Raw genomic sequence first — 57,671 nt, 5'->3', positions numbered from 1 at the left:
GCATTGGATGTTCACAAGCTATCATCTCGACCCGGTAGGCTAAATCGAACTTTGACTACATTTGAAATTACATGTTGTCTGCTGCCTCTCGGCACCGGAGCAAACTTCCGGCGTCAGCTCATCAGCGACGCTATCTTCCCTCGTCGTATTGCCGCCTCGGTCTGGTGGCACTCATCAGTTCCGCGCGCGACATTTCGCCGGCTTCCGTGGTTGCATTGGCAATCGACTCTATTTTCTCCATACGCTGCTTGCTCGATAGAGCGACGTTGCCCAAGCAGGACACGGTTTCTCGCTGAATGATTTCAATATTTTCATCCACTGAACGATCGGACCTGAATACGGTGGGAGCCGGCTGGGTTTCTAGAAAGCGCGCGACCTCCTCTGCGGTCGCATAGGCAGCCGCCAACTCGGGATTGCTGTTTCTCGCGTTTAAGACGCGTGTTCGCAACTCTGAACTCAGCGTGCCATGGTTAGTAGCGAGTATTCGGGCGGCATAGTTTCGGACGCTCCCCTGGGCACCTTCGCGCTCGAAATGGAAAATAGCTCTGTCGATGAGCCGATCCCTATCTTCCGGAGCGAGGACTTGTAAATGCTTCGTGATAGCACTGATTGCTGCGAGCTGCTTGCCGGCATTTGGCAGATCGAGGATTCGATCCACCAAGGCAGTTTTCCTGGTCCTGGTTTGAAACGGAAGAGTTGGCGCAATGGCAAAAGCTCGCAAAGTGGCTGTCGCAGCCCCTTGTCTAAGGTCGGGATTAGCTGAGAACCCTTCGGAGGGTATTGCCGCCTCGAACAGGGCTTTACTTGTGTTGCCTAGCCGATTTATCCGCGTGTGAAACGTTCCAGCCTCAGACTTTTCGACTGCATCTTTTGCCGAATGCCCGGCCAATTTAAGCCGAGTCATATTATTGGCAGATTCCACGAAGTCTTCGGTAATTAGACGTTTTGCCACTTCGCCGAAGATCGCCTCCGGCAATCGAACCGGCCTGCCGGTCCCGATTCCAGCAATGCGGCGCGTCGATTCTTCGCTATGCATATCTCTGGTATCCTGTGCCTGTTTAATGGACAAAGTACCGTATCACGAGCCGGAATCGAGGTCTGAAATATCTCGTTTAATCTGCAAGAATACGACGCCTTCCGGCACTTCCTTGCTGTAAAAGGCTAAATCCCCGCGCCGCCGCTCGGCTAAAGCGACATAGAAGGAGCTACGACAGTCGCCTCCCATCTCAAACCATTTGAAAGATCGGGCAGGCCTTTTACGCGCCGGCCGCCGACATCATCCAGATGCCGCCGTTTGAGAGCTTCAAGAATGCGGCAAGTTACTATGCGATCTTGAGTCACGAGGTCACACATTTCACGGCGCCGGCGCATCGCCTCGGCCGCGACCTCAGCCGCTATGCCAAGGACAAATCCGAGCGGGCGCGAGAGGAACTGATCGCCGAACTCGGCAGCTGCTTTCTGTGCGCCGACCTCGGCATTGTTCCCGAGCTCGAACCCCGGCCCGATCACGCCTCGTACCTCGACTCCTGGCTCAAGGTCCTGAGCGACGACAGACGGGCTATTTTCCAGGCGGCGGCACATGCGCAGCGGGCCGTAAGTTTCCTGCACTCCCTGCAGCCCGAAACCGCTGGCGAGCGGCTCGCTGCCTGAGGGCCATCAGTGTCGGTCGTTGGTCTCGCCAGCGGCCGGCACCTGTTCAGGCTTGGACGCGGAGAGCGTGTCAGGATCAGCCGTGAGGTCCAGTTTGCCCCAGATCCAGGTTTTCCGGTCGATCGGTTTGAGCTTCCGGGACGGCCTGATTTCGACGGTAAACGGCTTTGGCTGCGGACGCATAGATCCTCCAGGCGAGGATTCGCGAGCACGACAATAGCGCGAAGAACGGGCAACGCAGCGCCCTTGTTCGGCTGTTTCCGGACGTTTGATTTTGACATGTGGCAAGGCGGCAGGCCCGCGGTCGCAAGGGTCCGGCAGGCAGTCGGGGCGCGGCTGCCATCGTCATATTCCTTCCGCCACTGAGCCAGGCCACGTCCTTCGCGGGCTCGATGAGGCATGTCTGATCGAAAAACCGGCTTCGCCTCGATCGTCTTCCCGCAACGGCCTTCCAAAACCTTCTTCCCCTGAGCGCGGTGCGCCCATTCCTCGCGGAACAACAAAGTTTCTCCTGGCCGCCCTCCATTTCATTGCGGCCCTACGAGCCACCCCATTGCGCGGGCGCAACGGGGACCCCGGGGGTGCGGTCCGATCGTCCCCGATCTTTGCGACAGCCATCGAGGCCGCGATGGGCGCGGCCCGAAACAACAAAGGAATACGACAATGGCAACCATCGGCACCTTCACCACCTCCGAAACCGGCTTCAATGGCTCGATCCGCACGCTCGCCCTCAACGTCAAGGCCCGCATCGCCCGCGTCGAAAACCCCTCCGACAAGGGCCCGCACTTCCGCATCTACGCCGGCAACGTCGAGCTGGGTGCGGCCTGGCAGAAGCGCTCCGAGCAGGACCGCGACTACCTCTCGGTCAAGCTCGACGATCCGAGCTTCCCCGCTCCGATCTACGCGACGCTCACCGAGGTCGAGGGCGAGGACGGCTACCAGCTGATCTGGTCCCGCCCCAACCGGGACTGAGATCCGGACAAGTCCCGCCGCCGAGGCGGGGCCAACCGGCGTCAAAGATAAGCCGGTTGCAGGCATCGAGCCTTCCGCCGGCTTTTTCGGTGCGATACGGAACCGGAATTTGTCTGCTCAGATGACGCTATCGTGCCGGGAAGAAATGCCGGCCTCGAGGACGAGCGGTTGCCCCCAATTTTGCCTCCGCTCCGGTTCCCTCCACTCCAACAAAATCGGCTCTCCCACTCGCCGGCTCCGCCGGTCGCTTCCGCGCTCCTTGACCCTGCCATCTCTTCCCGCCCCGCCGTCTCGTCTTTCACGAACTCAAGGAGATGAGACGATGACCATCGAACAGCACATCGAGGAGCTGCGCGCCGAGTTGAGGAACGCCTGCGACGCCGTCGAGCGGCGCCAGGTCGAAGCGGAGCTTCAACTCGCCCAGGCCGATCTGGCCGCGGCGCTTGCCGAACAGGACGGCATCATCGACGCCGAGCCGCCTTTCTGAGGCGGCTCTCATTCTGCTGGAATATGAGCCTGTCGGCCGGATCGACCGGCCTCCCGGTTGTCAGGGATTTCACCCCTCAACGCTCCCCTCCGGCTCACACCGGATACGGTCGCGTCCCCTCCGGATCCGCGGGTCTCTTCTCTCTCTGACGTCCCAGTTTACTCCAGCAAATCCGGCGTCAAGGACGGCGCGGTCTCCCCCAATTTTTCCGCCGCCTTCGCTTCCCGAAAAAATCGGTTCCCCCGCTTGCGCGCCACGTCCCGCGGTCCTTGACCCCTCTTTGCCACGAGTGGCCGATCTCTGTCATCAAGATGAAGGAGATCACACAATGACATCTGACCAGAACCTTGCGCTCTACACCAAGCTTTCCGGTTTCCGGCTCGTCGTCCTGGCGAACCGCTTCGGCTGCGATACCGACGTTTCGCGAAAGCTCCATAAGCGACTGCTGGAAGGACTGGAGGCGGCTGCTGGTCGTATCCGGACCATCATGGCATTGGAGCGGAGCATTCTTGCCGGCGACGACGACCATGCCGCGTACCGGCTGGAAGGTGAGATCGAGATCCTCGGGCGCTTCACCATCATCCTGCTGGAGGAGCTCGACATCGATTTCGACACGCATGAATACCGCATCAACGGCGGCGATTGGTCCAGCGCTTTGACGGCGGACTATACCGGCGTCGACATCGACTATCCGGAGCTGATTGCGCTCACCGATGACGAACTCGGCTCACTTGCGCCGATCGTCAAGGATATCACATGCGAAACCGGTATCGCGGTAAGCGCCTCCCGTGTCAGCAACATCAGGTGCTCAGGATCGTAATCAATCCTGCGGCGGGCTCGACCATCCGGAGGGCGGCGACAGCGGCCCTTCGTTGAAATGCCTGCGAGACCATCGCAATGATGGCGAGAACGGCCCGCTGAGCCTCTTCCTTTCGACCTGCCGTCATCTGTCATCGGGGATGCCCTGACGCGTCACGATGCCGAACTCGGCCAAGTGGCCGCGCAAGGCGTTCACAAACATCGTCCGCTGCCGCTCAAAAGCTCGCGGACCCGATGCAGCATCAGCACACTCTGTTGCTCGTCGCTCTTCACCGGAACGAAGCGCATAGTTGGCCGCGTTACCGCCTCGCAGATCGCTTCGGCGTCGGTCGCATCATTCTTATGACGCTTCACGTAGGGCTTAACGTAAGACGCCGGCATCAACCTAGCCTCGTGACCCAGTGCCATGAGAACCCGAGCCCAGTGGTGTCCGGTCGCGCAAGCCTCGATTCCGATCAGGCACGGCGGCAATACCTTGAAGAATGTAACGACATCGTCACGGCGAAGCCTGCGACGGCACACGATCGCGCCTGCCTCATTGATCCCGTGAACCTGAAATACTGCTTAGCGATATCCAGGCCAATTATGGTAACCTTCTCCATGGATGCATCTCCTGATGTGAGTTCGACACCCACATCTTGGCACATTGCGATGCCGAGAGCGGAGGCCGTCCATCACATCAGGTCAGGTCACAGGTCATCATAAAACTTGCTCGTGCACGTCGGCCGACCGGGGAAGGTGTGTTTCCCTTCGAAAACCTGTTCATGTCCACGCACCCCTTCATCGTGACGCCGAACCTGATCACACCTCCGCATCCGGCCGTTTCGTCCACTGGCGAAAAGCCGTTGACTGGGATCGACATCCCGAAGCTGTTTCAGGGGCTTATAATGGCGACGTCGGAATGACCGGCTCAACCTGTGGCCGCGTTCATCAGCACGCGGCCACAAGGTGCCCGTCATAGATTACGATGCCTCGCTGACAGCAGAACAATCGGGCACGGCGTTTGTTTTCACAAGCCAAATCCATGACTTCGGTCACGCGAACGCGCTGCAGACAGCCGCATTTCGGAGTTACGCGGTTCTCTCAGATCCGGTTCTTTCCTAAGAAGACTTCCTTCCGCAGGCTTTGAATGAGGCGAATTGCCTTGCAAACGGCCCGATATATTCCTGCCGCCATAGTACTCTTCCGCTGCTTTTCGGCAGACTTCACGATAGAAAGCGTCTGCATCCTCAACCGTATATCCAGCGCCCACAAAACAGCCACGCGCCACCTCGTGGAGTGTATGCCGAATCGAACTCGTGTCGTCGTATACGGCGTTAAGGCAGGCTACGATCACAATGACCTCTTTCTTTGACAACCGTGCCTGACCACTCATCAGACGCGCGTGGTTCATGCAGGCGACGGCGTTTGCGCATGTAAATGAGTCACCAAGTCCAGAACAATCTTCGAATCCGTCTCCTTGCTCATTCAGCTTTACATGAGCGATCGGCAGGTTCTTCATGCCTGCTATTTCCGGGTGGTTCAGATCCTCAACAAGCTCGGGATCATAGCCGGATCGCAGTTCCTGGAGCCAGATGTCTAGCTTGTGCAGCCACGGCCCCACCAAACTGGAATTGCGCTTGAGCTTATTCTTCTTGGGATCCTCAAACATTAAGGTCGCATCGAGCTTTTCCGTTTCCTCTTTGGAGAGCAAACCATGCTCGATTAGCGTCTTCATCAGAACGTTTTCGGCATGTCCCCAGTGCGCCTCAGCAGCATATACCTTTCTGAAGTTTAGGATCGTCTGACCGGCCGCAAACTGCGCCTCTTCGCTAAGACCGCAGGTCTTACCGGCCAGGAGCGGCTCGAGCATCTCGACGCAGTTCTTGAACGACAAGCCCTTCTCGCTTCGGAAAGTGTTCCTGAAGTGCCGGACGCCGTTGTTGATGAATGGATGAGTAATCGATCTTGACGTGTATCCATACGCGCCGGTCTGCTCGTTGAAAACTCCCGTCAGCGCATACTTATTCTTCTCGTCATAGATTGGGCTTTTTGTTAGGTCGAAGTTTTTCGGAACCTGAGGCGGCATATACCTTGCCACGCAGTCGTCCTTCACGAGAAGGCCCCTCATGCAATTCAGATTCAGGGCGAGCGACCGGCGGGCATCAGCAGAGTCCACCCGCCGCGCAATGTGAACACGCGTCGCTGCCCGGTAGTCAATCATGGTGACAAATTGTCTATCGCCGCAGGTACGAATTCGATTTATCGGCGGCTTGTTTAGACGCTGAGTTTCAGCGGTGGCCGCATGATACCGCGTGTGAGCTTCTCGTGCCCTGCCTTGAGCCCTCCTGAGCCGCTCACTGGAGGTGAATCCTTTTTTACCGTCATGCAGCGATGTGGTGGAGAGGGGAAAGTCATTGACGATCTTATCGTAGGCGTAGCCCCCAGCAGCTATTAACAAGGCGTACTTCAACCCACGCAGGTTTTGCCCTTGGGATCTGCTATACCTTGTACTTGCTCCTTGTTCTGCAAGCTCCTTCTTTGGTTTCGCAGGATCCGCGCCACCTGAGATTGCGGCGCGCGGGGAAGGACGCACAGTGGGTGAGTTAACCGCTACATCGCGCGCAGTCGGTGTCTTGGTGGCCGGCCCCGGCCTTTCAACGATCCGTAGTGGCGAAAAGCGTGGAAGTTGCTTAATCCCAATTCGCATCTCACTGCTCCTTAAAAGTTAAAATTGGAACTGTAACATTAACGACGCATCGATCAAAAGTTGGGATGTGACGGCTTGACCAGAGTTGGCCGGATGCTGGCTTGGCGACTAAGACGCATGTGAAACTCCCCGCGCCACTATTTCTCAAAGCAGAGGCATTTCTGTGGAGGATGTGGTTATATACCACAATGCTTGGGATGAGCGTCAACGCATGCGCGTTACAGTTGTAATGTAGCTGCTGCGGTCCGTTCACGCGTCGAGCTAGCACCTCTTCAACCACAGGAGATTGACTTCCTCTCGGTTTCAACAATATCCGCACCTTGCCAAGCGTCGTGTCAGGAGCCGAATGTGGGCGATAGTGATCCAGGCCTCGGCTGATGCGACGGACTTTTCCCAATCCTTCGCCAATCGTCGGCATCTGCCAAGCCATGCGAAGGTGCGCTCCACGACCCAGCGACGCGGCAGAACCTCGAGGCCCCTTGGCCTTATCGGTCCGCTTGACGATCTTGAGCGTGAACGCAGCGATCTTTTGCAGTGCGCCCTTCAGCTTCGGTCCGGCATAAACACCATCGGCGAAGATATGCCTCAGCCACGGCCAGCGCCTGATGGTTTTGAGGACGGCAGGCGCGCCGTCGCGATCCTGAATATCGGCGCTGTGAACCATGAGGCCGACCATCAGTCCGAGCGTGTCGACGACGATATGACGCTTGCGTCCCTTGATCTTCTTGCCCGCGTCATAGCCCGAAATTCCCCCACGTTCCGTGATTTTCACGCTTTGACTGTCGATCACGCCCGCAGACGGCGAGGCCTCCCGACATTCCAAGTCACGCGCCTCCATCACAAGATGATGGTTGATCCGGCCCCATAACCCTGTCGCTCGCCATTGTAGAAATAGGACTGCAGGCGGAACATCCCTGGGCATCATGGATCGCTAGACCTTGCCCATTCCTTTTCCCAAAGATCGAAGAGGCTGGCGACGATGGCCATAGACTTCTTCTGACGCAGCGTGGAGCGGCTGTCGGCATCCCGACCGCGGGCCTCAGCCCCCGGATTCATTTCATGAGGAACGTGCTCGCGCATGCTGGAAAGAGCGGTAGGCGGGTGGTCTCCGCTTTCATTGCAACGGCCTTTGCCCAGGAGACGCCGGAGGCAGCAAGCGCTCAATGGCGCAGCGTCGCCGATCAGATCAGACCAAAAGTGCCGGAGCTCGCCACCATCATGGACGATGCGGAAGAGGACGTGCTTGCCTACATGACTTTTCCGAAAGAGCATCGGGCAAAGTTGCATTCGACGAATCCAATCGAGCGTCTCAACGGCGAAATCAAGCGACGTACCGAGGTCGTCGGTATCTTTCCGAACGATGATGCTATCGTCCGTCTCGTCGGCGCATTGCTGCTCGAACAGAATGATGAATGGGCCGTCCAACGCGCCAGATACATGACCCTTGAGACCATGGCGCAAATGAGCGATGATCCGCAAATCAGTCTGCCCGCTGTGGCTCGCTGATATCCCTCCGACCCAATGTCGGAAAGCACGGCCATCAGCCGCGACCTACACCACTTCCATGGACACGATCCCACGGGCGTTTTAGACTGGATCGAGCTGGGAGGTTTGCTATTAGAAGATATGAAAAGTCGTCATCAAACCGCCCGAGCTTGGGTTCGGCGCGGCTTTTACCTTTTCTGGTCCTTGAAGTTCTCCATCGCAAATGCTGGAACTGTTGCACGGATTCGAATTGCCCCGGCTTAATTTGCTCAACGATAACCAAATGAGCGTTTTAGCGCAACGATGTGCTGGGTGACTGCGAAGTAGTTTGCACATTTCTGCATTTGAAGATCGTGACGACTTTTGCGGACGGTATCCCCACAAGTCGCCAATGAAGCGGTCCGCTCTTGAGCGTATAACAAAACCTGCTTCACGTAAGGTCGGTGAAGGCCGCAGGTTAGGCTGCTTTAATCAATCCGTGCGACAGCCACTCCGCGGGCGCGGCTTGCCGACCTTCTCAACCGCATCGCCGCGCGTCATCTTCGCAAGAAGGATTGGCTTGCATAGCTAACGAGCGACAAATGCAACACGATTTTGGTTCAGCTAGTCGGTTCTGGGTGTTAGACGTACGACTTGGAAACACCGGAGTTACACGACGATGGATTGCGAGACCAAGCGTCCTCTAGCACAGAGCGCGCGCGGCCGACCGAGATTGCGAAACGCTTGAAAGCGAAAACTCCGGTCGAAAACGCAAACCCACACGGTCTTTCCAACTCACCGCCAAACATGAGGTTTGGCCGAAGACGCTTCCTTCAAACATTTTAGGGGCGGCTCAAACGGGGGCCGATTCAACCAGCGCTTTGCGTAGCATAGCAGCAGACCGCGACGCCTTTAAGATTGCAGGCCGTTTAACACTACTCCCCGTCGACTCAGCAAACAAAGAGACGAGTTGAAAATGAACAACGAGTTTTCCATGAAAGACAGCTTGGATACCTTCGTTGCACTGGCGAACCTATCAAGGTTAAAGAAACGCTGGGCCAACCGCACTAATGAGTTGTGGGATATGGCTGAAGCTACAATAGCACGCGAACGGGCGGTAGGCTATATCGGGGAGTGCATCGCTGAAGGAATCCATAGGCGTGAGCCGGCGGTCTTTTGTCCGGAGATTCAGACTCGCTTCCACGCTGTGGGCCTTATGATTGATGAGCATATTGACCCAGGCCGCCCAACACTCAATCGGCGGCGCTTGCTGATTGAACGAGTTGGGAAGTTTACCGACTTCGCTCCCTACCAGCAAGGGCTCGGCTGGACTGCTACCGGTGAAACAATCGCTGAGAGCTTAAATGCTATTGACAAATCCGAGGAGCTTTTTCGGTTCCTTCGAGCGCGGGAGAGGGGCCTGCCCAGACAGGTGCGACCCACCATCCCGTTCACGTCTGAGCAGGCAATAGAGCTGGTTGATGAGGTGAGCCATTTGTATGAGGATATTAGAGAGCGCCTGTACACGATAGACCATTTATTCCAAGATCGGTCGAGGGACGACGTCGCGTTGATCCATGATATCGAGCCCAGTATCGGCTTGCTTTCCCATCAGTTGGAAAGGGAAAAGCGAGATCCAACGCTGGTACGCCTTGATGGTGAGGCCGAGGCGAGGCGAGCGGATGTCGATCATGACCCGTTCTTCGAGGCGCAATCTGCACCCTCGCCCGCATCAGGGACAGAGGGCTTAAGCAGCCGAACGGCCTCGCCTGGTAGCAACGAATTGTTTCGGGACGAAAATGTCTCTCCTGAAAGGTCACAGCGATCGAACGAGGACAGCCACTCTTCGGGGGCGTTCGATGACGACCGGTCGGCGTGGAGAGCGTATGTGACTGGAGAAGGGAGCCATACCAAAGCTGCAACTGGTCGTATGGAAGATGGTGTAGATGACGCGGAGAGGCTAGCTTTTGACCCCGCTACCATTAGCTTTCGCAAGTCAAAAGGCACTTCGTTGCAAGAACCGGCCGCCGCGCTGGGATCGAAGGCGGCGCATGATGAGATCAATGGATCGGAAGGCAATCGACGCGAATTAAACGAGCGTAAGCGGACTCGCAGCCCCGGGTTAGATTATTAAACTCACGATTCGCGCGTTCGAGCGGCCGTTTGTTGCAAGAGAGAAAATCTCTGATGCCGCTCTGGTGCGTGCAAGCCATGCGCCCGCCTTCGCGCAGCGGCGCATAAGGCCGCGGCCCGTGATGAAGTCCCCGGATCCCCGGATCGGGTTTCAATCAAATTAACGCGCTCGGAGCGTCTTGAGAATCTCGGATTAATCCAATCCCCGGTTCGTCCGGTTCCCATCATCTCATCACCCTCACTACCTGCCGTCCAGCTTGCTACTCCGTGTTGCCGAACGGCAGATCCTGTTATGCCGCGCAAGCACTAAGCGGCAAGCAGACCCCATCTGGCGTCGACACCCTTGGTCCCGGCAATGCAGGTAGTCATCCTCCAGGGGCATGCCGGAAGGGGATCGCGCCGCGATTACCTCTCCATGTATTGATCCGGTATCGACAATCAAAATTGTCCGCGAGCGCTCCCGCAACGAGCGAGAGGATCATTTAAAAAACAACGTGGTCGACCCTTGACAGGTGGCCAGTTGCCACGAAAAGTTACCTATCTCTCAGAGGCTGATCGAGTTGGCCCTCTCACGTTCCTCCAGTTCGCGTGGCCGCTTACTCCCATTAGGCGATTTGCCTATTTCAATATCTCCATTGACGTTATGGCTGGAAGAGCCGGAAGTCCCTTGTAAGGGGTGCGGCGCTTTTATTTTTGGTGATATAGATCGTGCCAGATTTTCAGCCGGCGCCACCACCTTTGACTCATTGCGATGCGGCAGTTTTAGTTTCTGTTGACCAGGCATATTGGCTGCCTTGGCAAGTTCAAGCATGACTTGGGAATGTTCTAAATCGATTTTGCTCGACCGTACGGGTACTGTTGATCTCTTTAGATGATCATTCTCTGGCAGTTCGCGCAGACGACCTTGCCAGGCTCGGTGGTAACCCTCTATGGTTCGCACAAGCCTTTCCATCTCCAAAGTCCTTGATTTCAAGACGCGCGAATAGCTGCGGAGCAACGAGAAAAGGGTCGGGGAATCTGCTGCCGTACTGTTCCGCTCCAGCCAGTATTCCCGGTGTTCCGACGCCGCTTTGAGGAACCACGCGCGGCTCGCGAAGTTTCCGCGACGAGGGCCAACGACCGCGTCCATGGCATCAAGAACACGCGTTGCCATTTCCTTGGCGACTCTGTTACGCCCTCGTTGAGGAGGCGCTCGACGTATTGAGTCCCTAATCCCTTTTGGCAGTTGCTTGGGCAGGAAAAAACGATTACCACCACGCTGCCAGGTTAGGTCGCAATGCCGTTGTATCAACCTTGCGATGTCTACAGCAGTTTCTGGAGTTAACCTTTGTTGCGGTAGTAACTCCGATCTCCGAGGAACGATTTTCTCTTCAATGGCTCTGATCACCGTCACTTTGCCATAGTGAAAGGAGTTCGGGATGAAGCCTATTTCGCCAGTGGTGGCCCTCGTTTCCACAATTTCCGCCTCCCGCTTAGCCCAGCGTGACAAGATTTCGCCACTTTCCCAAACCTCATCTACTACCGCCTGGCGCAGACCATTGAAAAAAGCGCCGTCCGGCACGATCTTGTCCAACAAAGTATTGAGCTCCTTCAGAGTGGCCTTCTGTAAAGCTGGATTACGGGGCGTACCGCTTGAAAAGTTTTCATCGAATTGATGAAGCTGCAGTTCATCGCGTCTGTGACCCAGAATTTCAATGTGTGGGAATTCTCGCGGGTCGCCTTCTTTGGTTTTGGCGTATTGCTGCAGTTTCTCATAAAGTGCAGCAGCTACATTAGGAGAAAGAGCTATCGGGAACTGCGGGCGCCTTGCATAGATTTTATCAATGACGCGATGGAGTTCGTTAGGATCCGGGTTCGCGGTAAGCTCACCAATATTAGCTCGATGTATTGCATTCAATGCATAGAGCCGTTGTTTATTATATGCAGGCGTATCGGGAATAGTTCGACTTAGAAGCCGGTCTATTCGAATTTCAAGTGCGTCCTTCAAGGAGCGGCCGGGGACTGGTCGCGGCCACTCTAATTCATTTCTAATGCTGCCGTCTGGAACATAGGCTGGAGTTCGGCTTCGCATGACATCCGTTAGATACTTGACCGCCATAATTTCTCTCGTGCGATTGGCCATAGTGCGTGGTCCTTCTCACTTTCCGAAGCGCAAGCTTCATCGCCAGCGTTCACACTAAATCGCGTCTTTGATGACGCATTGTCGCGTTGAAGCAAAACTTGTTCTAACAGCGATACTTTAACCCTGGGACGCCAGCAGCTCTAAGAAAACCAGGCCTCCTGAGCGGCGTCCGATTCTGCTTTTGAATTCGCCGATGTCGTTCACTGTCCTGATATGAACTATACCATGGAGGGCGAGTTGCTGGGGTGTGATTGCGTTACATCCGAAGCTAAAGTGAACCGTAAGAGCAAGACCCCATCTGGCGTCGATAACCTTGGCCCCGGTAATGCAATATTCGATGGCGACCTGTCGTTGATGCGCCGGATCGACCGGCTATCATCTCGAATACGCCCATAGTACGTATCCGTCCGGCGAAGGCCGTCTATCCTGAATTGCCGATTGGCTTTAAGTCCATGGCCATGCGCTACAATCATTTCCCCCATTGAGGTCTTGTCCGTCGACAATCTGACCTTGACCAGGGAATGAAGCGCAACGTTTCACAGACGAACAGATCATCACCGTTCTGAGGGAGCACGAGGCTGGCACGCCGGTCTCGGAGCTTTGCCGCAAGCACGGCGTCAGTAATGCCAGCATCTATAAATGGAAGACCAAATTCGGCGGCATGGACGTATCGGAAGCCAACCGGCTGAAGACTATGGGACGCGCTTCACCTACCATGACACGGTCGATCATCTTCGAGGAGGCGACCGCCAATCGAGGTTCTCGCCGATCATGCTGGCGACTTCTTTCAGCGTTTAGATGAACCTTGAACGTGCCATCACGCAGCCTCGCATCGCCGGCGTCCAAAGCCACGGCAGTAATTCCTGGAGGTGGTCCTTGGGGTGATCCTGTATCCTGGTCAGGACGTCTGTCAAATAGATCTCCGGTGGATTGTGGCCATGGAGTTTGGCAGTCTCAATGATGGTCAGGATATTTGCGATGCGCTCGCCGCCCTTGTCTGGCCCGATGGCACGAAGGGTCTGACCGAAAATGGAATCGACGACCTTCAAAGTCTCCTCGCCGACATCCGGACGTGGGATGGTGGAATCCGCCAGTTCCTCGTCGATGAACAATGCGATCCTGTTCTTAGGCGCGGTGTGAGCAACCGGCGGAAACGCGAAGCTTTCATCTTGCGCAGCGTTGGAGCCGGTTGCGGCGATGGTCCCGGCATAGTCTGCCGGGGTCTGATATCCGAGCGATGAGTGCGGCCGGAAATTATTGTACAACACGACGACAGAACACCCACGGGACCGAGGTTCGCGAGCTTCTGTATCCGTGGCATCCCTGGTCCGGACGGCTTGTTCACGTGCATGAGGCGGTGTCTAAAGGGACGCATATTTTCCGCTGCAGCCTTTCTGGTTCTTCTTCTGGTCGACTTCTTGAGGTCCCGTCGTGGATGTTCGACCGATCAGTGAGTGGTTGTTGGCGCAGCCTGGCGGTCCCGCACGTCGATCTCGCAAGCCTGCATTCTTTGGCAAGATTGCTGAAGGACGCTGATGCCTCATCGCAATCTTCGGTAATGGGCGCAGCATTGGTCTTTCACGAAACGAGTCGGAGAGATGTTCATGCCTCGCCAGCCCATGACATGCCAGTTCGATCTGTTCTCGGCCCCGCAGCGGGGGAAGACGGCAGGGACGCCGCAATGGCCGGAGTTGCCGGAGGAGACCCGCCAAGCGTTGACGGTGCTCATCGTGCGGCTGTTCGTCGATCACGCAAAGTGCGGACATGCCTGCCAACAGAAGGAGGCCGGTCATGATGCATGAGAAGATCGCGCCGCATCATCTGGAGCGGAAGGCCATCCTCTATGTTCGGCAGTCCTCGGCTCACCAGGTTCTGCACAATCGAGAGAGCAGCGCCCTCCAGTACGCCATGCGCGACCGTCTGGCAGCGCTTGGATGGTCACATATAGAGACGGTGGATGACGACCTTGGTCGTTCGGCCGCCGGCGGCGTGACCCGCGCTGGATTTGATCGGATGGTGGCGGAAGTCTGCCTTGGCAAGGTAGGCGCCGTGGCCGCGCGTGAGGTATCGCGCTTCGCCCGAAACAGCCGCGATTGGCAGCAACTCATCGAGATGTGCCGCGTTGTCGATACCGTCCTGGTCGACCAGGAAGCAGTTTATGCGCCCCGCCAGGGCAACGACCGCCTGCTCTTGGGTTTGAAGGGCAGCCTCAACGAGTATGAACTCGATCTCTTGCGTCAGCGTTCCCTTTCCGCCCGCTATGAGAAGGCTCGCCGCGGTGAACTCGTCGTCACTGTTCCGGCCGGCTTCGTAAAGGCCGGTGACAGGATCGAGAAGGATCCCAATCGGCGCATCCAGGAAGCCATCGCACTCGTCTTCGACAAGGTCACCGAACTCGGGAGTGCCCGGCAGGCCTTGCTATGGTTCCTTGAGCAGGGATTGGACCTGCCCGTCAGGTGCGCCAACGGTGACGTCATCTGGCGCAGGCCAAATTATGCCACCATCCACCGGATGATTGCGAACCCGATCTACGGCGGCGCTTATGCTTATGGTAAGAGTCGTTCCGTACCAGGATACGATGGCCGATCTGGAATTCGCCGCAAGGCGCGTGATGAATGGCTGGCGCTGATCCCGGATGCGCACGAAGGTTACATCAGTTGGGAACGGGCGGAGGAGATCCGCAAGATGGTCAGCGACAATGTACCGGCCAGTCGCCATCATGGAGCGCCGAAGCATGGCGACGCTCTGCTTGCCGGCCTGTTCCGCTGCAAAAGGTGCGGCCGGAAGCTGACGGTTCGTTACACAGGAGCCAACCATAACATCCCGCGCTATTCCTGTTGGCGAGGGTTGCTCGACAACGGCGAACCACGTTGCATCGCCTTCGGCGGTCTGCGGGTCGATGACGCGATCGAAGAGGCACTTCTCGGCGTGGTCGAGCCAGGAGCCATTGCCGCCGCCGTCGAGGCGGAACGCAATATGGCCAACCAACGCGATCAGGTTCAGGATGCCCTGATGCGCGACCTCGAGGCAGCACGCTATGTAGCCGACCGGGCATTCCGGCAATATGACGCGGCCGATCCAGAGAATAGGCTGGTGACGTCGGAGCTGGAAGCACGCTGGAACAAGGCGCTGACTGGCGTCGGTGAGATCGAGGCCAAGATTGCCAAACATCGGACAGTTACGCCGCATCCGTTCCCCATGTCCGCATCACAGGTAACCGCACTTGCGGGAAACCTTCGCGCCGTCTGGACGGCGCCGACAACCGATGCAAGGCTGAAGAAGCGCATCGTGCGCACGCTCATCAATGAAGTGGTCGCCGATCTCGATGATGGAACCTCTGAGATCGTCCTCGTCATTCATTGGGTTGGAGGCGTCCACACCGAACTGCGCCTGCCGAAGCGACACCGTAGCCAAAGAAATGCGACCCCTGACGACATTGTCGACGCTGTGAAACAGCTCGTCTTGATCGCCAATGATGATGTGATTGCCGGTGTCCTCAATCGCAACGGACTGACGACCGGCAATGGCAATCGCTGGACACGGGAGCGGGTCACCGCGCTGAGGTCATATCGCAAGATTCCGGTCTTCCGTCCGCAGATCGACGGGGTTGAGCCATGGCTTAATCTGGGCGGTGCGGCAAAGTTACTCGGGATATCGCCAAAGACGCTGCGTCTGGCGGCCGAGGCTGGCGATATTAAGGGGGCTCATCCGCTACCCGATGGCCCATGGATCTTCAGCCGTTCCAAACTCGCGACCCCGCAAGCACGTCAGATTCTCGATCGTGTACGGAAGAACCCTCGCCACCCCGCGGGATCGCCTCCAGATCAGGAAAATCTATTTCTTTCAATGACATAGAAAGATGGGTGTTATGAAACAGGATTGTAGTCGTCCGCCCATTCGGCAATGGCGCTTCGGGCATGATCGAGACCGAAGAACAGGCTTTCGTTGAGCAGTTCGTCGCGCATCCGGCCGTTGAAGCTCTCGACATAGCCGTTCTGCATCGGCTTCCCCGGCGCGATGTAGTGCCAGTCAACCTTGTGATCCTTCGACCAAGCAAGGATAGCATTCGAGGTGAGTTCGGTGCCGTAACACCTTCGGAAGTCTGCGTTGAATGAGGCTTTGACCAGCTGCGTAGCCCCCATCAGGCGAAGCAGGTGGTCATAGCCAGGCCTCAGGTCTCACAGTGGTTTTGCGAAGCCACACTGTAAAGGAGACAGGCTATGACCGATTGTGACATTACCGCATTTACCCCCGTTCTGGCAGCTATCGATGTTTCCAAAGAACGCCACGAGGTGCTGATCGAAGCACCGGACAAAAAGCGTCGACGTCGAGTGATCGTGCTCAACAATCTCGATGAGTTCGATCGCCTCATCGGCCTGCTGCGTAGCTATCAGCGTCCTGTCCGTGTCGCCTTTGAGGCAACGGGAAACTATCATCGCGCATTGGCATATCGGCTCGGCTTAGCGGGCTTCGAGATCAAATTGATCTCGTCCATCGCACTGGCTCGGACCAGGGAGGCACTGCATAATTCCTGGGATAAAAATGATCCAAAGGATGCCCAGGTTATCCTCCATATGATGACCATTGGTGCCGAGCAGTTCTACCATGACCCGTTGATGCGCGGCACCAACGACATTCAGGAGTTGTCGAAGACCCACGATATGATCTCAAGGTCGAAGACCGAACTGTGGCATCGGATTCTGACGCATTACCTGCCGTTGTATTTCCCTGAAGCGGATCGCTTCCACCGCAGTTCGCGCAGCGACTGGTTCTTTGCTTTCCTTGAACTGTTTCCGTCTCCGCACTTCATCGCAGCCATGAACAAGGACGCTTTCATCAAAGCTGCCTGGGAGGTGGTTGGTCGCAAAGTTGGCAAAGAGCGTTTGTTGGCAGATATTTACGCAACGTCCGCCCGTTCGATAGGCCTTCCAGTTGCACCGGACTCTGACGCTATCTGCATGTTTCGTATGATCCTGGCCGAGGGCAGAAGCCTAATCGCCCAACGTAATGAGATCGAGGCGCGTGCGGTTGCGATGCTGAAGGACAACGCAGATTACCAGCTCTTATGCACAATCCCCGGCATTGGCCCAATCAATGCTCTGACAATCATGGCAGAAGCTGGGGACCTGCGCCGGTTTCAACACCATCGCCAGTTCCTGAAGTTCTGCGGCATGGATCTTGCGACAATCCAGTCAGGAATGTTTCGAGGCCAGACCAAACTCTCCAAATATGGAAATGCACGGCTGAGGCGGACCTTATGGATGGCAGCTCAAGTCGCGATATTGCAGCGCGCCAACAGCTTCCGCGACAAGTTCGAGCGATACATCACCAAGGACCGTCACAACACCCATTTACGTCGCAAGGCGTCAACAGCAATCGCCGCCAAGATGGCCCGCACCGTACATGCGGTTATCAAAAGCGGTGAACCTTATCGCCCCTTCTTTGAAGGGACGATCCACAGCGGAAGGACCCTTCTCTGACAGTGCCGTGGAGGCGTTGAGCTGCTCAGCGACCTCGTAGATAATGTTCAGGCCTTCCGCTCGACGGCAAAAAGGATCTCGTCTTAAGGACGGTGAGAGCCGCGATCATGCGTACTCTGTGTTTGTTATGGGAGAGACCGTTCGTTGACGATTGGCCGGGCCTACATCATAATTCAAACGCATCGGGAGACCGACGCGATAACGACCTGCTGCCAAAACGGCGTTTCATTCCGATTATAGGACGTTGTCGGAGACGATCATTCCGGGCTTGCCACGTCGTTCGATCAGCGTCGTCAGCTCCCGTGCGACGCGGCGGCCGGAGATCGAGGTGTCCGGGATTGCTGCCAGGCATTCGCGCGTCACGTCATCGACAATGTTGAGCACGCGGAATCGTCTGCCGCAGGCAAACTGGTCGTGCACGAAGTCCAGCGACCAGCGGGCATTGGCCTTCGCTTCGACCAGGATCGGTGCACGCGTGCCGACAGCACGGCGTCTGGCTTTACGCTTGCGAACGGAAAGACCCTCCTCGCGATAGAGCCGGTAGATGCGGTTTACCCCGGACAGCTCTCCCTCCCGCCGAAGCAGCACGAACAGCCGCCGGTAGCCGAAACGCCGACGCTCGTTGGCAAGGTCACGCAGCTTTGCTCGCAACTCCGTCTCCGGCGGTCGGTTCGCCTGGTAGCGGATCGTCTTGCGGTCGGCGGATATGATCTGGCAGGCCCGCCGCTCCGAAAGACCCATCACGGCCTTCAGATGCGTGACGGCTTCGCGCTTGGCGGCAGGCCCTACCATTTTTTTGCAAGAAGCTCGCGGAGCGCGGCCGCATCCAGCAACTGCTCGGCCAGCAGCTTCTTCAGTCTCGCGTTCTCGTCTTCAAGCGCCTTTAGCCGTTTCGCCTCGGAGACTTCCATACCGCCGTATTTGGCCTTCCAGTTGTAAAACGTCGCTTCTGAAATCCCGTGCTTGCGGCAGAGGTCGGCTGCCTTCGCACCAGCCTCCTGCTCCTTCAGCACCGCAATAATCTGCTCTTCGGTAAATCTCTGCTTCTTCATTCGTCCGTCCTTTGATGGGCCGGACTCTAATCAATTCTGGAGGAAATTCGCAGTGGCAGGTCAGAGATGATCAAATTCTTCACGACTGCAAGACCATGCCTTGTTGGTGTGGAAGCTTGCGCCACGGCGCATTATTGGGCCCGTGAACTGATTGTCAATGCCGCGTGGGCGGCGTGTTCCTGGCGCATCGTCGGCGAAAGCCGTTGCTCGAAGCTTCTAAAGAGCTCACAAAAGCGGCTGTAGCCGTAACCGTCGGGATGCGACCCACGATACTCCTCCCACAGGATGAGCAGAGTCACGCCGGGCTTCTTGAGTTCGACGGCAAGATCGGCCCAATTGGGTTCGACACGGCGTCTCGTGCCCTGTTTGATGCCGTTGCGAGCGAAGAGCTTGTTCTCGAGCGCATCGTCAGTGAGTTCGCCCGGCAACGGCCAGCTCAATCCAATTGCTGCCGCGCGCTGCTGTTATGCGGGTTCGTGACGAAAGTTCACGATCCGTTCGAGCTTAGCGTGTCGCCAGGAACAAATCTTGTTCCGACCCCAAATACCCCGCTCATTCGAACCGTGCAGCGCCGAATGAAAATCTGGCGCAGTACACAGGCCAATGCGCTGGTGTTCGGGCCATTCGCCGATGCGGCGCGGCAGACGGAAAGTATAGAGGTCGGGCAGTGAGATCATTACCGAACAATACAGGATCGTCATCCGCGCTCTTACCGCCAGGTTGGCCTTCGACAACCGACCCCACCGGAAAACATGATGACCGCCCGCGAAGCCGCCCGCTCGCTACAGCGCTATTGAGAGGCGCGCTCGCGAGCGGCTTCGCTACCTCCGTCACCTGCACCAGGTGCGGGGATACGATCGGAACAACCCGTGAGGCATTCGAGAACATCCGAGTGAGGCAACGGCATTATTTTCTGGGAACACTCTTGGGTGAGGCAATACGAGTCTCAACTAGATTGCGCTACGCACCGGTGCTGTTCAATTTTCGCTTCAAATGAGATTGAAATGTAGAAATCGAAAACTCTAGTGTAACCGAGCCTCCCGATAATCGTGAACATCAGATGACGGCATCTCTTCCGACCGAAGGGGCTGTGTTAGCTATGAGCACGCGGAGATAGGAATGTTGAAGGCAACGGGGCCGCTGTCGATCGTCTTGTTGGCCTCCACGCGCCCGTTCAACGACGCGCCGCCGTGTGCTGGCGGCGAGACGGCTGACGAGGAGCAATTGGCGCTTCGTCGGCCAATCTCCGCCTACAACACAGATTCTTCCACGCACGGCTTTGCGAACGCTACGTGCGAAAAGTTGAAATGGCCGCTCAACAGCTAGTTCCCCCGTCAACCGAGCAGCCGAAGCATGACCGGGAAAAGTCGGCATCCGAAGAATGGGATGTTTGGAGTTCATATACGCGTCGTTCTCCGAAGGGCGGCGCGATCCATCCGGTCCGCCACCGTCGCCGGACCAGGACGAGCGTAAATCCGGAGACCAACTCTTGTTCGATCTAAACAAAGGAGATTCGCAATGATGCGATGCTTTGAGAGATACCGCGTACATCTGAATCGCCTCTCCCTGTCGAACGCGGTGATGCGCCTGGTATCTGGCTATGCTCCTAGCGTGGGCGGCGCGATGGGTTGGAGCATGTTCTCCTTTGGGCCAGCTGCGGCCCAATCCGCAGGTGGCGGCACCGACCCGGCCACAATGGTTAGCAACATTTGCACGTTTATCCTTGGTCCGTTCGGCCAGTCACTCGCCGTTCTTGGAATCGTGGCGATCGGACTCTCCTGGATGTTCGGTCGCGCTTCACTGGGTCTTATCGCCGGCGTTGTCGGCGGCGTTGTCATCATGTTTGGAGCGAGTTTCCTCGGCAAGACGCTGACTGGAGGTGGTTGATTAGTAACCGTCTGGGAGAAGCCCTTTACCTGGCGGCGACACGGCCCGCATTGTTTCTTGGGGTGCCGCTAACGTTGGCCGGGCTATTTATGATGTCTGCCGGCTTTATCATCGTTATCGTTCAGAACCCGCTGTACGAAGTCGTACTCGTTCTCTTATGGTTCGGAGCGCGTCTTGTTGTGTACGAGACTTAATGCTGCCAGTGTGGTCCTGCTGGCGGCTCGTGGTGGATTGGACGACGCAGAATATGCCTGGGGTAACGAGTTGGAGCCCGAGGCCATGCCGATGGCAAGCATCTGGCAGGGGATTTCCGTGAGATCGTCGAAGCTTAAGGGTGCCGAACGCACCAGCGCCGTCGGGTCGTTCCCGGCAAACGGCCACGGCCTCTATGACATGATCGGCGACGTATGGGAGTGGACGACAGACTACTGGTCGACGAGTTACCCCGAGCTCGCACGACATTCCTGCTGCATCCCGAGCAACCCGCGCGGCGGCGATCCGGAGGCGAGCTACGATCCTCGGCAACCGGAAATTCGCATCCGCCGCCGGGTCCTGAAGGGCGGTTCGCATCTTTGCGCGCCGAACTATTGCCGGCGTTACCGCCCGGCCGCCCGACATGCCGAGCCGGAAGGCACCTCGACCAGCCATGTCGGCTTTCGCTGCATCAAAACATTGACGGGCTGAGGAGTGACGCGGGCGGGGGCATGAGTTCGCTTGGACTGTCGACAGTATGGATAGGGAGGAGCAGACTGCGGCTGAGCGCGACGCGATCCAGCTACGGACTGGCGTTCGCCAACTCGGGAGTGATCCGGCGCCCGCTTTCCGCAAGCCCGCTTCAAGGGCGTCGGCGACGTCGGTCTTGAAGCGTCTCTCCCGGATCTTCCGGCTGAACGTCTGCTCGAATCCGGGGTGGAAGCGCCTGAGATCGGCGAGGCCCGCGGGGGCCTGCGGAGATCCAAGCTGAGCGAGGGACGCGGCCCGCAACGCCCTGACGAGAAGGTCTCCGAATTCACCTGTTCTGCAAGGAGGGAGGCCGTCGACCATTCTTGCGATATGCGTTGAGCGCAAGAACCATCGTTGCTTCCCGCGGCGGCGGTTCGACGGCGCCCGAGCTTCTCCCGCCAGAGCGACACCTTCCTCGACCAGGCCGGCGGCGAACATGACGGTGGCAAGCTTGGCCGCTACCTTCGGACTGCCGGGATTGAGCGCCTGAGCGCGCCTGCCAGCTTCGATCGCAGCCTCGGGGCGCCCGCTCAGAAACTGCGCCACCATGAGGGCGGTGTTCGCCCGTGCAGAGAGGGGGGCCATCGCGACCGCCTGGTTAGCGAGGCCGAGCGGCCCATCCGTATCCGATGGATCGAGGGCGAGCTGCGTCCGTGCGAGCGTCGCCAGCACTTCTGCACCAGGTCGATCCCAGTCGACGGTGCGCCGCAGGCAGCGCTGCGCGGCACGGATGCTCGTCTCGCCCTGGGAGATCGAGGGGATGCCGGCCTTCAGGACGCAGACGTTGCCTGCGGCTCGGCCCGGCGCTCGTTCGATCTCGAATTGCCCGATCCCACCGAGCTCTCCGGCAAGCTTCAGTGAAAGCGACTGGACAAGCACCTCCCTCGCGGATACCGCCGATCGATCGTCGGCGTCGATTCCACGCCGTTCTTGACGACATGTCCGTCGGCGTCGTCGGTGACTTGCCACCAGATCGTCCGCACCGCTGATCGGCATAATATTTGAGTTCCGCCGAATAGAGATTTCTCCGGCCGTCGGTGGTCATGGGCTGCCCGGTCGACGTGGCAACCGTCAGCGTATCGAACCCCGTCAGCGCCGAAAGCAGAAAGTCCCTGGTAACGCTCGCCTCGCCCTCGAGCCGCTTCTCGGACGCCGACATGGTCACCGCAAGCAGAGGCTTTTCGATCACGACCGGCCGCGTACTCAACCGCGCCGCCCGCCCCGTAACGGATGTCAAACAGAGGATTGCGACAGCCGCGAAGCGCGGATACGGGAGAATGATTTTCCTTGCCCCTTGCTCTGAAGACTGCAACTCCTGCTCTCAGCCCGTCGCCTCGTCTTCCAGCTCTTCGGTCGGACCAATGTCCTCCTCCCCGAACGCCAGCCGATAGCGCCCTTTCGGCACGCTCAGCATGATCCGATGATCGCCGGACATAGTATTGCTTCAGGAAAGTCCGCACCCGACCGACTTCGATGCGAACAATGGGGTCGGCGGGATCGAAGCTATGGGGTCTCGCCAGCACGTCAATCGCAATGTCGTAGGCCTTGACGGGATCGTGGTGCCCTTCAAACCGTCTTTGCACCAGATACGACGGGATCGTGCGGCTGCGCTCCGTCGCCTGGAACTTCGGATCTTCCAGAAGGCGGCGAAACTCCACGCGCGCCGCATCCATGCTGGCTTCGCAAGCCCTGCCGTGCGTTCCCCAGCGTTCATAGCCGCCCCCCGCTAAGCCGTGGTTCAAGTCGAAACAGACCAGACGGTCTTATCGCTCAAATGACGAGAGGTTTGCAATCGGAGTTGCTGATATACCGTTGCATGATCGCGCCCAGGTAGCTCGGTGGCCCTCACTCCTGCCGTGTTTTAACATTCGCGACGCGGTCTTGCTGACCGCCGCGGGAGATGATCCAGGGGCCGGCGGCAAGGCGCGGCTATTGGCGGTAGCGCCGAAGGTCCGGACCAAGGGCGCCGATCCGGTCATTCGCCGATTGCTGACCGAAGACGCGGTACCGGCGTCCGCTCCGGGCAGCGCTCTGTCACGCTGGGCGGCAAACCGCCTGTTCGAGCGGCTCGAAAGTTTTGAGGCGGTGCGCGCACTGTCCGGCCGGTCCTCCTTCCGGATTTTTGGGCTGTGACGATGGCGGGATCGAGCACAGCCAAGACCAGTCGGCGACAGGCGAAAGGGCGACAGCAAGAAGTCCTGTACGATCGCGAGCTCGAGGACCTGCCGCCGGAGCTGCGCTGGCGGGAATAGATGCTGCGGGTCGAGGCGGTGTGATTTTTGCCTCGGCCGAGCCGATCAGGCGAGAGACCCTGGCGCGGGTGGTCGGCAAAGACTGTAGCATTGACCTGTTGATCGACGATCTCATCGAGGAGCTGTGGGATCGACCGTACGAATTGGTGTCGGTCGCGGGCGGCTGGCCGCACCAAACACGATCGCGGTTCGCCGAGACCATCCGAACTTCGGCAGCGCCAACAAGGGGAGGGGGCGGCGGCACTGTTCGAGTTCAAGGCGATGGTTGTTTTCCTCCCCGTTGCGGCCGTGCATCCTGGCGGCGACGGCGGCCGATTTGAGGGCGAGGCGATCGCGCCAACAGCCCAGCCATGGCGGGTCTGCACGGATTAGATCATCGAGCGATTTCAAAGCGATAGCTGCGGCAAAGGCAGCATCGGATTCGCTGACGTCGCGGCCGCGTGCCAATCCCCAACCTGGTAGACGGTGAGGCCATGGCGACGTCGTTGGAGCGGCGGCAATGAGCGAATCCGTGCGGAAGAGCATAAACATGAGCGCGGTTTTTGCCACCAATAAAGGATCAAACCGCACACCTTGCCGGCACGGTGATATGAACGATAAACTTCCATTGTCGTTCATTAGAGAAATGACGCAAATCACCGAGCAAAACAGCGAAATTCACGTCGAGGCGGGCTCTTCTCCGCCCCTCAGCACGGCGGCCGCCGGTGACATTTCCGCGCCGCAGTGGTCGGCCGCCATCTCGTTCCGTGTGGTGCCGCCGGCAAGGGTTGGGTGCTTCCGCCCGACCCACAGACGGTCGGCCTCTACATCACCGCTTGTGCCGCCGGGAGTGACGGGATCACCGCCTCGCGCGACAATCGCCGGTCGCAAGTCGAATTCGGTCAAACGATCGAGCGGCGACTTTCGGCGCTGACCTGGAATTATGCCCGGCGTGGCACAACGCTCGACCGAAAGGACCGCCATGTCGCTACTGTGCTCGCCGCGATCCGCAACACCCACGCCACGCAACCCCGCCAGAAGGAAGCGGCGCTGCCCGAACACCTGATCGCCATGCTGGAGACGTTGCCCTGCGGCACCTTCTGGGGACTGCGCGACCGGGCGATGCTGCTGATCGGTTTTGCCGGCGGGCTGCGGCGTTCCGAGATCGTCGGGCTCGACGTCGGCCGCGACCAAACGAAGGAAAGCCGCGGCTGGGTCGAGATTCTTGACAAGGGCATGGTCGTCACGGTGCGGGGAAAGCGCGGCTGGCGAAGTGGAAATCGGCCGCGGCTCGTCGGACGCCACCTGCCCGATCGTGACGCTGCAGACCTGGCTCAACCTTGCGAGGATCGCGCACGGCCCCCTGTTCCGGCGGGTGACCGGTCAAGGCAAGGATGTTGGCCCCGAACGGCTGCTGGATCAGGAAGTGGCGCGCCTCGTCAAGAAGGCGGCACTGGCTGCCGGCGTGCGACCCGACCTTACCGAAACCGAGCGTGCGGAAAAGTTCTCCGGCCACTCGCTGCGCGCAGGCCTGGCCTCCTCGGCCGAGGTCGAGGAGCGCTAAGTGCAGAAGCAACTCGGTCACGCATCCGCCGAGATGGCCGCAAGTACCAGCGCCGGCGCGACCGCTTCCGGGTCAACCTTACCAAGGCATCCGGGCTTTGACACGCCCCCTCCTCTGCCACCGTGCGGCGGCAAAGAAAACTCGAGGGTTTTCAGATTGGCATTCAGCCGACCGCGGAGGGCTGAAGCGGCGGCTGCCAACGCCGCGTTACAGCATCGCATGCCGACGGCCCGGGCCAGGCGTCGTAGGAGCAGATCCCATCAGCCGCAGCAGCCTTTGGTCTGCGATTATCCGCCTTCATCGCGACGGCCTTTGCCCAGGAGACCCCGGAGGCAGCAAGCGCTCAATGGCGCAGTGTCGCCGATCAAATCAGACCGAAAGTGCCGAAGCTTGCCACCATCATGGACGACGCTGAAGAGGACGTGCTCGCCTACATGGCCTTCCCGAAAGAGCACCGGGCAAAGCTGCACTCGATGAATCCAATTGAGCGTCTCAACGGCGAAATCAAGCGACGCACCGAGGTCGTCGGCATCTTTCCGAACGACGAAGCCATCGTCCGTCTCGTCGGTGCATTGCTGCTCGAACAGAATGATGAATGGGCCGTTCAACGCGCCAGGTATATGACGCTTGAGACCATGGCCCAAATGAGCGATGATCCCCAAATCAGCCTGCCCGCTGTGGCACGCTGATATCCCCTTCCGACCCATGTCGGGAAAGCACGGCCATCAGCCGCGACCTACACCACCTCCCGGGACACGATCATAGTACGATTTGGCACATACCTTGCTCAGACCACGGTGAAGGCTCACACACCCGATTGTGTCACACCGTCGGGCGGAGACCTGCCTTCACGAAGCCAACAAATCAACAGGAGGCAAGAAATGGGACAGTACGTAATCGAGTTTAAACAGAATCCAGACTTCGTGCTCGGGGTTGACGACCAGAAGGAGGGCGCTAAGGTTGTACTCCGCAAAAAAGACTCGACGGTTTATCGCCACGCTCTCTGGGATCTGAACTCAGATAGTGGCGCCATCACGTTGAACTCGAGCGCTGGCAATCTGGCGATTGGATCCGATCGCCTTGATCCACAAGCTCAGCTCTCGCTCAAGGTTTACAACCCCACCGACGAGAAGCAGCGATGGGAGTTGCTCAAGAAACCAGGCTTCATCCTTAGCAACGGCGACAACCGGCTGTGCATTGACAACGACGCTCGTGGAACGAGTACCGGCAATCGGATCTGGCTATTCCAGTTTAACGGTTCGCCTGCTCAACAATGGAATTTCGTCTCTCTTTCGAATAGGCTCATGTCGACCTTTCAAGAGGCTGCCGAGTAATCCTCGAGCATCGGATTGGCCGAATCTTCGATAGCTCCCCTGCGGCCGCCAAAAATTCCAATCGCGCAAGACCTGCAACGAGATGCAGGGGCTCCTTCGGGGGCCTCTGTTTCAACGGCTCTGCGGCGGCTCGGCCATCCCCCTGATCAAGGAAGCTATGGCGGCTGGCGAAATCATCTGGGCACATGCCCCATGCGGCGCGGTTCAAGGAAGCTCGGAAAGTAGCTGCCTTTGCGCAGCTTCGGGATGCGAAGCTCGACCTCTGCACCCGTGGCCGAGCCTACTTCCAGCTCCATCCGCCGCTCGGCGGCAAAGCCAATCATCTCACGCAATAATCTGCATCCGCGCTCTTCTCAACGAGGGAGCGCACGTCATCATGTCATTGGTCATTGGTCATTGGTGGTCTTTCCGTCAGGTTGGTCTTAAACACCCGACCCTAGCGGAAAACACCGATGGCCGCCCGCAAAGCCGATCACCCGCTACAGCGCAACGAGAAGCGCGCGGGCACTCGGCTTTGCTACCTCCCGCCACCTACACCACGTACTGGGACACGATCCGTACTCTATTTCCTTCGAAAGGAATCCATGCGCGCCGCAAGGCAAGTGTTGCGGTGTTCGCGAAAGCTTTCTGTGTTCCTGCGTGCCATGTGTACATCAGGCGAAGCGGTCAGATGGCCGGCGCTAAGGCAAAGGGGACACACGTGACCGATATACCCCTCAGGGCCTGCTTACACCAAGAAATCGCCCGAACAGGTCGGTGGCGCAGTTAAAACTAATCCTCACAGCGCGAGTGCCTGATCATCAAGGTAGCCGGAAATCCCACTTTGGTCGAGACATCCTATTCAACGCCATGAAGAGGCAGCCACAAAGCTGGCTTCCAAGAGAACTTTTAGCCTAACCATCAATTCTAAAAAGCTAAAAAGCCAGGTTGCCAGCAACGCGATCACAACTCTCGCAACGTTGTCACCCGAATTCCCAGGGGCCATCTTCGGCGTCAACGCCGGAGGCCCTATCTGACTTTCAAAGCATAGAACTACGTCAGGTATTGGACATATGTGTGAAGAATCCGACACGGCACTAGGCTGTGCGATCATGATATGGAGGCCGCAGCCCAACGACAATTATCAATCGGCTTCGCTGATCGATTAAGCTGGCGAAGCCTGCCGTCATAGCCGCATTTGGCACGCTCGTGCAGATGCGCGCCAGCAATGACGAAATTGCCAAGCGGCGGGAAATCGCCACAGGACCTGAGTCTGTCGTCAAAAAATCCATACATGGTAGAAGTTACCCCTCACTTCCGGCGAACACGGTATCGGCATCTCGCGGATACCAACTCTCGAACCTTTGGGGTGGGAGGGGAGCGCGAGGGGAAGCGGCCACGGGGCTCACCTCGCCCTGCTGTGGTCGGGTCCCACCCGCCGGGACAGATAAGTCCAGCAAAAGGCCCGATGATGTGAACTGACCCCCGAAGGTCGATGTCCAGCTTTCGGGGGTCAATCCAGATGGTCCGGGGCCTAGGGTCGGGGCGTCACGCCGATGCTTCGTGCAAGGCTCCCTGCCCTTCACTCCGGTTTGCAGGTACTTGCCGTCAGATTTTTTCGGTTCCATAAATTAGATTATGCGATATGTTATTGTAGCCGCAAAGTTAAAGTGTCCTGTTTCTGCAAAGTTAGAATGTCACTCTCTTCCCGTTTTTGATGACGGTGGAGATTGCGGATGGGATTGATAGCGATGAGCGAGCGCCATCTGCAGCGGATCGAGATTTTGTCGAAGGTGGTCGACGGCCGCATGACGTTGGTGTCGGCGGCACATGTGCTTGATCTGAGCGAGCGCCAGGTGCGTCGGCTGCTGGATCGGATCCGCACTGACGGCGCGGCATCGATAAGGCACAAGGCGATCGGTCGGCCATCGAACAACCGGATCAGCGACGGCGTTCGCGATTATGCGATGACGTTGGTTGGCGAACGCTATGCGGATTTCGGTCCGACGCTGGCGGCCGAGAAGCTGGCCGAACGCGATGGATTGCGTGTGTCGCGCGAGACGTTGCGCAGCTGGATGGTGGAGGCTGGCCTGTGGCTATCTGCCAAGCAGCGGCGGACGTTTCATCAGCCGCGGCTGCGGCGCGAGGCCTATGGCGAGCTGGTGCAGATCGACGGGTCGGAACACCGCTGGTTCGAGGATCGCGGGCCGCCGTGCTCGCTGCTGGTGTTTGTCGACGATGCGACTGGCAGATTGATGCAGTTGCGGTTTGTGCGCTCGGAAAGCGCCTTCAGCTATTTCGAGGCACTGGCGCTATACCTCAGGCGTCACGGCGCGCCTGTGGCCTTCTACTCCGACAAGCATTCGGTATTCCGGGTGGCGAAGAAGGACGCCAAGGGTGGCCAGGGGATGACCCAGTTCGGGCGGGCGCTTTGCGAGCTAAACATCGAGATTCTTTGCGCAAATTCGAGCCAGGCCAAAGGTCGCGTCGAGCGCATGAACCGGACGCTGCAGGATCGGCTGGTCAAGGAATTACGGCTGGCGGGAATCTGCGACATGGAGACTGGCAATGCGTTTTTGCCTGGCTTCATGGAGCACTACAATGCGCGGTTTGCGATCATCCCTGCCCGGTCCGAGGATTTGCACCGGCCGCTGAATCTGGCCCCGGGTCGGTTAACTGAGGTCCTTTGCAAGCGCGAGCAGCGTTACGTCGGGGCGCAGTTGACGTTTTCGTTTGAACGCAAGCGGATCATGCTGGAGGAGACCGAGGTGACGCGCGGTCTGGTGGGCCGCTATGTCGAGACCTATGCCTATGCTGACGGCCGCCTGGATGTGCGCTGGAAGGGACATTCCCTGCCCTACACGGTGTTCGACAAGGACCAGCGGGTGACGCATGCGGCAATTACCGAGAACAAGCGGCTCGGTGATGTTCTGGCCTATATCAAGGAGCGTCAGGACCAGCAGGAAAAGCCGGTCGTGAAGAGCAACAGCGACAAAAATGGCTATAAGCCGAGAGGTCGCAAGCCCGGAAGGCGCACGGACTACATGAATGATCCGGCGGTGATTGCGCGGCGAGAGAAAGCGCTGTTGAGGCAGCAGGCTGCCGAGTGAACCGTCGATCGGATAGTCTCAAAGCTAAAGCCGAAGGGGTGTCTCTCACCCGCCCCGATCTGCTCTTGCAACCGGTATCAGCCGCTCAGATCGGGGCTGATCGGTGTGCCGCGTAGCAACCTCGCGGACATTTCTACTTTGCACAACGGCGGACATTCCAACTTCCCCGCCACAGTTATGACGTAATAACATATGAAGACACGGATGCTGCCACCGTTGGAAATGACGTGCCTGCGCTGGGTTGCTCGAGGCAAAACCGTCGCCTAAATCGCCCTACTGCAGGGTAAGAGCGTCACCGAAATCGAGCTTTGCCTGGAACATGCGCTTGTCTTACTCGAAGCAAAGTCGGTTGAGGAAGCCATTGCAAAGACCAATGGGTCTCACTCCGATCGACATTGAGCAGTCACCTGTAGCCAACAACGTGCCCCGCTAAATCGAAGACACGAGTAATCGGCCGCGGGGAACGCGACGACCTGACACCAAGCTCGAGGATCGTGCGGCAAATGGTGCTCAAACGGAAGCAAGCCAATCCCGCTTGTCTGTGATGGCGTCCTGGCCCGGTTCCGGATCTTCCACGATCAACCCGCGAGGGGTCCGCTAGCGAGCTGCGGCCGCTTCCGCTTCGCGTCGCGGTGATCGCGCCCGGACCCCGTGCCTTTTGAGGAGCCATCGAGCGGGAATTGGCCCGCTCCCGAAGGAGCCTCTTAAATGTCGCACGATCTCTCTCTCGCTCAGTCCCACGCCTTCCAGCTCTCCCGTGACCTGATGGTCCCGGTCACCCTGTTCGAGGTCGACGGCGAATACGGCGTCCTTCCTTCCGACGAGATCGATGCCGACGATGATCTGGCGATCGTGCATGAGTACATGCCCTGGCCGGCTCATTGAGCCGGCGCCTCAGGGGTGTGCCCCTTGCGAGCGGCAGGCCGCAAGGGAAGCTTCGCCGCGGCCAATTCACCCTGCATGATCCGACAATTGCGCGCCGCGCCCTTGCGGTCTTTGCTCTTCGGGGCCTGCCGAAAGGCGTCGGTGAACCGACGGGCAAGGACTATGGAGGCCGATCGCCGGGCGATCGGAAGGAAAAATGAAGAGAAGAGAGATAGAAGCGTTGCGCGAGCTGGTCAGCTGTGCGGCGGTGCTTGAGCATGCCGGGTTTGCAATAGACGCGAAGGAAAGCACACGGCGGGCAGTCAAATTCCGCCGCGGCGGCGAGATCGTCATCGTCACCTATGAAGGACGCGGATGGTTCGATCCTTTGTCCGACGCGAAAGGCGATGTGTTCCGGCTCGTCGAGCATCTCGATCGGGTCGGCTTTCTCGAAGGCGCCGAGCGGGTCGCGGCTCTCGTCGGGTTTCGGATCACGGAGCCGGAGTGGCAGCCCGCGAAAGATGGCGAGAGATGCGACCTATCCCTTTCCGATCGTTGGCAGACCCGCCGTCGTCTGTGGCCAGGTTCCGCGTCATGGCGATACCTCAATGGCGAGCGCCACGTGCCAACTTACGTGCTGCAAGCGGCGATTAAAGCTGACCTTCTGCGAGAGGGTCCGCAAGGCAGCATGTGGGCGGCGCACCGAGACCAGGCGGGGGTCTTGACCGGCTGGGAAGCGCGGGGTCCGCAATACCGGGGTTTTGCATCCGGAGGAACCAAGGTTCTTTTCCGTTTCGGTTCGGACAGCGCTTCGCGCCTGGCCGTCACGGAAGCCGCGATCGATGCCATGAGCCTCGCGGCGATCGAGGGTTTGCGGGAGGGCACGCTTTATTTCAGCACCGGCGGGGGATGGTCGCCGGCCACGGAGGCAGCGTTGCGGGAGCTGGCCGCGAAAACTGGCGTCCAGATGGTAGCGGCGACGGACGCCAATCCGCAGGGCGACATGTTTGCCGAACGGCTGCGGACGCTTGCCGACGATGCCGGCTGCGACTGGACACGGCTTCGGCCGCCGGAAGATGACTGGAACGAAACCCTGAAGATCAGGGATAAGGAAAAGAGGGAAAGGATGGAAGGAGGAGGCGTGCCGCATGCGCGCCGCCTGCGTCAAGGGAGGCTTCGCCCGGCGGAACCGGCCCTTGACGCTGACGGTCGCGATGCCGGCGGCAGCGAAGGGGTCATGAAGGGCTGAAGAGGAAGGCAAGGTCGAGAGGACAGTGCCGCGCTTCGGTCCGAAACCTCCGAAGGAGCTGCAGATGAACCCCTCTCCCGCAATCCGAAAAGTTTTCCAGGGCGTCGCAAGCCGACCACAGATGTTCCGCATGTTTGACCGTCATCTCCAGCGGCCGAACCGTTGGGAGGACGACGCAATGCCGCTCTATGCCGGCGAATGGTTCGAGATCGGCGAGGCCGAGCACGACTACATGTTCGAAATCCTGCCGCCGCTCTGGATCCGCGGTTCGATGTTCGCGATGCGCGAGTTCCTGACCGGCTCGGTGACGTCAGTGTTCTTCGCACTCCGGATCGACGAGGCGATCCGCTATTTTCACGGCTATTGCGACCTTGCCGATCAATCGTCCGTCGAGACCATGCGCCTAGCGATTATCGAGCGCGAGAGCCCCCCGGTCCGGGCCATGACGCGCGCGGAACGCCTCGAGCACATCTGGAGCACTACGGCGGACGACTATCGCGGCTATGCGGGCGAGCGCTGGCCGGAGGCCTCGCGCGGCAAGCGCACCCTGATGATCTACGGCGGTAAAGGCGGCGCCGTCCTAAAGCTGCTGGAAGACCTCAGCGACGACGAGATCGCCGCCAAGCTGCCGGTACAACTGCGCCACCTCCCCTCGCCTATCGCGGCTTGAGAGTTTCCGATTGCATCCGGGCGCGAAGCAATGGCGCTCGGCCAGCAATAGCCGCGCAGCCCATGCCGGCGGCCCCTTCCCCCCTTCGCGTTCCTCGACTGCCCCTTGCGGCAGATCGATGACGCTCGCTTACAAGGAGCTTTCGATGAGCAACGATCCCTTCACCCTCGATATGTTTGGTAGCAGCGCTTTGTCATCAGGACTTGGTCTTGGCGTCACCGCGTTCGGCGGTTTCGCCGCCAACGACGACGAGCCCAACCCGACCCCGCCCTCTCCTGCGCCGGCGCGGGCTCTGCCGGCGACCAACCGGCCGGTCCCGCGAAAGCAAGGGCAGCGCACCAACTTCTATTTCGACGATGGCGACCGCGAGCTCGCCGCGACGTGGAAGGAGCGGGCACGCATCAATGTCGCGGCCATCCTCACCGCAAACGAAATCGAGAAGATGAACCTGCCGGCGACCCCGGCCGCGCAGGCGAGGCTGATCCGCTTCACTGGTTTCGGCGCCGGTGAGCTTGCGAATGGCATGTTCCGGCGGCCGGGAGAACCCGACTTCCGCGCAGGCTGGGACGATCTCGGCAACTCGCTGGAGACAGCGGTCAGCGAGGGCGAGTACGCGTCGCTCGCCCGTTGCACCCAATATGCCCACTTCACCCCGAATTCGTCATTCGGGCAATCTGGATGGGCATTCAACGTCTCGGCTGGCGCGGCGGCCGCGTGCTGGAGCCGGGTATCGGCACCGGGCTCTTTCCTGCGCTGATGCCGAAACAATATCGCCAACTGAGCTACGTCACCGGGATCGAGCTCGATCCCGTCACGGCCCGTATCGTGAAACAGCTCCAGCCGAAGGCGCGCATCATCAATGGAGACTTCGCGCGCACCGACCTCAATGCGATCTACGATCTTGCCATCGGCAACCCGCCCTTCTCCGACCGGACCGTTCGCTCCGACCGGCAATATCGTTCGCTGGGCCTTCGGCTGCACGATTACTTCATCGCCCGGTCGATCGATCTCCTGAAACTGGGCGCCCTGGCCTCCTTTGTCACCAGCGCCGGCACCATGGACAAGGTGGATGGCACTGCCCGCGAGCATATCGCCCAGTCCGCCGACCTAATCGCCGCGATCCGACTGCCCGAAGGCAGTTTTCGGCGCGACGCCGGAACCGACGTCGTGGTCGACGTCCTCTTCTTCCGTAAGCGCAAAGCAGGCGAGCCGGAAGGCGACGTTTCGTGGCTCGACTTGGAGGAAGTCCGACCGGCTGCCGAGGACGAGGGGGCGATCCGCGTGAACCGGTGGTTCGCGCAGCATCCGGACTTTGTTCTCGGCGATCATGCCCTGACCTCCGGCCCGTTCGGGGAGACCTATACGTGCCGGCCACGCGCCGACGAGGAGCTCGACGCGGCACTGACTGGAGCCATCGCGCTTCTTCCAGAAGGCCTTTATGACGGCGAACCGACGGCCATCGACATCGATCTGGAGGATGAGCTTGCCGAGATCGTCGATCTCCGGCCCGACAACGCCATGGTGCGCGAGGGCAGCTATTTTGTCGATGTTGGGCATGATCTCATGCAGGTCGTCGATGGCGAGCCTATTCCTGTTCAGGTGCGCAAGGCCCGCAGCGGCGAGGGAGTTTCGGAAAAGCATGTCCGGATCATTCGCAAACTGATCCCGATCCGCGATGCCGTGCGCGACGTCCTGAAAGCCCAGGAACTGGACCGGCCGTGGCGCGAGCTGCAGGTGCGGCTGCGCATCGCCTGGTCGAGCTTCGTCCGCGATTTTGGCCCGATCAACCACACCACTGTTTCGATCATGGAGGATGAGACGACCGGCGAGGTTCGTGAAACCCATCGCCAGCCGAACCTTATGCCCTTCCGCGATGACCCCGATTGCTGGCTGGTCGCCTCCATCGAGGACTATGACCTCGAAACCGATACCGCCAGGCCCGGGCCGATTTTCTCCGAGCGCGTCATCGCGCCCCCTTCCCCGCCCGTCATCACCTCCGCCGCCGATGCCTTGGCCGTCGTCCTCAACGAGCGCGGTCGGCTCGATCTCGATCATATCGCCGAGCTTCTGCATTGCGACACGGATGCGGTTCTCGATGCGCTCGGTGACGCAATCTTTCGCGATCCGGCCGATGGCTCCTGGCAAACTTCGGACGCCTATCTCTCCGGCGCCGTGCGCACCAAGCTTGAGATTGCGGAAGCCGCCGCCGGCCTCGATGCTGCCTATGATCGAAACGTCCGTGCGCTTCAGGCGGTGCAGCCCGTCGACCTTCGCCCCTCGGACATCACTGCTCGGCTGGGTGCGCCCTGGATTCCAGCTGCCGATATCGTCGAGTTCGTGCAAGAGACGATGGGTGCGGAGATCAGGATCCACCACATGCCGGAACTGGGCTCCTGGACCGTCGAGGCGCGGCAGCTCGGATGGACGGCGGCAGGCACGTCCGAATGGGGCACCGATCGCCGGCACGCCGGCGAACTGCTTGCCGATGCGCTGAACAGCCGCGTGCCGCAGATCTTCGACGTGTTCAAAGACGCCGATGGTGAGCGGCGCGTTCTGAACGTCGTCGATACCGAGGCCGCCCGCGACAAGCTCCAGAAGATCAAGCAGGCGTTTCAGAATTGGGTCTGGACCGATCCTGATCGCACCGACCGACTGGCGCGGGTCTACAACGACCGCTTCAACAACATCGCCCCACGAAAATTCGACGGCTCGCACCTGAAACTTCCCGGCGCCTCTGGCGCCTTTGTTCTTTATGGGCACCAGAAACGCGGCATCTGGCGGATCATCTCATCGGGTTCTACCTATCTCGCGCACGCTGTCGGCGCCGGCAAGACGATGACCATGGCGGCCGCGATCATGGAACAGCGCCGGCTCGGTCTGATCGCCAAGGCGATGGTGGTCGTGCCGAGCCATTGCCTGGCGCAGGCGGCCCGCGAGTTCTTGGCGCTCTATCCCAATGCACGAATCCTCGTCGCCGACGAAACGAACTTCACGAAGGAGAAGCGGGCTCGCTTCCTCAGCCGCGCGGCGACCGCCACGTGGGACGCGATCATCATCACCCATTCGGCGTTCCGGTTCATCGCCGTGCCGCCGGCGTTCGAACAGCAGATGATCCAGGACGAGCTCGAGCTCTACGAGGAGTTGCTGACCAAGGTCGACAGCGAGGACCGTGTCTCCCGCAAGCGTCTGGAGCGGCTCAAGGAGGGACTGAAGGAACGACTGGAGGCGCTGTCCACGCGCAAGGACGGCCTGTTGACCATTTCCGAGATCGGCGTCGACCAGATTATCGTCGATGAGGCGCAGGAATTCAGAAAACTTTCCTTCGCCACCAACATGTCGACCTTAAAAGGCGTCGATCCGAACGGATCGCAGCGTGCCTGGGACCTCTACGTCAAGTCCCGCTTCATCGAGACGAAGAATCCTGGCCGCGCTCTGGTTCTTGCGTCCGGCACGCCAATCACCAATACGCTTGGCGAGATGTTCTCGGTTCAACGTCTGCTCGGCCACGCGGCGCTGGCCGAACGGGGCCTGCATGAATTCGACGCCTGGGCCTCGACCTTCGGTGACACGACGACGGAACTGGAGATCCAACCATCCGGCAAATACAAGCCCGTCAGCCGCTTCGCCTCCTTCGTCAACGTCCCTGAGCTAATCGCCATGTTCCGGTCTTTCGCCGATGTGGTGATGCCCGCGGATCTCCGCGACTACGTCAAGGTGCCTGATATCTCGACCGGTCGGCGGCAGATCCTGACAGCGAAACCGACGCAGGCCTTCAAGAATTATCAGGTGATCCTCGACGCCCGTATCAAGGCGATCGAGATGCGCGAGGGGCCGGCACAGCCCGGCGACGATATCCTGCTCTCCGTCATCACCGACGGTCGCCATGCCGCTATCGACTTGCGCCTGGTCGACGCGGACAATGACAACGAGCCGGACAACAAGCTCAACCTGCTCGTCCAGAACGCCTTCCGCATTTGGCAGGAGACGTCGCAAAGCACGTTTGTGCGACCCGACGGCAAGCCCTACGATCTCTCAGGTGCGGCGCAGATGATCTTTTCGGATCTCGGCACAATAAATGTCGAGAAGAGCCGCGGTTTTTCCGCTTACCGTTGGATCAGGGATGAGCTCGTGCGCCTGGGTGTTCCGGCATCCGAAATCGCCTTCATGCAGGACTACAAGAAGACTGAGGCGAAGCAGCGTCTATTCGCCGACGTCCGCGCCGGCAAAATCCGCTTCTTGATCGGCTCGTCGGACACCATGGGTACCGGCGTCAATGCCCAGCTCCGTCTCAAGGCGCTGCATCATCTCGACGTCCCCTGGCTGCCTTCGCAGATCGAACAGCGGGAGGGCCGGATCGTGCGCCAGGGCAATCAGCACGACGAGGTCGATATCTTCGCTTATGCCACACAAGGCTCGCTGGACGCCAGCATGTGGCAGAACAACGAACGCAAGGCCCGCTTTATCGCCGCGGCCTTGTCCGGCGACACATCGATCCGCCGGCTGGAAGATCTCGGCGAAGGGGCGGCCAACCAGTTCGCCATGGCAAAGGCGATTGCCAGCGGCGACGAGCGATTGATGCAGAAGGCGGGACTCGAGGCGGACATTGCCCGTCTTGAACGGCTGCGCGCAGCGCATGACGACGATCAGTATGCGGTGCGCCGGCAGATCCGCGACGCCGAACGCGATATCGAGATCTCGGAGCGGCGTATCATGGAAATCGGCAAGGACATCGACCGCCTCGTTCCGACCGCGGCCGACGCCTTTGCCATGACCATCGTCGGCAAGGCTCACCACGAGCGGAAGCTCGCCGGCCGTGCGCTGATGAAGGAAATTCTCACCCTCGTCCAGCTCCAGCAGGAGCAGGAAGTCGTCATCGCCTCGATTGGCGGATTCGATCTCGTCTATTCCGGTGAGCGGTTCGGCAAGGGTGACGATTATCGCTATTCGACCCTGCTTCAGCGCACCGGCGCGGACTACGAGATCGAGTTGCCGGTGACCGTGACGCCGCTCGGCGCCGTCTCCCGCCTCGAGCACGCGCTCGAGGGTTTTGGCGAGGAGCAGGAACGCTATCGCCATCGACTGTATGACGCCCACCGGCGCCTTGCCTCCTACCGCTCGCGCAAGGGCGGCCTGTTTGCGTTTTCGGAAGAACTCGCCGAGAAGCGCCGGCAGCTATGGGACGTCGACGAGGCGCTTGCAGCCGTGGCTCGCGAGGAGGGCTTATCCGCCTCGGAAGCGGCCTGAGGTCCGACGCCATGCCGGACCTCCGTCCGCTCTGGTTTTGGAAGCGCTGCAGCATTCACATAGCTGCAGTGCACAAAAAGTGTTTTCCAAGTGGTCAAAAATCAAGCATAACGCACACAGCTGATGCACATGGCGGCTTTCCTCCCAGTTCCGCCGCAGCAGCTGTTCCCCTCTGGAGGTTTATTGACCTTCACACTTCATGGGCCGCGGTTTCCGCTGGCCCATTTTTTATCTCCCATCTTATCCCGATCGATATCCAGTCGCGTGCAAGCCGACGCTTCAGCCGCCGAAATGAGAGGCAAGCAGGGGAGAGAAGAAGGAAGAGGGAGATGAACCGGTCGCAGAGCAGTCCGCCGGTCGCCGCTGACGCTCAACCGCCGCCTCCGCATCCCGGCCACTCGTCCTTCGCAGGGCTGTCAGACCCGCTCGTCCTTCGTGGCAGCAATGCTCGGCCGCAGTTGCACCCGACCGCCCGCTCCGCGGTCCGGGAATTGTCTTCGAAAAGAATGAAGACGCGAGAAGGGCCGGCAGAGGGCCGTGTCCAATCCCCGAGAAGGAGTATCCCATGCAATTGATGAAGGTCGATCCGCGTGCGCTGAAGGACAACCCAGATAACACGCGCCAGTCGAAGTCGACGCCGCAGGCCGACGCCCTGCTTCTGGCGACGATCAAGGCCGTCGGCGTGATCCAGCCGCCAGTCATTTTCCCGGAAGCAGGCGGCAACGGCTACGTCATCGAAGCCGGCCACCGGCGCACCCGCATGGCGATCGCCGCCGGGATCGAGGAAATCGACGTGATCGTCGTCGAGGCGGCCAACGACAACGGCGCCATGCGCTCGATGGTCGAGAACATCGCGCGCGAGCCGCTCAATCCGGTCGATCAATGGCGGGGCATCGAGCGGCTGGTCACGCTCGGCTGGACAGAGGAGGCGATCGCCGTGGCGCTTGCCCTCCCCGTCCGCCAGATCCGCAAGCTCCGTCTGCTCGCCAACGTGCTGCCTTCCATGCTCGACCAGATGGCGAAGGGGGACATGCCCAACGAGCAGCAACTGAGGACGATCGCGGCCGCATCGTCCGAGGAGCAGAAGGAGGTCTGGAAAGCCCACAAGCCGAAGAAGGGCGACACGGCAGCCTGGTGGCAGATCGCCAACGGCCTCTCGAAAACCCGCATGTATGCTCGCGATGCAAGCTTCGGCGACGATCTTCGCCTCGCTTACGGTATCGAGTGGGCCGAGGACCTGTTCGGCCCGGCCGATCAGGACAATCGCTACACCACCAATGTTGAGGCTTTCCTCGGCGCCCAGCAGGAGTGGATGGCGAGTAGCCTTCCGAAGAAGGGCGCAATCGTCGAGGTCAACAACTGGGGACAGCCCGACCTGCCCAAGAAGGCCGAACGCATCTACGGCAAGCCGGCCAAGGGCGATTGCACCGCGATGTATCTCGATCGCGACGGCAAGGTGCAGAGCGTCCACTACCGGATGCCGGAGCCAAGGAAAACCGATGGGCGACCCGGCCCCGCCGGTGACGCTTCGACGGAGCCCGACGACGACATTAATGTCGTCGGCAAGACCAGGCCCGAGGTCACGCAGAAGGGCCAGGACATGATCGGTGATTTCCGTACCGATGCGCTGCATGAGGCGCTCGCCCGGGCGCCGATCGAGGATGACATGCTGATGGCGCTCCTGGTCATGGCCTTCGCCGGCACCAATGTTCGGGTCGATTCCGGCGCCAACGACACCGTGTTCGGGCCGAAGCGTTTCCAGCGTCATGTCGCGCGCCTCTATTCCGCGGATGGAAGCTTGTCGTTCGACATGGACAGCGTGCGTGTCGCCGCCCGCTCCGTTCTCATAGATGTACTCTCATGCCGGCGCGGCATGTCGAACAGTGGCGTCGTCTCGCGCATTGCCGGTGACGCGATCGGCGCGGACGGTTTCCTTCCGAACATGGGAACAGAGGATTTCCTCTTGTGCCTGTCGCGTCAGGCGCTGGAAGCCGCAGCCAAGTCGGTCAATCTCGTCCCGCGGGCGCGAGTCCGCGAAACCCGCGCGGCACTCGTCGACCACTTCGCGGCCGATGCTGCCTTCGTCCTTCGGGCGGCGCTGTTTGCGCCTGACCCGAAGGACATCGCAGATCTCATGAAACACACCGATGATGTCGCGGGCGACGATAGCGACGGTGCTGAAGGCGAGAGCATCGGTGTCGACGGGCTCGATCCGATGGAGACGGGACATGACGATCCCGTCGCCGACCTGGTGAGTAATGCGGCCTCCGACGAGGAGGAAACTGCCTACGGCATCGCGGCGGAATAGCCGCCGCCCCGTCCTTCTCCGCTTGACCTTCCGCCGCCGGTCCTCCCGGCGGCGGTTTCGTTTCCACCACCCGCAAAATTTGAAGGAGGATGCGATGTCCGCGTCTCTGATTTATGATCTCGCCCCGATCGGCTCCACCGTTGCCTGGTCGGATGGTACCCCACGGCCGCCCGAGCGCCACAAGAAGAAGCTGTCAGCTTGGCAAACGCGCAATAGCCAAGGCCGGCTGATCCGCAAGGAAGGCAAGCGCGGCGTCGGCGCCACCAGCCTGACACCGTGTTTCACGCTGCATGAAGGCAATCTCGGCGCAAATGGCATCATTACCGTCCGGATCCACCGGACCTTTTCGCTCGACAGCGGCCTGACGTTCAAAGTCGTCGAGCGTCCCACCCTTGGATCTGTTCGCATCTTCGATCGCCCCGGCGCCAATGCCGAACTCGTTCACCTGGCAACGCATCGGCAGGCGGCTGCGGAATGGCTCAGCCGGCATGGATATCCCCACGCCATTCTCGAGGAGGTGACTGCCGACGAGGTCGCCGCCGATCATATCGAAGGGAGGGCTGCAGCATGACTATGCTTCCTTCGCAATCCTTCGAAGTCTCCGCCCCTGACGCATCAGGGGCGGAGTTCGGCAGAAGCGCCGACGGCATGGCTGTCGCGCGTGTCGGCGATCACGTCTTTGCTTTGGTTCCCGCCCGGGATGGCCGGTATTTTCTTGCCAGCGCCTGGCGCGTGTCACGGCCGCTTTCCGAACTGAAGCGCGATGATTTCTATTCGCACCACGGCTCTGTCGAGGGCGAAGCCGCTTTCCGCAACCGCATGATCGAACAGGCCGGACACAGCCGGGAACTGCGGCTGCTATCCCGCCAGACCGTCCGGGTGACCTGCAGCACGCCATGGGGGCCGTCGCAGGGCGCCACCGTCTACGCGGACGGAATTGTCTGTCATACGACGGCAGGTCATGGCGGCTTCAGGCTCTCCGACGCCCGCAATGCCAAGGTCCACCCGATGCTCAGGACAGATGGTGGCTGGTATGAAGAGGACGCCGCCTGGGCAATCGTCGCCCTCACGTATCCCGACCTGTTCACGACCTATGAGCGCAAGTGCGCCGACAAGACGATCCGCGACAGCTGGCCGGATGCCTGGGAAACGATCTTCGGTCGGTCGCTCGCACCCGGCGAATCGTACGAGAAGGACGCCCAGGCGTTCGCACGGGAACATCTCGGCGACTGGATCGTCATCGCGGCACTTCGTTCGGACCATCATCCTGGTATGACCGAGGTGATCGCCACCATCGGCGGCACGCGCGGCGAGCGAGTGGAAGAGCGCCGGTTTCTGGTGCCGAGCGACGAGTATGTGGTCGGCCGCTTCGGATTCATCATCGATGAGACACGGCATGCCATCTATGAGGGTTCCTCCAGCTTCGCCGCATGGCGCGGGAGGGCGGCATGATGTCCAATCCCGAGCAACGCGCCGCGCAGTTTACCAGAATGGAATCGGCGCGACGGCAGACCCAGCACCAGCTCGATCTGATCGACCGGCAGATCACGCGACGCATGACGACGATCATTCCCCAGCTTGGTCGCCGTCACTTCGGATATCGTCGCGGCAAGGCGCCCGAGCCGGGCGTCTTTCTCGAACGCTACCGGGCCAATCTGGCAGCGATTACCGCCGAGCGTCAGCCGGAAATCGACGCGCTTTCGAGAAAACTCGCCCGACAGGATGCGGCAATCGCGGCGCTGCGGGCGAGAGCCGGTTCCGACGGCACAGTCGTGACCGCTACCGGCCCGGGAGGTAGGAAGCCATGAGCACGATCGGAGACCTGGAGCGAAGAGCAGGTATCGGCGCATCACCGGCGGAGCGAACCGCTTTCTGGCGGCAGTTCCATCACCTCGAAGGCGAAGCCTGCCTCAAGGCAGGTGTCGCGGAACTCAGGCGGCTGATCGCTCTAAGGGAAGCACGGGTGGATCCTAGGCCAAAAACGCGCGCCCTTCGTCGCACACGCGAAACCCTGCCGCCTTTGACGCTGGAACAGGAAGCAGCACTTCATGCCTATGCCGCCAGGCACGGACGGCGCTGGAAATCGATCCTCAACAACGCCTGGATGGGCGGGCCGCCGCATGATGACGGTGGTCTGCTTCGCGGTATTCGTAACTCGCACGGTCCGACCTGGCTGCAATCCTACCGGTTGCCGAAGCCGGTCAAGCGATAGGCCGAGCGCTTGACGTCAGCGAGCCGGAAAGGCGGAGAGAGGCGGCGGCGCCTGTCATTTCGTTCGAGGACGTCATGATCCCTACCCTGCCGGATCGCCCTTCGGTTTTGCTGCGGTCTGAACCGGCGGCCGTGCGCTTCAAGGCCGCTGTCGCGCCGCGGGGCGGCCGGACCCCGCCGTCCTTCGCGGAGCAGGCTCGCGTGCTCTATCGAGGGCAGTGTGCCCTCTTCGCCCGCAAACCGGCTCCGCTCGTCCAGGCAGGGCCGGACCCTGAAACGCCCGTCTTCCGCCGGAGCGGGGCGACCGCACCGAAGGGCAAGCCGGCATGAGCCGGAGCCCGTTCGGACGACCTCGAAAGGAAACGATCATGGCCAAGCCCGCACCCTCCTCTCGCCAATCCGCCCGCGTCGTGCAACTGCGCAAGGGCGCCACCATCGAGATGGTCCGGCTGACGTGCCCGGACGCCAGCCAGGCGCTGAAGATCGCCGAGAGTTTCGGCACCGCGGTCATTGACAGCGACGGCATCCGCGAACTGCACGAACGGCTCGTCATCGAGACCGCCGATGCGCTCGGTGATGGCCTGGGCGACAAGGCGATGCAGATCCACCTGCAGCGGATCGTCGGCGCTTTCGTCGGCTCTGCCCACGGCGCCGGGCAGTTCTACAGCCGCGCTGTCACCGAGGCGCGCGATGCTACCGCCAAGGCCGCCAACGATGCCCGCGACGAGGACCTCGACGGCCCCGTCGGCTTTGACAGCGCCGCCCAGCGCAAGCGCGAATTCGCCGCCGACATGGGCATACAGGCCCATTCGCTCAGAATGGCGGCTGAGGGCGCAGTTGCCGCGTATGCCCAGGTGATCGGCGAGACCTGGAAGCCGTTCGACCGGCCCGTCGAGCAGCCGGGCCACTCGCTGAACCGCAAGGCCGCCGAAGCGCAGATCTCGGCCTTCGACTAGGCCCTGCCGGCGGGGCTCCGGCCCCCGCCCTCCGATAAACGCGAGAACGGCCGGTTCCCGGGCGGAGCCGGCTGTTCTCGTGTCGCTGACACGGTCAATCGGGAACGGAAATCAGGCAATCGCCCGTAGCGGCCCGTTCCGCTTGTCGGGTCTGCAGGAGCCACCGGCAGATGCAACGGCTTCGCCGTCCTCCACTTCGTTACGGCCGTTCCGGTGCATCCGCCGGCTGACTTGCTTCTGCTTTCGCCCCTCCGTAACGGGCCGCGATGGGCGCGGCCTCAAAACCGGAGGCTTGAAGATGAGCAATACTGAGAAACAACGGGGCGATCTCTATACCCGCATCACTGACAGAATCGTTGAGGATCTGGCGAAGGGCGTGCGGCCGTGGATGAAGCCATGGAACGCCGAGAACACGACCGGCCGTATTACCCGGCCGCTGCGTCATAACGGGCAGCCATATTCGGGCGTCAACGTGCTGCTTCTCTGGTCGGAGGGCAACGCCCGGGGATATGAGTCATCTACGTGGATGACGTTCAAGCAGGCCCTCGAACTGGGTGCTGCCGTCCGCAAGGGCGAGACGGGTGCCATGGTCGTCTTCGCCAGCCGGTTCACCAAGTCCGAAACCGATGGAAATGGCGGCGAGGTCGAGCGGGAGATTCCTTTCCTGAAAGCCTACAGTGTCTTCAACGTCGAACAGATCGATGGCCTCCCCGACCAATATTATCACCGGCCGGCACTTGGTCCGGATCCGATCAAGCGCATCGAGGATGCCGACCGGTTCTTTCGCAACACTGGTGCCGTGATCCGCCACGGTGGCAACCAGGCCTTCTACGCGCCGGCCGCCGACATCATCCAGATGCCGCCGTTTGAGAGCTTCAAGGATGCGGCAAGCTATTACGCGACCTTGAGTCATGAAGTCACCCATTGGACGGCGCCGGCGCATCGCCTCGGCCGCGATCTCAGCCGCTATGCCAAGGACAAATCCGAGCGGGCGCGAGAGGAACTGATTGCTGAACTCGGCAGCTGCTTCCTGTGCGCCGATCTCGGCATTGTTCCCGAGGTCGAGCCCCGCCCCGATCACGCCTCGTACGTCGGCTCCTGGCTCAAGGTCCTCAGCGACGACAGGCGGGCTCTCTTTCAGGCGGCGGCGCATGCGCAGCGGGCCGTAAGTTTCCTGCATGGCCTACAGCCCGAACGTGCTGACGACCGGCTCGCTGCCTGAGGACTTTAGCGTCGGTCGCTGGTCTCGTCAGCGGCCGGCACCTGTTCGGGCTTCAACGCGGAGAGCGTGTCAGGATCAGCCGTAAGGTCCAGCTTGCCCCAGATCGAGGTTTTCCGGTCGGTCGGCTTGAGCTTCCGGGACGGCTTGATTTCGACGACAAACGGCTTTGGCTGCTGACGCATAGATCCTCCAGGCGACGATTCGCGAGCACGACGATAGCCCGAAGAGCGGCCAACGCAACGCCCTTGTTCGGCGATGCCCGGACGTTTGATTTTGACATGTGGACAGGGCGGCGGATCCCCCGTCGCAGGGATCCGGCAGGCAGTCGGGGAGTGGCTGCCATCGACATATTCCCTTGGCGGCTCAGCCAGGCCCGTCCTTCGCGGGCTCGATGAGGCATGTCTGACCGGAGAACGGCTTCGCCTCGATCGTCCTCCCGCAACGGCCATGCGAAACTTTCTTCCCCTGGCGGCGGCGCCGCCATTCCTCGCGCGGCAACAAAGTTTCTCTTGGCCGCCCTCCATTTCATTCCGGCCCTACGAGCCACCCCATTGCGCAGGCGCAACGGGGACCCCGGGGGTGCGGGCCGATCGTCCCCGATCCTTGCGACAGCCATCGAGGCCGCGATGGGCGCGGCCCGAAACGGCAAAAGGAATACGACAATGGCAACCATCGGCACCTTCACCTCCACCGAAACCGGCTTCAACGGCTCGATCCGCACGCTCGCCCTCAACGTCAAGGCCCGCATCGCCCGCATCGAGAACCCCTCCGACAAGGGTCCGCACTACCGCATCTACGCCGGCAATGTCGAGCTGGGCGCGGCCTGGCAGAAGCGCTCCGAGCAGGATCGCGACTATCTCTCGGTCAAGCTCGACGACCCGAGCTTCCCCGCTCCGATCTACGCGACGCTCACCGAGGTCGAGGGCGAGGACGGCTACCAGCTGATCTGGTCCCGCCCCAACCGGGACTGAGGCCCCGGACGGCCCCGCCACCGAGGCGGGGCCAACCGGCCACAAAGACAAGCAGGCGGCAGGCATCGAGCCTGCCGCCTGCTTTTTCGGTGCGATGCGGAACCGGAATATGTCTGCTCAGTGGATGCTATCGTGCCGGGAGGAAATGCCGGCCTCAAGGACGAGCGGTTCCCCCAATTTAGCCTCCGCTCCGGTTCCCTCCGCTCCAACAAAATCGGCTCCCCCCACTCGCCGGCTCCGCCGGTCGCTTGTGCGCTCCTTGACCCCGCCACCTCTTCCCGCCCCGCCGTCTCGTCTTTCACGAACTCAAGGAGATGAGACGATGACCATCGAACAGCACATCGAGGAACTGCGGGCCGAGTTGAGGAACGCCTGCGACGCCGCCGAGCGGCGCCAGATCGAAGCGGAGCTTCAGCTCGCCCAGGCCGACCTGACCGTGGCGCTTGCCGAACAGGACGGCACCATCGAAGCCGAGCCGCCTTTCTGAGGCGGCTCTCATTCTGCTGGATCATGAGCCGGTCCGCCGGATCGACCGGCCTCCCGGCTGTCAGGGGTTTCACCCCCTCGACAATCTTGCCGGCTCGCGCCGGATACGGTCACGTCCCCTCCAGGGCCGTGGGTCTCTTCTCTCTCTGACGTCCCATGGTACTCCAGCAAAGTCGGGTAGCAGCGGGGCATTGCTGCCCCGCCGCCCCCTAAGAACCGGGCGTGCGGATCACTCCGCACCCGGCTCAAGCCATTCTCCAGCGCCACGTTGTGGCACCGGGCTCCCCGGCGGTATGTTTCGCGTTCTGACGGCCGGCGAAGTAGGCATCCCATGTGGGATCGAACGGGTTCGCCTGCGCCGAGATTTTGGCATGTCTCTTGATTGGGACAGCCGCTGCACGGACAAGCCCATACTTGGAGTCCTCCGTGCTGAAATCCCATGACTGGCTACCGTTGACCCTAAAATACCTTCTCCTAACCCACCGCGCTCCTTTGTTGGGGTGTCGTCGGCACGCCCATCTCCAGAGCATGCGCCAGATGTAGAAGTCTATCGAAGAGAAGGTCGCCTTCGCCACGACATGGCGGTGATACATCGCCCATCCCCGAATGATCGGGTTCAGCATTTGTATCAATCCTTCCTGCGTGATGGCAGCGTTGCCTTTGATGATTCTCCTGACCTTATCCAGCAGCGCCTTGACGCTGTGTTTGGACGGCGTGATGAGAAGTTTGCCGTTATACTTTCGCACATTCTGGCCCAGAAAATCGAAACCATCCGCTATGTCCGTGAGTCTGGTTTTCTCGTCCGAGAGTTCCAGTCCGCGAACAGCCAGGTATTTCCTGATCGCCGGCAAAACCTTATGTTCCAGCACCTCTTTCGATGCACTGGTTACAATAAAGTCGTCGGCATAACGGATGACGTGGGGTTTGGCTTTTCGGTACGTGGGTTTCGACGATCCCACGCTTGCATCGACTGCGGCCTCAAGCCCATCCAACACCCTGTTCGCGATTGTGGGCGAGATCACGCCCCCTTGCGGGGTTCCCGCCCGCGTCTCGAACAGAGTTCCCTCTTCGATGTATCCGGCTTGAAGCCACTTCCGCAGGATCGCCTTGTCCATAGGCATATGCTCGAGGATGTAATCATGGCTGATTTCATCGAAACAGCTTTTGATATCGCCCTCTAGAATCCACGTGGCGGACTTTCGTCTTGCCAACGTGATGAAGCACTGCTCAATGGCGTCGGCTGTCGAGCGTTTGGGCCGAAATCCATAGGAATTCGGGTCCGCCAAGGTCTCCGTCACTGGTTCCAGCGCAAGCTTCCATAAGGCTTGCATTGCGCGGCACAGCATACGGGGTATCCCGAGCGGGCGCTTCTTGCCGTTACTCTTGGGAATATAAACGCGTCGCAACGGCATGGTACGGTAGCCGTGATGCCGCAGCGACATTACTCCCTTCCATCTGGCCACCGGGGTTGTCCAGATTTCTCCGTCCACTCCCGGCGTTTTCTTCCCGCGATTCTCCGTCACCCGCTTCACAGCCAGCATCTTGCCGCTGTGCGAGCGGGTCAGCAGACGTTGCAAGGCTTTTACCTTGCCCCATCGGCCTTCGCGAGTGGCCTTGGCGATACGCACTTGAAGTCGCTTCGCGGTTGCTTCAATCTGCGACCAGTCTGTCTGATCCCAAATCTGCCCTCCGTGCGAGGACGCACCAGCATTCGCTGCTTTCGCACCGATTGCCGTCATCTGCTTTTCCTCGTCCAGCAATTAGTCATGTTCTCTCGCCATGAATGACCGGGCGGAAGTCTGCCCACTTTCGTGTCGGGCGATGTTGCAGCCCGTATCCCGACCATTACAGCCGGGCCTTCGCTTTCTCCGCCTTCCTTTACCCACAACACCAACAGCGTTCCTTACGGTTCGCCTGCCGTTACCGGCAGCGCTATGGGCTTAGCCTGTTCCGCATGAATCTCAGAGCCAATCGGACCCTTCCTTTTCGCCGGCAGCTTTCCGTCCATGGAGATCCAACCGGAAAGGACCACACCTAGCTGCACACCTTTTGGTTCAAGCCTATCAGCACATTTGGCTTGTTCCTTGTTACGGCGTTTATCGGAAGTTCACTTGTGTTGGTCGTCATTGCTCATCCCTTGCACCTCACCGCCTTTGTGCTGGCAGTTTCCACTTCGCCTCACGGTTCGGTGAACCGGTCACCCGGTGGTTACGTTGTCCCCGAAGCTCCACACGGAGTCGTTGCCAACTTCGCATGTTCGGGTAGGGAACGACCGATGGAACGGTCGGTTTCGTAAAGTTCACATCACGTGTTCTCCTCTCGAAACAGAGAATTCATGCGACTTTCAGGTCGCACTCCGGCGTCAAGGACGGCGCGGTCTCCCCAATTTTTCCGCCGCTGCGTTGCACTTCGCTTCCCGAAAAAATCGGTTCCCCCGCTTGCGAGCCGCGTTCCGCGCTCCTTGACCCCTCTTTGCCACGGAGTGGCCGATCTCCGTCATCAACGAAGGAGATCACATCATGACAACCAATCAGAACCTCATGCTTTACACCAAGCTTGCCGGCTTCCGGCTCGTCGTCCTCGCAAACCGCTTCGGCTGCGACAGCGAATTCTCGCGAGCCCTCCACGATCGCCTGCTCGAAGGACTGGAGGCAGCAATTGGGCGCGCGCGGATTATCATGGCGCTGGAGCGCAGCGTTCTCATCGGAGACGACGAGTTCGCGGAGTATCGGCTTGAGGGTGAGGCTGAGATCTTCGGGCGCTTCACCATCAACCTGATGGATGAGCTCGACATCGATTTCGACACGCACGAATTCCGCATCAACGGCGGCGATTGGTCCAGCGCTTTGACGGCGGACTATACCGGCGTCGACATCGACTATCCGGAGCTGATTGCGCTCACCGACGCCGAACTCGGCTCACTTGCGCCGATCGTCAAGGATATCACACGCGAAACCGGTATCGCGGTAAGGGCCTCCAGTGTCAGCTACATCAGGTGCACAGGATCGTAATCAATCCTGCGGCGGGCTCGACCATCCGGAGGGCGGCGACAGCGGCCCTTCGTTGAGATGCCTGCGAGACCATCGCAATGATGGCGAGAACGGCCAGTTGAGCCTCTTCCTTTCGACCTGCTGTCATCTGTTATCGGGGATGTTGCAGCCCGTTCGTCGGGACGCAACCTGCCGGCAACAGAATTTTCCCCGCCGCCTTCTGCGGCTCCTCGCCGATCAAAATTCAGCCGCCGCCAGGTCCTCCACATTCGTTTCGGCCTTGTCAGGTGCATCCCTCCTTTCCGGTCTGCGCTCTCACCCCGCGATGACCGCAATTCGAAAGGAGATCCATCATGCAACAACTCGCTCAATTCCTCGCATCTACCGGCCGCCGGCTCCGCACTCTCGGCAAGGTGATCAGCCACTTCTTCCGCAAGGGAAAGCTCGGCCTGAAACTCGCGATCAAGATCCCGTTCTTCGTCGAGATCGAAGTGTCCTTCGAGACCGATTGGAACCGGCGCCGATGACGTGCTGGCACGGCCCGCTTCGGCGGGCCTTGCTCAACTCGCCACGCAGGCACGCGGGCGATAACCGCGTTTTCGCTTTTGTCGGAGCAGATCGAGAAACAGTTCGACGGCTTCTTCTTCCCGTCCGAAATGATGGACCAACATCTGGCCTTTGGCGCCAATGCGGCCCCACTTCCTGAGCAGGCAGACATCGCCAAACAGGTTCGGCTCGATCGACATGGCATAATAGCGCGCCATGTTCTTCGCCGCATCGGTGCGTTCGACATAAAGATGGTAGGGTTGCGCGATCATGAGGTCAGAATCTCTGATCGCGGGAATCCCGTCCAACGACACTTATGAATCGGTGGGCATGGATTGATTCAGATCTGTGATGAAACACAAGTGGTGGCCTTGGGCGAGACGCCGTCGGCGTACAGCTCTACTCGCTTACGCTCCCCGAACCCGCTGGGCGGTTTCGGCCATCCGGCAACGATCCTCTCGCGGGTCCTCAGCCGCACCATCCGTGTCTGGCCCCGTCCCAACGCCTGGCAAGGCCCTCGTTAACGAGACTGTCTCCGACCGAGTGTCCCGATCGCAATACTGTCCGGAGCTTGCGGCCATACTTGTCTTCGTCGCGCCAGCCGGACGCGAGTGAGAAGTTGCCGGCATTGAGCAGCGCCAGCAGGCGTGCTTTCGCGGCCTCGCCCTTGATGCGTTCCGCTTCGCAGCGAGGCGGGCTGAGTTCCGGCGTGTCGATATCTGCGATGCGGATTTTCTCGCCCTCGAACCAGAACGTGTCCCCATCGACGACGCAGTTCATGCGCGCGCTCTCGCGGCAATACGCAAACGCAGCCGCCAATCTATCCGCCGTCGGCGTTGTGGCAAAAGCGAGCACACCAGAGAGATCGCCGCCGCCGATGGCAAACCAGCCTCCAGCAGCAATCATGATGGCTGAGATCAATGCCATCAGCGATGTGCGCGGACCTTTCTGTCCGGACTGGGGTGACTTTCCCCGCAGGCGATATCGATCATTCCTACTGCCGGACTTCCGCGGCCTTCTGAACGGAACCACATTCGATTTCGCCACTTGCCCGCTCCTCTCCTGCTTTCCTCAACCTATCTCGGACTCGGTTTCATCTGCGTTTACGACCGACCTGAAGTCGGGCCGGTAAAGCGGTGTGCGAGGCGCGGGGCGCAGTCGGTCCCGTCTCCCCTGCGGGCCACTATATTGAGGCTCCTGCGGCTGCGCTGTTTCCCGCCCCTCGCACGGCGAGAATTCCCGAAATCCCGCCCTGTCGTGCGGCCGCTATGCTGATTTCTCCAATGAAAGAACACAAGGAAAAAAACGCTTTGTTTTCGTGGCTTTCCCTGGGTTCGGTTCTACTTTGAGCGGCGTTTCGGCCGGTTGGCAAAATCTTCCCCGTTCGAAGGACAGCGTGTTTCGTCCTTCGGTCTTGAACCATTCTCCAATCCGTGCCCCTGATGCCGTTTCCTTTCCGGCTTCGGTCACATAGTGGCGTTCGGTTCCCGGTTTCCCATTCTCCGATAAGAGCTCAGCCCAGACCTGCCGGGCTCGCTAAGAAATCATCGGGACAGCCGGGATATCGTTGCCGACGCACCCTCATCACTATCGACGCCGCGCCGCTCGTAAGGGCGCTGGTCACGCAGGATCTGGAAGGTGATCGTCAAAAGCTTGCGCGCGATCGCGACGCGCGCCTTGTTAGTTCCATTCAACTTCAGATGTTCGTATTGGGCACGAAGCTGCAAGTCGGAAGCGACGGCGGGTGCAACGGCCTCAACGAAGGCCCAGCGCAGCCACTTATTGCCCTGCTTGATGATTTTCCCATGAAAGGTCTTGCCACCGCTCGAATAGGTCGAGGGAACAAGCCCGGCGTAGGCGGCTAGCTTCTTCGGGTTCCGGAAGCGGTCGATGTCGTCAATCTCGGCATCGATCAGCCGGGCGAAGAATTCCCCGATGCCAGGGATGGTCTTCAACAGCTTTACATTGCCGTTGGTCTTCGTCATCGCCTTGATCGTGGCTTCGGCCTGCTTGATCCGCCCGTCAATGTCGCCGATAAACTCCAGCCCCCGATCGATCTGGATGCGGTCGATCGCTGATACGTTGAGAGTAGCGAGCTGCTGGAGGCCGGTCTTGTTGAACAGGTCGCCCAGCTTCTTCAACTGCGCCGTCTGCTCTGGGTACCGGTCGAACACTGTCACAACCCGGTTCTTCACCATCGTGCGCAGCCGGACATAGAACATCCGCTCACGAAGCGCGACGCGAAGGTCCCGCGCCTTCTCCGTTGGTGCCCAGGCTTCCGGCACCAGATCGGCACGCAACAAGTGCGCCAGCACCGTCGCGTCGATCTTGTCCGTCTTGATTTTGGCGTCGGCGATCGCCTTCACCTTCAACGGATGCGCCAGAACGACATCGTCGCAGATATCGTCCAGCCAATCATACATCACCATCCAGTTGCGGGTCGCTTCCATCACTGCATGGCTGTTTTCCCGATACCGTTCCAGGAACGATCCGAGAGACTGGCGGTCGTTCCTCACACGACCGGATCGCAATGTCTTCCCGGCAAAGTCCTGCACGACAAGATGGCTGTAGGTTTTGTGGTAATCCACGCCGATGTGATAATCATAAGGGGCGGTCACGGTTTGCTCTCCTTCATTGAGTTCGCGAAAACCCAGGTAAGGTAGCCAAACGCTGCAAGGCGTGACTGTCCAAAGAGCATATCCATCTCAGATATCCGTTCTCTCGGTGGGCACGACCTCTTTCATGCCACCTCCGATATTCTTCATCTCTCTGGATCGGCCTTGCTCGTTGTACTGCGCGCCGGCTCGATCCGAGCGCCTTCCGGCGTGTTTCTGACTTTGTGAAACCTATTCATCCCAACGCAGGATTTCATGTCTTCGCGCCGAAACCAGATCGAGCGCCCGCATCGAAGCGGCGCGTTCCCCGCCGTAAAGACGATCTGCTCATCTGCGCGCATGCGAAGCACTTCATGCGGCTGGATCAGCGGCCGCGCGGCCAGCTGCTTCGATCTCGTGCGCGACGATCCCTTCGCCTGGAAACTGCGGCTGACCTGGTCGATCTCGACCGTCGTCATGCCACATCGACGTGAGATGTAATCTGCGGTTTCCGGATCGTTGATCGCGGCAAAGGAAATCCAGCTCGCGCTCTCGAACCATTTGCTTGCCGCGTCGCGGCCGCCATAGGTTTCGCGCATCTGGCCGATCGACTGATAGATCATGATGAGCGTGATGCCGTACTTTCGGCCGGCGTCTCGAGCGGTTTCCAGGATCCGCATGTAGCCGAGCCGCGCCACCTCGTCGAGAAGGAACAGCGCTCTGCCCTTCATCGAGCCATCGCGATTGTAGATCGCGTTGAGGAACGAGCCGATGATGACGCGCGCCAGTCCCGCATGCGTCTCCAGCGTCTTGAGGTCGATGTTGATGAACGCGTCCGTATTCCCCTGGGCAAGGTCCCCCGTTGAAAACGTCTTGCCCGAAACCAGCGCGGCATAGTTCGGGTAAGATAGCCAATGGGTTTCCTTGATCGCATTGGCGTAGACGCCAGAGAAGGTTTCGGGTGTCATATTCACGAAAGCCGCGACATTTTCCTTCACGAAATCCAACTCCGAATTGTCGTAGATCTCCTGCAGGCGTTGGCGCAGTTGCGGCTCCGGCTCGGAGAGATTGGCGCGAACCTGGCGCAGTGTCTGGTTTTCTTTCTCCGTATGGCCGGACAGGCAAACATCGGCGATCATCGCCGTCAACAATTGCAATGCCGAAGCCCGGAAGAAATCATCGCGCACACCGCGCGTGCCGCCGCTATCGCTCATGATCCATGAGGCGACGGAAGCGATATCCTCCTCCTTGGTGCCGCCGAACTGCCCGATCCAGTCCAGCGCATTGAAGCCTGTCTCCGGGTTTTTGGGATCGAGGACAAACAGGTCCCGGTTGGCGCTCGTCCGGTGGGTCGCGACCATCGGCGCCACCTCGTTCGACGGATCGAGAACGATCAGCGATCCACCCCACTTGAGCGCCGTCGGTATCGTCACCGACGTCGTCTTGAAACCGCCGGAGCCGGCGAAGACGATGCCGTGCGACGAACCGAAGGACCCGTCGAAGCAGAGCAGCGGTGACTTGCCGCCGGCGCCCCATGTTTCCGGCTCGTCGGCCCGAAACGCGCGCGCCGCGGTGCTGTCCTTGTCGACGCGATACCGTTCGCCGATGACAATGCCGCCGGTATCCGAAAACAGGGTTGCCGCTTCCGGCAGCTTCATCCACTCGGCCTCGCCATGCAGCGCTCGCTTGCCGCGAATGCGCCTTGGCTCCGCATTGGCGATTGCCGCGTTGCCAACAAATGCGACGCGCAGAGCGAAGCATAAGGCCATCGCCGCCGCCCCAGCTCCGACCAGAGTCGCCGGATCGAGATAGGAGAGGATGGACTTGCCGGCCGGAATCTGTTCCGCGAAGGCCGAGAGCCTAATTACTTCGCGAATGGCGGCGATCAGGATCGTCGCCACACCGCCGGCGACCACTCCCCAACCTGCCGTCTTGATCCTGATCGCGCCGGCGCTGGCAAACAGGAAGACGATGCCGATGGCGGCTGCAGCGACATACGGCAGCGCGATCCCGGCTCGGCCGAGCATCTGCCGTGCGGCATCCGTCTTTCCGAATTGGGACAGCCAGTGCTCGATCCCGGTCAAACCAACGGCGATCACGATCATCAGAGCGATGGGCGCGATGAAGAGTATGATCCTATTCATCGGCTTTCCCGAAGGCCTCCGCACCGATCGCCATCAGTCGCGAACGTTCCATCTCGTCGGCTTTGAGGCGCTGGCGCAAATCGATCAGCGCCCCCAGCAGAAGCGCCCGTTTCTCGTAGCGAAGACCGGCTTTGACGATCAGACCGCCAAGCTCGATCTTCTCCCGTGTGTCCTTCTTGCGGGCATCGGACGTGGTCGTGCGTGCCATCCGTTCAAGCCTCAGCAGTCCCACCCGCAGCCGCGCCAGACGCGTCCTGCGTGGAACGATGCGCTGCTTTCGCCAGCGCTGCTTCCCCTTTTCCCTCCGTTCGCAGTGACCTTTCCTCCGCGAAACCGCTTCGCCAGGTCCTCGAAGGCCGCTTGCAATTCGGACTCGTCGATCTCGATCTCGCCAAGACCGGCCTTGAGGGCAATCCGGCCGATGCGCTCGGCCTCACGGGTCTCGGCGGCCTTGAGCTGCTCCTGGAGTTTGGCGATTTCGTCGCGGATTTTCGAGGAGGGTTTCTTCATGTCCGTTCGTCTCCCTTTGGGTGAGAAAGCTTGTCTTTCGAACCCATTTTTCGGAGGTGAGTGCGGCACGCACTACTGTGAAATCCTTCAATCGCCAAAGCGCAAGCTTTGGTGAATGATCCCGGCCGTTCCGAAGGAGCGGATCCGAAGGGCGCAATTATACGTCGCTGGCGCGACGCCCTGCTTTTTGGCCCCGGCGGGGCCTGCCGCTCCCGACGAACCCGTTGATTTCGTTCGCAACCGGGAGAGAATTCCGCCGTGGCCGTCCCCCATTTCTCCGTCAGCGTCGTCGCTCGTGGCTCCGGCCGCAGCGCCGTGCTGTCGGCGGCCTACCGCCACTGCGCCAAGATGGAGTTCGAGCGTGAGGCCCGCACGATCGACTACACCCGCAAGCAGGGATTGCTCCACGAAGAGTTCGTAATCCCCGCCGATGCCCCGGACTGGCTGCGCTCGATGATCGCAGATCGTTCGGTTTCCGGTGCCTCCGAGGCTTTCTGGAACAAGGTCGAAGGTTTCGAGAAGCGCTCCGACGCGCAGCTCGCCAAGGATGTGACGATCGCCCTGCCGATCGAGCTGACCGCCGAGCAGAACATTGCGCTGGTGCGGGATTTCGTCGAGCAGCACATCACGGCGAACGGCATGGTAGCGGACTGGGTCTATCACGACGCGCCCGGCAACCCGCATGTTCATCTGATGACGACCTTGCGGCCGCTGACTGCGGACGGATTTGGTGCCAAGAAGGTAGCGGTAACAGGACCGGACGGCAATCCGATCCGCAACGACGCCGGCAAGATCGTCTATGAACTCTGGGCCGGAAGCATCGATGATTTCAATGCGTTCCGCGACGGATGGTTTGCCTGTCAGAACCGGCACCTGGCGCTTGCGGGTCTCGACATTCGCGTCGATGGCCGATCCTTTGAGAAGCAAGGGATCGATCTCGAGCCGACCATCCATCTCGGCGTTGGCACGAAGGCGATCGAGCGGAAATCCGATGGTGCGCCCAAGCCCATTGAGCTCGAACGCCTCGAATTGCAGAACGCCAGGCGGAGCGAAAACGTCAGGCGCATCGACAGGAATCCTGAACTCGTCCTCGACCTGATCATGCGTGAGAAGAGCGTCTTTGATGAACGGGACGTGGCTAAGATCCTGCACCGCTACGTCGACGACGCAGTGCTGTTCCAAAGCCTCATGGTTCGGATCCTGCTCTGCCCCGAAACCTTCCGCATCGAGCGCGAACGGGTCGACCTTGCCAGCGGTACCCGCGAGCCGGCCAAGTACACGACCCGCGACATGATCCGGCTCGAAGCGGAGATGGCCAATCGTGCCGTCTGGCTGTCGCAGCGATCGTCGCATGGCGTGCGTGACACAGTGCTTGCCGCGACTTTCGAGCGTCATGAGCGTCTGTCGGACGAGCAGAAAACCGCGATCGAGCATGTGGCGGGAACTGAGCGGATCGCGGCCGTGATCGGCCGCGCCGGCGCCGGCAAAACGACGATGATGAAGGCGGCGCGTGAGGCCTGGGAAGCGGCCGGCTATCGGGTCGTCGGCGCAGCACTTGCCGGCAAGGCGGCCGAGGGACTGGAGAAGGAAGCGGGCATCATCTCTCGCACACTTGCGTCGTGGGAGCTCCGCTGGAACCAAGGCCGTGATCAGCTCGATAGCAAGACGGTGTTCGTTCTCGACGAGGCGGGCATGGTGTCGTCGCGGCAGATGGCGCTGTTCGTCGAAGCAGTGACGAAAGCCGGCGCCAAGCTCGTCCTCGTCGGCGATCCCGAACAGCTTCAACCGATCGAAGCGGGTGCCGCCTTCCGCGCCATCGCCGATCGCATCGGCTATGCCGAACTCGAAACCATCTATCGCCAGCGCCAGCAATGGATGCGCGATGCCTCACTTGATCTGGCGCGCGGCAAGGTCGGCAAGGCGATCGATGCTTACCGCGCCAATGGCAGGGTCATCGGGTCGGATCTCAAAGCCGAGGCCGTCGACAACCTGATCGCGGCCTGGGACCGCGATTACGATCCGACGAAGACGTCGCTGATCCTTGCTCATCTGCGCCGCGACGTGCGCATGCTAAACCAGATGGCGCGCATCAAACTGATCGAACGCGGGATCCTTGGTGAGGGATCCATGTTCAAGACGGCCGATGGCAGCCGCAATTTTGCCGTCGGCGACCAGATCGTGTTCCTGAAGAACGAGGGATCACTGGGCGTCAAAAACGGCATGCTGGCCAAGGTCGTCGAGGCGGGACCGGGACGGATCATCGCGCTGATCGGCGATGGCGAGAATGCCCGAAAAGTGCTGGTCGAACAGCGCTTCTACGACAACCTCGATCACGGCTATGCCACGACCATCCACAAGAGCCAGGGCGCCACCGTCGACCAGGTCAAAGTGCTCGCCTCCCTTTCGCTGGACCGTCATCTCACCTATGTCGCCATGACGCGTCATCGTGAGGACCTGGCTGTTTATTACGGCCGCAGATCCTTCGCCAAGAACGGTGGGTTGATCCCGATCCTGTCGCGAAGGAATGCGAAGGAAACGACGCTCGATTACGAAAAGAGCGCCTTCTATCGCGCAGCGCTTCGTTTTGCCGAAACCCGCGGTCTGCATCTTGTGAATGTCGCCCGAACCCTGGTTCGCGACCGGCTGGAATGGGTCGTCAGTCAGAAGCAAAAGCTTGCCAATCTAGGCGCCCGCCTTGCGGCCGTTGCCGACAGGCTCCGGCTCGTCCGCGGCGTTGCGCAGTCCCCAATCCAAAACAGCAACAAGGAGGCAAAGCCGATGGTCTCGGGCATCACAACCTTCGCCAAATCGGTCGACCAGGCGATCGAGGACAAGGTCGCCGCCGATCCGGGTTTGAAGAAGCAATGGGAGGAGGTCTCGGCCCGCTTCCATCTCGTTTACGCACAGGCGGAAAGCGCATTCAAGGCCGTCAATGTCGACGCCATGCTGAAGAACGAGACCGTTGCGAAATCCACGTTGACCAAGCTCGGGTCGGAGCCCGAAAGCTTCG

38 protein-coding genes and 21 pseudogenes (1 of these 59 running past the window's edge) are annotated in these 57,671 nt (G+C 60.1%); 38 read left to right on the top strand and 21 right to left on the bottom strand.

The genetic code is table 11. The features are described from left to right. Positions 1 to 130: 130 nt before the first annotated feature. The gene (locus MHI61_RS03565) at positions 131 to 1,036 is read right to left on the bottom strand and encodes a hypothetical protein (protein ID WP_011427397.1); all 906 of its coding nucleotides are present in this window, start codon (positions 1,034 to 1,036) and stop codon (positions 131 to 133) included. A 212-nt stretch (positions 1,037 to 1,248) separates the two neighbouring features. On the opposite strand from MHI61_RS03565, the pseudogene MHI61_RS03560 reads away from it, so the two are divergent. Further along, positions 1,249 to 1,650 (top strand): annotated as a pseudogene (locus MHI61_RS03560) (zincin-like metallopeptidase domain-containing protein); the annotation flags it as partial. A 6-nt stretch (positions 1,651 to 1,656) separates the two neighbouring features. On the opposite strand, the gene MHI61_RS03555 reads toward MHI61_RS03560, so the two are convergent. After that, the gene (locus tag MHI61_RS03555; RefSeq protein ID WP_183741011.1) at positions 1,657 to 1,833 is read right to left on the bottom strand and encodes a hypothetical protein; all 177 of its coding nucleotides are present in this window, start codon (positions 1,831 to 1,833) and stop codon (positions 1,657 to 1,659) included. 480 nt (positions 1,834 to 2,313) lie between these two features. On the opposite strand from MHI61_RS03555, the gene MHI61_RS03550 reads away from it, so the two are divergent. The 3 genes from MHI61_RS03550 to MHI61_RS03540 all read left to right on the top strand — a co-directional run bounded on the left by MHI61_RS03550 (position 2,314) and on the right by MHI61_RS03540 (position 3,929). After that, positions 2,314 to 2,622: a DUF736 domain-containing protein gene (locus MHI61_RS03550; protein WP_011427400.1), complete on the top strand. Its 309-nt coding sequence runs from the start codon at positions 2,314 to 2,316 to the stop codon at positions 2,620 to 2,622. Between the two features lie 322 nt (positions 2,623 to 2,944). After that, positions 2,945 to 3,109, top strand: coding sequence for a hypothetical protein (locus tag MHI61_RS03545; RefSeq protein ID WP_165779456.1), 165 nt, complete (start codon positions 2,945 to 2,947; stop codon positions 3,107 to 3,109). A gap of 328 nt (positions 3,110 to 3,437) precedes the next feature. After that, positions 3,438 to 3,929 (top strand): hypothetical protein, encoded by a 492-nt coding sequence (locus MHI61_RS03540; RefSeq protein ID WP_239789416.1) that lies wholly within the window; start codon positions 3,438 to 3,440, stop codon positions 3,927 to 3,929. A gap of 141 nt (positions 3,930 to 4,070) precedes the next feature. Here the strand turns inward: MHI61_RS03540 and MHI61_RS03535 are convergent. Further along, positions 4,071 to 4,530 (bottom strand): annotated as a pseudogene (locus tag MHI61_RS03535) (IS110 family transposase); the annotation flags it as partial. Positions 4,531 to 4,748: 218 nt separating this feature from the next. Here MHI61_RS03535 and MHI61_RS03530 point away from each other — a divergent pair. Then, positions 4,749 to 4,874, top strand: a pseudogene (locus tag MHI61_RS03530) (IS5/IS1182 family transposase); the annotation flags it as partial. 63 nt (positions 4,875 to 4,937) lie between these two features. Here MHI61_RS03530 and xopAG read toward each other — a convergent pair. Together xopAG and MHI61_RS03520 are read right to left on the bottom strand one after the other, a co-directional pair. After that, positions 4,938 to 6,617: a XopAG/AvrGf1 family type III secretion system effector gene (gene xopAG / locus MHI61_RS03525; RefSeq protein ID WP_011427403.1), complete on the bottom strand. Its 1,680-nt coding sequence runs from the start codon at positions 6,615 to 6,617 to the stop codon at positions 4,938 to 4,940. Positions 6,618 to 6,920: 303 nt separating this feature from the next. Beyond that, a pseudogene (locus MHI61_RS03520) lies at positions 6,921 to 7,509 on the bottom strand (IS5 family transposase); the annotation flags it as partial. 155 nt (positions 7,510 to 7,664) lie between these two features. Here MHI61_RS03520 and MHI61_RS03515 point away from each other — a divergent pair. Then, a pseudogene (locus MHI61_RS03515) lies at positions 7,665 to 8,123 on the top strand (IS256 family transposase); the annotation flags it as partial. 934 nt (positions 8,124 to 9,057) lie between these two features. Next, on the top strand, positions 9,058 to 10,215 hold the full coding sequence (locus tag MHI61_RS03510) for a hypothetical protein (RefSeq protein WP_011427406.1): 1,158 nt from the start codon (positions 9,058 to 9,060) through the stop codon (positions 10,213 to 10,215). Between the two features lie 543 nt (positions 10,216 to 10,758). On the opposite strand, the gene MHI61_RS03505 is transcribed toward MHI61_RS03510, so the two are convergent. After that, the gene (locus MHI61_RS03505) at positions 10,759 to 12,336 is read right to left on the bottom strand and encodes a hypothetical protein (RefSeq protein ID WP_103671223.1); all 1,578 of its coding nucleotides are present in this window, start codon (positions 12,334 to 12,336) and stop codon (positions 10,759 to 10,761) included. A 550-nt stretch (positions 12,337 to 12,886) separates the two neighbouring features. On the opposite strand from MHI61_RS03505, the pseudogene MHI61_RS03500 reads away from it, so the two are divergent. Continuing rightward, positions 12,887 to 13,033, top strand: a pseudogene (locus MHI61_RS03500) (transposase); the annotation flags it as partial. 97 nt (positions 13,034 to 13,130) lie between these two features. Here MHI61_RS03500 and MHI61_RS03495 read toward each other — a convergent pair. Then, a pseudogene (locus MHI61_RS03495) lies at positions 13,131 to 13,334 on the bottom strand (transposase domain-containing protein); the annotation flags it as partial. Positions 13,335 to 13,463: 129 nt separating this feature from the next. After that, positions 13,464 to 13,598 (bottom strand): annotated as a pseudogene (locus tag MHI61_RS03490) (IS3 family transposase); the annotation flags it as partial. Positions 13,599 to 13,940: 342 nt separating this feature from the next. Between MHI61_RS03490 and MHI61_RS03485 the strand changes: the two are divergent. Together MHI61_RS03485 and MHI61_RS03480 are read left to right on the top strand one after the other, a co-directional pair. After that, the gene (locus MHI61_RS03485; RefSeq protein ID WP_037145433.1) at positions 13,941 to 14,138 is read left to right on the top strand and encodes a hypothetical protein; all 198 of its coding nucleotides are present in this window, start codon (positions 13,941 to 13,943) and stop codon (positions 14,136 to 14,138) included. Beyond that, complete coding sequence (locus MHI61_RS03480; protein WP_011427411.1) at positions 14,128 to 16,191, top strand: recombinase family protein; 2,064 nt, start codon at positions 14,128 to 14,130, stop codon at positions 16,189 to 16,191. Before MHI61_RS03485 ends, MHI61_RS03480 begins: the two co-directional genes overlap by 11 nt. A 23-nt stretch (positions 16,192 to 16,214) precedes the next feature. On the opposite strand, the pseudogene MHI61_RS03475 reads toward MHI61_RS03480, so the two are convergent. Next, positions 16,215 to 16,421: pseudogene (locus MHI61_RS03475) on the bottom strand (transposase); the annotation flags it as partial. 135 nt (positions 16,422 to 16,556) lie between these two features. Between MHI61_RS03475 and MHI61_RS03470 the strand changes: the two are divergent. After that, positions 16,557 to 17,816, top strand: coding sequence for an IS110-like element ISRel25 family transposase (locus tag MHI61_RS03470; protein WP_011053446.1), 1,260 nt, complete (start codon positions 16,557 to 16,559; stop codon positions 17,814 to 17,816). A gap of 243 nt (positions 17,817 to 18,059) precedes the next feature. Here MHI61_RS03470 and MHI61_RS03465 read toward each other — a convergent pair. Beyond that, a pseudogene (locus tag MHI61_RS03465) lies at positions 18,060 to 18,868 on the bottom strand (IS3 family transposase); the annotation flags it as partial. Positions 18,869 to 19,035: 167 nt separating this feature from the next. After that, positions 19,036 to 19,326 (bottom strand): annotated as a pseudogene (locus tag MHI61_RS03460) (IS21 family transposase); the annotation flags it as partial. Between the two features lie 661 nt (positions 19,327 to 19,987). Between MHI61_RS03460 and MHI61_RS03455 the strand changes: the two are divergent. The 7 genes and pseudogenes from MHI61_RS03455 to MHI61_RS03425 form a co-directional block, all read left to right on the top strand. Beyond that, the gene (locus MHI61_RS03455; RefSeq protein ID WP_225882632.1) at positions 19,988 to 20,194 is read left to right on the top strand and encodes a hypothetical protein; all 207 of its coding nucleotides are present in this window, start codon (positions 19,988 to 19,990) and stop codon (positions 20,192 to 20,194) included. Positions 20,195 to 20,389: 195 nt separating this feature from the next. Next, complete coding sequence (gene virB2 / locus MHI61_RS03450) at positions 20,390 to 20,755, top strand: pilin major subunit VirB2 (protein ID WP_077991700.1); 366 nt, start codon at positions 20,390 to 20,392, stop codon at positions 20,753 to 20,755. Beyond that, positions 20,755 to 20,971, top strand: a pseudogene (locus MHI61_RS03445) (type IV secretion system protein VirB3); the annotation flags it as partial. The gene virB2 and the pseudogene MHI61_RS03445, both read left to right, overlap by 1 nt. Next, positions 20,969 to 21,439, top strand: a pseudogene (locus MHI61_RS03440) (SUMF1/EgtB/PvdO family nonheme iron enzyme); the annotation flags it as partial. The pseudogenes MHI61_RS03445 and MHI61_RS03440, both read left to right, overlap by 3 nt. A 393-nt stretch (positions 21,440 to 21,832) precedes the next feature. After that, positions 21,833 to 22,339 carry a hypothetical protein gene (locus MHI61_RS03435; protein WP_239789437.1) on the top strand — a complete coding sequence of 169 codons (507 nt, stop codon included), beginning with the start codon at positions 21,833 to 21,835 and terminating at the stop codon, positions 22,337 to 22,339. 1,062 nt (positions 22,340 to 23,401) lie between these two features. Further along, positions 23,402 to 23,611 (top strand): annotated as a pseudogene (locus MHI61_RS03430) (DUF1403 family protein); the annotation flags it as partial. Positions 23,612 to 23,613: 2 nt separating this feature from the next. Then, positions 23,614 to 24,000, top strand: a pseudogene (locus tag MHI61_RS03425) (SMC-Scp complex subunit ScpB); the annotation flags it as partial. A gap of 51 nt (positions 24,001 to 24,051) precedes the next feature. Here the strand turns inward: MHI61_RS03425 and MHI61_RS03420 are convergent. Continuing rightward, a pseudogene (locus MHI61_RS03420) lies at positions 24,052 to 24,255 on the bottom strand (DUF1403 family protein); the annotation flags it as partial. Between the two features lie 218 nt (positions 24,256 to 24,473). On the opposite strand from MHI61_RS03420, the pseudogene MHI61_RS03415 reads away from it, so the two are divergent. The 3 genes and pseudogenes from MHI61_RS03415 to MHI61_RS03405 all read left to right on the top strand — a co-directional run. Beyond that, a pseudogene (locus tag MHI61_RS03415) lies at positions 24,474 to 25,374 on the top strand (site-specific integrase); the annotation flags it as partial. A 186-nt stretch (positions 25,375 to 25,560) separates the two neighbouring features. Beyond that, positions 25,561 to 25,962: pseudogene (locus MHI61_RS03410) on the top strand (transposase); the annotation flags it as partial. A gap of 192 nt (positions 25,963 to 26,154) precedes the next feature. Beyond that, positions 26,155 to 26,607 carry an RICIN domain-containing protein gene (locus tag MHI61_RS03405; RefSeq protein WP_011427421.1) on the top strand — a complete coding sequence of 151 codons (453 nt, stop codon included), beginning with the start codon at positions 26,155 to 26,157 and terminating at the stop codon, positions 26,605 to 26,607. Positions 26,608 to 26,801: 194 nt separating this feature from the next. On the opposite strand, the pseudogene MHI61_RS03400 reads toward MHI61_RS03405, so the two are convergent. Continuing rightward, a pseudogene (locus MHI61_RS03400) lies at positions 26,802 to 26,977 on the bottom strand (IS256 family transposase); the annotation flags it as partial. A 1,345-nt stretch (positions 26,978 to 28,322) separates the two neighbouring features. On the opposite strand from MHI61_RS03400, the gene MHI61_RS03395 reads away from it, so the two are divergent. The 12 genes and pseudogenes from MHI61_RS03395 to MHI61_RS03335 all read left to right on the top strand — a co-directional run bounded on the left by MHI61_RS03395 (position 28,323) and on the right by MHI61_RS03335 (position 44,420). After that, the gene (locus tag MHI61_RS03395; RefSeq protein WP_011427422.1) at positions 28,323 to 29,696 is read left to right on the top strand and encodes an ISNCY-like element ISRel26 family transposase; all 1,374 of its coding nucleotides are present in this window, start codon (positions 28,323 to 28,325) and stop codon (positions 29,694 to 29,696) included. 708 nt (positions 29,697 to 30,404) lie between these two features. Further along, positions 30,405 to 30,581 carry a hypothetical protein gene (locus MHI61_RS03385; protein ID WP_042119556.1) on the top strand — a complete coding sequence of 59 codons (177 nt, stop codon included), beginning with the start codon at positions 30,405 to 30,407 and terminating at the stop codon, positions 30,579 to 30,581. Between the two features lie 196 nt (positions 30,582 to 30,777). Further along, entirely contained in the window at positions 30,778 to 31,809 is a 1,032-nt protein-coding gene (locus tag MHI61_RS03380; RefSeq protein WP_011427423.1) for a DUF3991 and toprim domain-containing protein, read from the top strand. Positions 31,810 to 31,873: 64 nt separating this feature from the next. Then, positions 31,874 to 32,479, top strand: coding sequence for a DUF1419 domain-containing protein (locus MHI61_RS03375; RefSeq protein WP_011427424.1), 606 nt, complete (start codon positions 31,874 to 31,876; stop codon positions 32,477 to 32,479). Between the two features lie 145 nt (positions 32,480 to 32,624). Further along, positions 32,625 to 37,723 (top strand): annotated as a pseudogene (locus MHI61_RS03370) (DEAD/DEAH box helicase family protein). A 565-nt stretch (positions 37,724 to 38,288) separates the two neighbouring features. Continuing rightward, on the top strand, positions 38,289 to 40,031 hold the full coding sequence (locus tag MHI61_RS03365; RefSeq protein WP_011427427.1) for a ParB N-terminal domain-containing protein: 1,743 nt from the start codon (positions 38,289 to 38,291) through the stop codon (positions 40,029 to 40,031). Positions 40,032 to 40,125: 94 nt separating this feature from the next. After that, positions 40,126 to 40,602: a hypothetical protein gene (locus MHI61_RS03360; RefSeq protein ID WP_011427428.1), complete on the top strand. Its 477-nt coding sequence runs from the start codon at positions 40,126 to 40,128 to the stop codon at positions 40,600 to 40,602. Beyond that, positions 40,599 to 41,483: a hypothetical protein gene (locus tag MHI61_RS03355; protein WP_011427429.1), complete on the top strand. Its 885-nt coding sequence runs from the start codon at positions 40,599 to 40,601 to the stop codon at positions 41,481 to 41,483. Before MHI61_RS03360 ends, MHI61_RS03355 begins: the two co-directional genes overlap by 4 nt. Next, entirely contained in the window at positions 41,480 to 41,839 is a 360-nt protein-coding gene (locus tag MHI61_RS03350) for a hypothetical protein (RefSeq protein ID WP_011427430.1), read from the top strand. The genes MHI61_RS03355 and MHI61_RS03350 overlap by 4 nt, the downstream gene beginning before the upstream one ends. After that, positions 41,836 to 42,243 (top strand): hypothetical protein, encoded by a 408-nt coding sequence (locus MHI61_RS03345; RefSeq protein ID WP_011427431.1) that lies wholly within the window; start codon positions 41,836 to 41,838, stop codon positions 42,241 to 42,243. The genes MHI61_RS03350 and MHI61_RS03345 overlap by 4 nt, the downstream gene beginning before the upstream one ends. A 367-nt stretch (positions 42,244 to 42,610) precedes the next feature. Continuing rightward, positions 42,611 to 43,198, top strand: a complete 588-nt coding sequence (locus MHI61_RS03340; RefSeq protein WP_011427432.1) for a hypothetical protein — start codon at positions 42,611 to 42,613, stop codon at positions 43,196 to 43,198. A gap of 298 nt (positions 43,199 to 43,496) precedes the next feature. Next, positions 43,497 to 44,420 (top strand): zincin-like metallopeptidase domain-containing protein, encoded by a 924-nt coding sequence (locus tag MHI61_RS03335; protein ID WP_011427433.1) that lies wholly within the window; start codon positions 43,497 to 43,499, stop codon positions 44,418 to 44,420. 5 nt (positions 44,421 to 44,425) lie between these two features. On the opposite strand, the gene MHI61_RS03330 is transcribed toward MHI61_RS03335, so the two are convergent. Further along, complete coding sequence (locus MHI61_RS03330) at positions 44,426 to 44,602, bottom strand: hypothetical protein (protein WP_166486936.1); 177 nt, start codon at positions 44,600 to 44,602, stop codon at positions 44,426 to 44,428. 480 nt (positions 44,603 to 45,082) lie between these two features. On the opposite strand from MHI61_RS03330, the gene MHI61_RS03325 reads away from it, so the two are divergent. Continuing rightward, entirely contained in the window at positions 45,083 to 45,391 is a 309-nt protein-coding gene (locus MHI61_RS03325) for a DUF736 domain-containing protein (RefSeq protein WP_011427435.1), read from the top strand. 322 nt (positions 45,392 to 45,713) lie between these two features. Beyond that, the gene (locus MHI61_RS03320) at positions 45,714 to 45,878 is read left to right on the top strand and encodes a hypothetical protein (RefSeq protein WP_166486937.1); all 165 of its coding nucleotides are present in this window, start codon (positions 45,714 to 45,716) and stop codon (positions 45,876 to 45,878) included. 244 nt (positions 45,879 to 46,122) lie between these two features. Here MHI61_RS03320 and ltrA read toward each other — a convergent pair whose 3' ends face one another. Continuing rightward, positions 46,123 to 47,616 (bottom strand): group II intron reverse transcriptase/maturase, encoded by a 1,494-nt coding sequence (gene ltrA / locus MHI61_RS03315; protein ID WP_239789436.1) that lies wholly within the window; start codon positions 47,614 to 47,616, stop codon positions 46,123 to 46,125. A gap of 780 nt (positions 47,617 to 48,396) precedes the next feature. Between ltrA and MHI61_RS03310 the strand changes: the two genes are divergently transcribed. Next, positions 48,397 to 48,888 carry a hypothetical protein gene (locus MHI61_RS03310; RefSeq protein WP_011427437.1) on the top strand — a complete coding sequence of 164 codons (492 nt, stop codon included), beginning with the start codon at positions 48,397 to 48,399 and terminating at the stop codon, positions 48,886 to 48,888. Positions 48,889 to 49,220: 332 nt separating this feature from the next. Beyond that, positions 49,221 to 49,394, top strand: coding sequence for a hypothetical protein (locus MHI61_RS03305; protein WP_166486938.1), 174 nt, complete (start codon positions 49,221 to 49,223; stop codon positions 49,392 to 49,394). A 33-nt stretch (positions 49,395 to 49,427) separates the two neighbouring features. Here the strand turns inward: MHI61_RS03305 and MHI61_RS03300 are convergent, their stop codons facing one another. The 6 genes and pseudogenes from MHI61_RS03300 to traC form a co-directional block, all read right to left on the bottom strand. Next, entirely contained in the window at positions 49,428 to 49,685 is a 258-nt protein-coding gene (locus tag MHI61_RS03300) for a WGR domain-containing protein (RefSeq protein WP_042119563.1), read from the bottom strand. Positions 49,686 to 49,881: 196 nt separating this feature from the next. Further along, on the bottom strand, positions 49,882 to 50,460 hold the full coding sequence (locus MHI61_RS03295; protein WP_011427439.1) for a thermonuclease family protein: 579 nt from the start codon (positions 50,458 to 50,460) through the stop codon (positions 49,882 to 49,884). Positions 50,461 to 50,957: 497 nt separating this feature from the next. Continuing rightward, positions 50,958 to 52,031: an IS110 family transposase gene (locus tag MHI61_RS03290; protein WP_239789435.1), complete on the bottom strand. Its 1,074-nt coding sequence runs from the start codon at positions 52,029 to 52,031 to the stop codon at positions 50,958 to 50,960. 143 nt (positions 52,032 to 52,174) lie between these two features. After that, entirely contained in the window at positions 52,175 to 54,151 is a 1,977-nt protein-coding gene (gene traG, locus MHI61_RS03285; protein WP_239789434.1) for a Ti-type conjugative transfer system protein TraG, read from the bottom strand. Then, complete coding sequence (locus tag MHI61_RS03280) at positions 54,144 to 54,359, bottom strand: type IV conjugative transfer system coupling protein TraD (RefSeq protein WP_011427441.1); 216 nt, start codon at positions 54,357 to 54,359, stop codon at positions 54,144 to 54,146. Before MHI61_RS03280 ends, traG begins: the two co-directional genes overlap by 8 nt. 4 nt (positions 54,360 to 54,363) lie before the next feature. Then, positions 54,364 to 54,661: pseudogene (gene traC, locus MHI61_RS03275) on the bottom strand (conjugal transfer protein TraC). Positions 54,662 to 54,919: 258 nt separating this feature from the next. Here traC and traA point away from each other — a divergent pair. Continuing rightward, positions 54,920 to 57,671: the 5' portion of a Ti-type conjugative transfer relaxase TraA gene (gene traA, locus MHI61_RS03270; RefSeq protein ID WP_011427443.1), read on the top strand. It continues 560 nt past the right edge of the window; only the first 2,752 of its 3,312 coding nucleotides appear in the window; its start codon is at positions 54,920 to 54,922; the stop codon falls past the right edge of the window.

The organism is Rhizobium sp. K102, assembly GCF_022385315.1.
GTDB lineage: Bacteria > Pseudomonadota > Alphaproteobacteria > Rhizobiales > Rhizobiaceae > Rhizobium > Rhizobium croatiense.
The sequence above is the reverse complement of the archived record's forward strand: the minus strand, read 5'-3'. Positions and strand labels throughout refer to the sequence as shown.

What these genes read in the sequence shown, in the direction of transcription:
- MHI61_RS03565 (WP_011427397.1), bottom strand. Translation starts at nt 1,036, where the DNA reads ATGCATAGCGAAGAATCGACGCGCCGCATTGCTGGAATCGGGACCGGC.
- MHI61_RS03555 (WP_183741011.1), bottom strand. Translation starts at nt 1,833, where the DNA reads ATGCGTCCGCAGCCAAAGCCGTTTACCGTCGAAATCAGGCCGTCCCGG.
- MHI61_RS03550 (WP_011427400.1), top strand. Translation starts at nt 2,314, where the DNA reads ATGGCAACCATCGGCACCTTCACCACCTCCGAAACCGGCTTCAATGGC.
- MHI61_RS03545 (WP_165779456.1), top strand. Translation starts at nt 2,945, where the DNA reads ATGACCATCGAACAGCACATCGAGGAGCTGCGCGCCGAGTTGAGGAAC.
- MHI61_RS03540 (WP_239789416.1), top strand. Translation starts at nt 3,438, where the DNA reads ATGACATCTGACCAGAACCTTGCGCTCTACACCAAGCTTTCCGGTTTC.
- xopAG (WP_011427403.1), bottom strand. Translation starts at nt 6,617, where the DNA reads ATGCGAATTGGGATTAAGCAACTTCCACGCTTTTCGCCACTACGGATC.
- MHI61_RS03510 (WP_011427406.1), top strand. Translation starts at nt 9,058, where the DNA reads ATGAACAACGAGTTTTCCATGAAAGACAGCTTGGATACCTTCGTTGCA.
- MHI61_RS03505 (WP_103671223.1), bottom strand. Translation starts at nt 12,336, where the DNA reads ATGGCCAATCGCACGAGAGAAATTATGGCGGTCAAGTATCTAACGGAT.
- MHI61_RS03485 (WP_037145433.1), top strand. Translation starts at nt 13,941, where the DNA reads ATGCCTCGCCAGCCCATGACATGCCAGTTCGATCTGTTCTCGGCCCCG.
- MHI61_RS03480 (WP_011427411.1), top strand. Translation starts at nt 14,128, where the DNA reads ATGATGCATGAGAAGATCGCGCCGCATCATCTGGAGCGGAAGGCCATC.
- MHI61_RS03470 (WP_011053446.1), top strand. Translation starts at nt 16,557, where the DNA reads ATGACCGATTGTGACATTACCGCATTTACCCCCGTTCTGGCAGCTATC.
- MHI61_RS03455 (WP_225882632.1), top strand. Translation starts at nt 19,988, where the DNA reads ATGTTGAAGGCAACGGGGCCGCTGTCGATCGTCTTGTTGGCCTCCACG.
- virB2 (WP_077991700.1), top strand. Translation starts at nt 20,390, where the DNA reads ATGCGATGCTTTGAGAGATACCGCGTACATCTGAATCGCCTCTCCCTG.
- MHI61_RS03405 (WP_011427421.1), top strand. Translation starts at nt 26,155, where the DNA reads ATGGGACAGTACGTAATCGAGTTTAAACAGAATCCAGACTTCGTGCTC.
- MHI61_RS03395 (WP_011427422.1), top strand. Translation starts at nt 28,323, where the DNA reads ATGGGATTGATAGCGATGAGCGAGCGCCATCTGCAGCGGATCGAGATT.
- MHI61_RS03385 (WP_042119556.1), top strand. Translation starts at nt 30,405, where the DNA reads ATGTCGCACGATCTCTCTCTCGCTCAGTCCCACGCCTTCCAGCTCTCC.
- MHI61_RS03380 (WP_011427423.1), top strand. Translation starts at nt 30,778, where the DNA reads ATGAAGAGAAGAGAGATAGAAGCGTTGCGCGAGCTGGTCAGCTGTGCG.
- MHI61_RS03375 (WP_011427424.1), top strand. Translation starts at nt 31,874, where the DNA reads ATGAACCCCTCTCCCGCAATCCGAAAAGTTTTCCAGGGCGTCGCAAGC.
- MHI61_RS03365 (WP_011427427.1), top strand. Translation starts at nt 38,289, where the DNA reads ATGCAATTGATGAAGGTCGATCCGCGTGCGCTGAAGGACAACCCAGAT.
- MHI61_RS03360 (WP_011427428.1), top strand. Translation starts at nt 40,126, where the DNA reads ATGTCCGCGTCTCTGATTTATGATCTCGCCCCGATCGGCTCCACCGTT.
- MHI61_RS03355 (WP_011427429.1), top strand. Translation starts at nt 40,599, where the DNA reads ATGACTATGCTTCCTTCGCAATCCTTCGAAGTCTCCGCCCCTGACGCA.
- MHI61_RS03350 (WP_011427430.1), top strand. Translation starts at nt 41,480, where the DNA reads ATGATGTCCAATCCCGAGCAACGCGCCGCGCAGTTTACCAGAATGGAA.
- MHI61_RS03345 (WP_011427431.1), top strand. Translation starts at nt 41,836, where the DNA reads ATGAGCACGATCGGAGACCTGGAGCGAAGAGCAGGTATCGGCGCATCA.
- MHI61_RS03340 (WP_011427432.1), top strand. Translation starts at nt 42,611, where the DNA reads ATGGCCAAGCCCGCACCCTCCTCTCGCCAATCCGCCCGCGTCGTGCAA.
- MHI61_RS03335 (WP_011427433.1), top strand. Translation starts at nt 43,497, where the DNA reads ATGAGCAATACTGAGAAACAACGGGGCGATCTCTATACCCGCATCACT.
- MHI61_RS03330 (WP_166486936.1), bottom strand. Translation starts at nt 44,602, where the DNA reads ATGCGTCAGCAGCCAAAGCCGTTTGTCGTCGAAATCAAGCCGTCCCGG.
- MHI61_RS03325 (WP_011427435.1), top strand. Translation starts at nt 45,083, where the DNA reads ATGGCAACCATCGGCACCTTCACCTCCACCGAAACCGGCTTCAACGGC.
- MHI61_RS03320 (WP_166486937.1), top strand. Translation starts at nt 45,714, where the DNA reads ATGACCATCGAACAGCACATCGAGGAACTGCGGGCCGAGTTGAGGAAC.
- ltrA (WP_239789436.1), bottom strand. Translation starts at nt 47,616, where the DNA reads ATGACGGCAATCGGTGCGAAAGCAGCGAATGCTGGTGCGTCCTCGCAC.
- MHI61_RS03310 (WP_011427437.1), top strand. Translation starts at nt 48,397, where the DNA reads ATGACAACCAATCAGAACCTCATGCTTTACACCAAGCTTGCCGGCTTC.
- MHI61_RS03305 (WP_166486938.1), top strand. Translation starts at nt 49,221, where the DNA reads ATGCAACAACTCGCTCAATTCCTCGCATCTACCGGCCGCCGGCTCCGC.
- MHI61_RS03300 (WP_042119563.1), bottom strand. Translation starts at nt 49,685, where the DNA reads ATGATCGCGCAACCCTACCATCTTTATGTCGAACGCACCGATGCGGCG.
- traG (WP_239789434.1), bottom strand. Translation starts at nt 54,151, where the DNA reads ATGAATAGGATCATACTCTTCATCGCGCCCATCGCTCTGATGATCGTG.
- MHI61_RS03280 (WP_011427441.1), bottom strand. Translation starts at nt 54,359, where the DNA reads ATGGCACGCACGACCACGTCCGATGCCCGCAAGAAGGACACACGGGAG.